Annotated in this window: 50 protein-coding genes (2 of these 50 only partly in view); 29 read left to right on the top strand and 21 right to left on the bottom strand. The window is 49.4% G+C overall.

Annotated elements, in window-relative coordinates; all coding sequences use genetic code 11:
- The 8 genes from pdhR to ACP7FG_RS03885 form a co-directional block, all read left to right on the top strand.
- Positions 1 to 398, top strand: partial view of a pyruvate dehydrogenase complex transcriptional repressor PdhR gene (gene pdhR, locus ACP7FG_RS03920; protein ID WP_222236454.1) — the 3' portion only. It extends 349 nt beyond the left edge of the window; 398 of the gene's 747 nt are visible here — the last part of the coding sequence; its start codon lies off the left edge, out of view; its stop codon occupies positions 396 to 398.
- A gap of 25 nt (positions 399 to 423) precedes the next feature.
- Complete coding sequence (aceE, locus tag ACP7FG_RS03915) at positions 424 to 3,096, top strand: pyruvate dehydrogenase (acetyl-transferring), homodimeric type (protein ID WP_222236455.1); 2,673 nt, start codon at positions 424 to 426, stop codon at positions 3,094 to 3,096.
- A gap of 12 nt (positions 3,097 to 3,108) precedes the next feature.
- A complete protein-coding gene (gene aceF, locus ACP7FG_RS03910; RefSeq protein ID WP_439225584.1) occupies positions 3,109 to 4,872 on the top strand; it encodes a dihydrolipoyllysine-residue acetyltransferase in 1,764 nt (587 codons plus the stop codon).
- Between the two features lie 111 nt (positions 4,873 to 4,983).
- Positions 4,984 to 6,411 carry a dihydrolipoyl dehydrogenase gene (lpdA, locus tag ACP7FG_RS03905; RefSeq protein ID WP_054489921.1) on the top strand — a complete coding sequence of 476 codons (1,428 nt, stop codon included), beginning with the start codon at positions 4,984 to 4,986 and terminating at the stop codon, positions 6,409 to 6,411.
- A gap of 136 nt (positions 6,412 to 6,547) precedes the next feature.
- Positions 6,548 to 8,617: a M13 family metallopeptidase gene (locus ACP7FG_RS03900; protein WP_439225583.1), complete on the top strand. Its 2,070-nt coding sequence runs from the start codon at positions 6,548 to 6,550 to the stop codon at positions 8,615 to 8,617.
- A gap of 9 nt (positions 8,618 to 8,626) precedes the next feature.
- Positions 8,627 to 8,971: a hypothetical protein gene (locus tag ACP7FG_RS03895; protein WP_417436084.1), complete on the top strand. Its 345-nt coding sequence runs from the start codon at positions 8,627 to 8,629 to the stop codon at positions 8,969 to 8,971.
- Between the two features lie 43 nt (positions 8,972 to 9,014).
- Complete coding sequence (locus ACP7FG_RS03890) at positions 9,015 to 10,250, top strand: efflux RND transporter periplasmic adaptor subunit (RefSeq protein ID WP_439225582.1); 1,236 nt, start codon at positions 9,015 to 9,017, stop codon at positions 10,248 to 10,250.
- A gap of 8 nt (positions 10,251 to 10,258) precedes the next feature.
- Positions 10,259 to 13,360, top strand: a complete 3,102-nt coding sequence (locus ACP7FG_RS03885; protein WP_199493693.1) for an efflux RND transporter permease subunit — start codon at positions 10,259 to 10,261, stop codon at positions 13,358 to 13,360.
- Positions 13,361 to 13,650: 290 nt separating this feature from the next.
- Here the strand turns inward: ACP7FG_RS03885 and ACP7FG_RS03880 are convergent, their stop codons facing one another.
- On the bottom strand, positions 13,651 to 14,529 hold the full coding sequence (locus ACP7FG_RS03880) for a LysR family transcriptional regulator (RefSeq protein ID WP_439225581.1): 879 nt from the start codon (positions 14,527 to 14,529) through the stop codon (positions 13,651 to 13,653).
- Positions 14,530 to 14,634: 105 nt separating this feature from the next.
- Between ACP7FG_RS03880 and ACP7FG_RS03875 the strand changes: the two genes are divergently transcribed.
- The 5 genes from ACP7FG_RS03875 (at position 14,635) to ACP7FG_RS03855 (ending at position 22,353) form a co-directional block, all read left to right on the top strand.
- Positions 14,635 to 15,702 carry an efflux RND transporter periplasmic adaptor subunit gene (locus ACP7FG_RS03875; RefSeq protein WP_417436078.1) on the top strand — a complete coding sequence of 356 codons (1,068 nt, stop codon included), beginning with the start codon at positions 14,635 to 14,637 and terminating at the stop codon, positions 15,700 to 15,702.
- Positions 15,702 to 18,755, top strand: a complete 3,054-nt coding sequence (locus ACP7FG_RS03870; protein WP_439225647.1) for an efflux RND transporter permease subunit — start codon at positions 15,702 to 15,704, stop codon at positions 18,753 to 18,755. The genes ACP7FG_RS03875 and ACP7FG_RS03870 overlap by 1 nt, the downstream gene beginning before the upstream one ends.
- A 141-nt stretch (positions 18,756 to 18,896) precedes the next feature.
- On the top strand, positions 18,897 to 21,485 hold the full coding sequence (gene acnB, locus ACP7FG_RS03865) for a bifunctional aconitate hydratase 2/2-methylisocitrate dehydratase (RefSeq protein ID WP_439225580.1): 2,589 nt from the start codon (positions 18,897 to 18,899) through the stop codon (positions 21,483 to 21,485).
- 265 nt (positions 21,486 to 21,750) lie between these two features.
- Entirely contained in the window at positions 21,751 to 22,011 is a 261-nt protein-coding gene (locus ACP7FG_RS03860; RefSeq protein ID WP_054489935.1) for a type II toxin-antitoxin system Phd/YefM family antitoxin, read from the top strand.
- 9 nt (positions 22,012 to 22,020) lie between these two features.
- Complete coding sequence (locus ACP7FG_RS03855; RefSeq protein WP_222236469.1) at positions 22,021 to 22,353, top strand: type II toxin-antitoxin system RelE/ParE family toxin; 333 nt, start codon at positions 22,021 to 22,023, stop codon at positions 22,351 to 22,353.
- Between the two features lie 255 nt (positions 22,354 to 22,608).
- On the opposite strand, the gene ACP7FG_RS03850 is transcribed toward ACP7FG_RS03855, so the two are convergent.
- Positions 22,609 to 24,351 carry a DUF885 domain-containing protein gene (locus ACP7FG_RS03850; protein WP_439225579.1) on the bottom strand — a complete coding sequence of 581 codons (1,743 nt, stop codon included), beginning with the start codon at positions 24,349 to 24,351 and terminating at the stop codon, positions 22,609 to 22,611.
- Between the two features lie 116 nt (positions 24,352 to 24,467).
- Here ACP7FG_RS03850 and ACP7FG_RS03845 point away from each other — a divergent pair, with 116 nt between their 5' ends.
- A complete protein-coding gene (locus ACP7FG_RS03845) occupies positions 24,468 to 25,421 on the top strand; it encodes a Dyp-type peroxidase (RefSeq protein WP_054489941.1) in 954 nt (317 codons plus the stop codon).
- On the opposite strand, the gene argR is transcribed toward ACP7FG_RS03845, so the two are convergent.
- Positions 25,397 to 25,870 carry a transcriptional regulator ArgR gene (argR, locus tag ACP7FG_RS03840; RefSeq protein WP_054489943.1) on the bottom strand — a complete coding sequence of 158 codons (474 nt, stop codon included), beginning with the start codon at positions 25,868 to 25,870 and terminating at the stop codon, positions 25,397 to 25,399. The two genes, ACP7FG_RS03845 and argR, sit on opposite strands and share 25 nt — an antisense overlap.
- A gap of 187 nt (positions 25,871 to 26,057) precedes the next feature.
- Here argR and mdh point away from each other — a divergent pair, with 187 nt between their 5' ends.
- Positions 26,058 to 26,990 carry a malate dehydrogenase gene (gene mdh, locus ACP7FG_RS03835; RefSeq protein ID WP_054489946.1) on the top strand — a complete coding sequence of 311 codons (933 nt, stop codon included), beginning with the start codon at positions 26,058 to 26,060 and terminating at the stop codon, positions 26,988 to 26,990.
- A gap of 482 nt (positions 26,991 to 27,472) precedes the next feature.
- Here the strand turns inward: mdh and ispB are convergent, their stop codons facing one another.
- Positions 27,473 to 28,444 carry an octaprenyl diphosphate synthase gene (gene ispB / locus ACP7FG_RS03830; RefSeq protein ID WP_439225646.1) on the bottom strand — a complete coding sequence of 324 codons (972 nt, stop codon included), beginning with the start codon at positions 28,442 to 28,444 and terminating at the stop codon, positions 27,473 to 27,475.
- A 192-nt stretch (positions 28,445 to 28,636) separates the two neighbouring features.
- On the opposite strand from ispB, the gene rplU reads away from it, so the two are divergent.
- From rplU to ACP7FG_RS03790, 8 genes are all read left to right on the top strand, one after another.
- A complete protein-coding gene (rplU, locus tag ACP7FG_RS03825; protein ID WP_011233736.1) occupies positions 28,637 to 28,948 on the top strand; it encodes a 50S ribosomal protein L21 in 312 nt (103 codons plus the stop codon).
- A gap of 15 nt (positions 28,949 to 28,963) precedes the next feature.
- Positions 28,964 to 29,221: a 50S ribosomal protein L27 gene (gene rpmA / locus ACP7FG_RS03820; RefSeq protein WP_054489947.1), complete on the top strand. Its 258-nt coding sequence runs from the start codon at positions 28,964 to 28,966 to the stop codon at positions 29,219 to 29,221.
- Positions 29,222 to 29,337: 116 nt separating this feature from the next.
- Positions 29,338 to 30,492 (top strand): Obg family GTPase CgtA, encoded by a 1,155-nt coding sequence (gene cgtA / locus ACP7FG_RS03815; RefSeq protein WP_224797867.1) that lies wholly within the window; start codon positions 29,338 to 29,340, stop codon positions 30,490 to 30,492.
- Positions 30,493 to 30,506: 14 nt separating this feature from the next.
- Positions 30,507 to 31,007, top strand: a complete 501-nt coding sequence (folA, locus tag ACP7FG_RS03810; RefSeq protein ID WP_224797868.1) for a type 3 dihydrofolate reductase — start codon at positions 30,507 to 30,509, stop codon at positions 31,005 to 31,007.
- 111 nt (positions 31,008 to 31,118) lie between these two features.
- Positions 31,119 to 31,493 carry a DUF3718 domain-containing protein gene (locus tag ACP7FG_RS03805; protein WP_199493701.1) on the top strand — a complete coding sequence of 125 codons (375 nt, stop codon included), beginning with the start codon at positions 31,119 to 31,121 and terminating at the stop codon, positions 31,491 to 31,493.
- 148 nt (positions 31,494 to 31,641) lie between these two features.
- Positions 31,642 to 33,093, top strand: a complete 1,452-nt coding sequence (locus ACP7FG_RS03800) for an alpha/beta hydrolase (RefSeq protein WP_439225578.1) — start codon at positions 31,642 to 31,644, stop codon at positions 33,091 to 33,093.
- Between the two features lie 3 nt (positions 33,094 to 33,096).
- Positions 33,097 to 33,831, top strand: coding sequence for an ATP-binding cassette domain-containing protein (locus tag ACP7FG_RS03795; protein ID WP_054489956.1), 735 nt, complete (start codon positions 33,097 to 33,099; stop codon positions 33,829 to 33,831).
- Positions 33,831 to 34,976, top strand: a complete 1,146-nt coding sequence (locus ACP7FG_RS03790) for an ABC transporter permease (protein WP_439225577.1) — start codon at positions 33,831 to 33,833, stop codon at positions 34,974 to 34,976. The genes ACP7FG_RS03795 and ACP7FG_RS03790 overlap by 1 nt, the downstream gene beginning before the upstream one ends.
- A 385-nt stretch (positions 34,977 to 35,361) precedes the next feature.
- Here ACP7FG_RS03790 and ACP7FG_RS03785 read toward each other — a convergent pair whose 3' ends face one another.
- The 7 genes from ACP7FG_RS03785 to folE2 form a co-directional block, all read right to left on the bottom strand.
- Positions 35,362 to 36,681: an NAD(P)/FAD-dependent oxidoreductase gene (locus ACP7FG_RS03785; protein ID WP_439225576.1), complete on the bottom strand. Its 1,320-nt coding sequence runs from the start codon at positions 36,679 to 36,681 to the stop codon at positions 35,362 to 35,364.
- Between the two features lie 282 nt (positions 36,682 to 36,963).
- Positions 36,964 to 37,533 (bottom strand): GNAT family N-acetyltransferase, encoded by a 570-nt coding sequence (locus tag ACP7FG_RS03780; RefSeq protein ID WP_199493704.1) that lies wholly within the window; start codon positions 37,531 to 37,533, stop codon positions 36,964 to 36,966.
- Positions 37,533 to 38,912, bottom strand: a complete 1,380-nt coding sequence (gene ahcY / locus ACP7FG_RS03775; RefSeq protein ID WP_439225575.1) for an adenosylhomocysteinase — start codon at positions 38,910 to 38,912, stop codon at positions 37,533 to 37,535. The genes ACP7FG_RS03780 and ahcY overlap by 1 nt, the downstream gene beginning before the upstream one ends.
- 46 nt (positions 38,913 to 38,958) lie before the next feature.
- On the bottom strand, positions 38,959 to 39,969 hold the full coding sequence (locus ACP7FG_RS03770) for an adenosine kinase (RefSeq protein WP_273023692.1): 1,011 nt from the start codon (positions 39,967 to 39,969) through the stop codon (positions 38,959 to 38,961).
- 50 nt (positions 39,970 to 40,019) lie between these two features.
- Positions 40,020 to 40,976 carry a cobalamin biosynthesis protein CobD/CbiB gene (locus ACP7FG_RS03765; protein WP_439225574.1) on the bottom strand — a complete coding sequence of 319 codons (957 nt, stop codon included), beginning with the start codon at positions 40,974 to 40,976 and terminating at the stop codon, positions 40,020 to 40,022.
- Positions 40,977 to 41,000: 24 nt separating this feature from the next.
- Positions 41,001 to 41,552 (bottom strand): DUF2726 domain-containing protein, encoded by a 552-nt coding sequence (locus ACP7FG_RS03760; RefSeq protein ID WP_439225573.1) that lies wholly within the window; start codon positions 41,550 to 41,552, stop codon positions 41,001 to 41,003.
- Between the two features lie 91 nt (positions 41,553 to 41,643).
- Positions 41,644 to 42,570 carry a GTP cyclohydrolase FolE2 gene (folE2, locus tag ACP7FG_RS03755; RefSeq protein ID WP_439225572.1) on the bottom strand — a complete coding sequence of 309 codons (927 nt, stop codon included), beginning with the start codon at positions 42,568 to 42,570 and terminating at the stop codon, positions 41,644 to 41,646.
- 208 nt (positions 42,571 to 42,778) lie between these two features.
- On the opposite strand from folE2, the gene ACP7FG_RS03750 reads away from it, so the two are divergent.
- The gene (locus tag ACP7FG_RS03750) at positions 42,779 to 43,129 is read left to right on the top strand and encodes an Hpt domain-containing protein (RefSeq protein WP_278355550.1); all 351 of its coding nucleotides are present in this window, start codon (positions 42,779 to 42,781) and stop codon (positions 43,127 to 43,129) included.
- On the opposite strand, the gene arcA is transcribed toward ACP7FG_RS03750, so the two are convergent.
- From arcA to ACP7FG_RS03710, 8 genes are all read right to left on the bottom strand, one after another.
- A complete protein-coding gene (arcA, locus tag ACP7FG_RS03745) occupies positions 43,123 to 43,845 on the bottom strand; it encodes a two-component system response regulator ArcA (protein ID WP_054491171.1) in 723 nt (240 codons plus the stop codon). The two genes, ACP7FG_RS03750 and arcA, sit on opposite strands and share 7 nt — an antisense overlap.
- 100 nt (positions 43,846 to 43,945) lie before the next feature.
- Positions 43,946 to 45,565: an ATP-binding protein gene (locus ACP7FG_RS03740; RefSeq protein ID WP_439225571.1), complete on the bottom strand. Its 1,620-nt coding sequence runs from the start codon at positions 45,563 to 45,565 to the stop codon at positions 43,946 to 43,948.
- Between the two features lie 97 nt (positions 45,566 to 45,662).
- Positions 45,663 to 46,667: a methyltransferase gene (locus ACP7FG_RS03735; protein ID WP_439225570.1), complete on the bottom strand. Its 1,005-nt coding sequence runs from the start codon at positions 46,665 to 46,667 to the stop codon at positions 45,663 to 45,665.
- Positions 46,668 to 46,679: 12 nt separating this feature from the next.
- Entirely contained in the window at positions 46,680 to 48,386 is a 1,707-nt protein-coding gene (locus tag ACP7FG_RS03730; RefSeq protein ID WP_439225569.1) for a DUF342 domain-containing protein, read from the bottom strand.
- Positions 48,387 to 48,464: 78 nt separating this feature from the next.
- The gene (locus ACP7FG_RS03725) at positions 48,465 to 48,821 is read right to left on the bottom strand and encodes an Hpt domain-containing protein (protein ID WP_439225568.1); all 357 of its coding nucleotides are present in this window, start codon (positions 48,819 to 48,821) and stop codon (positions 48,465 to 48,467) included.
- On the bottom strand, positions 48,811 to 49,833 hold the full coding sequence (locus ACP7FG_RS03720; protein ID WP_439225567.1) for a succinylglutamate desuccinylase/aspartoacylase family protein: 1,023 nt from the start codon (positions 49,831 to 49,833) through the stop codon (positions 48,811 to 48,813). Before ACP7FG_RS03720 ends, ACP7FG_RS03725 begins: the two co-directional genes overlap by 11 nt.
- 1 nt (position 49,834) lies before the next feature.
- A complete protein-coding gene (rimK, locus tag ACP7FG_RS03715; RefSeq protein WP_222236488.1) occupies positions 49,835 to 50,740 on the bottom strand; it encodes a 30S ribosomal protein S6--L-glutamate ligase in 906 nt (301 codons plus the stop codon).
- Positions 50,737 to 51,159 carry an ATP-dependent zinc protease family protein gene (locus tag ACP7FG_RS03710; RefSeq protein WP_439225566.1) on the bottom strand — a complete coding sequence of 141 codons (423 nt, stop codon included), beginning with the start codon at positions 51,157 to 51,159 and terminating at the stop codon, positions 50,737 to 50,739. The genes rimK and ACP7FG_RS03710 overlap by 4 nt, the downstream gene beginning before the upstream one ends.
- Before the next feature lie 150 nt (positions 51,160 to 51,309).
- On the opposite strand from ACP7FG_RS03710, the gene ACP7FG_RS03705 reads away from it, so the two are divergent.
- Positions 51,310 to 52,044 carry an EAL domain-containing protein gene (locus tag ACP7FG_RS03705; RefSeq protein WP_271331878.1) on the top strand — a complete coding sequence of 245 codons (735 nt, stop codon included), beginning with the start codon at positions 51,310 to 51,312 and terminating at the stop codon, positions 52,042 to 52,044.
- Here ACP7FG_RS03705 and ACP7FG_RS03700 read toward each other — a convergent pair whose 3' ends face one another.
- Both ACP7FG_RS03700 and mutH read right to left on the bottom strand, forming a co-directional pair.
- Positions 52,045 to 52,722 carry a DUF2982 domain-containing protein gene (locus ACP7FG_RS03700; protein WP_439225565.1) on the bottom strand — a complete coding sequence of 226 codons (678 nt, stop codon included), beginning with the start codon at positions 52,720 to 52,722 and terminating at the stop codon, positions 52,045 to 52,047.
- Between the two features lie 18 nt (positions 52,723 to 52,740).
- Entirely contained in the window at positions 52,741 to 53,415 is a 675-nt protein-coding gene (gene mutH, locus ACP7FG_RS03695; protein ID WP_417440081.1) for a DNA mismatch repair endonuclease MutH, read from the bottom strand.
- Between the two features lie 94 nt (positions 53,416 to 53,509).
- On the opposite strand from mutH, the gene rppH reads away from it, so the two are divergent.
- The 4 genes in view from rppH to lgt are tightly spaced (at most 23 nt apart) and all read left to right on the top strand, a layout consistent with a single transcriptional unit that may run on beyond the window.
- A complete protein-coding gene (gene rppH / locus ACP7FG_RS03690) occupies positions 53,510 to 54,022 on the top strand; it encodes an RNA pyrophosphohydrolase (protein WP_054491160.1) in 513 nt (170 codons plus the stop codon).
- A 5-nt stretch (positions 54,023 to 54,027) separates the two neighbouring features.
- Positions 54,028 to 56,298, top strand: coding sequence for a phosphoenolpyruvate--protein phosphotransferase (gene ptsP / locus ACP7FG_RS03685; RefSeq protein ID WP_054491182.1), 2,271 nt, complete (start codon positions 54,028 to 54,030; stop codon positions 56,296 to 56,298).
- A gap of 2 nt (positions 56,299 to 56,300) precedes the next feature.
- A complete protein-coding gene (locus ACP7FG_RS03680; protein WP_439225564.1) occupies positions 56,301 to 57,092 on the top strand; it encodes a sulfite exporter TauE/SafE family protein in 792 nt (263 codons plus the stop codon).
- A 23-nt stretch (positions 57,093 to 57,115) separates the two neighbouring features.
- Positions 57,116 to 57,671 carry the 5' portion of a prolipoprotein diacylglyceryl transferase gene (gene lgt, locus ACP7FG_RS03675; protein ID WP_439225563.1) on the top strand. 230 nt of this gene lie beyond the right edge of the window, so the window shows 556 of its 786 coding nt (coding positions 1-556); the start codon lies at positions 57,116 to 57,118; its stop codon lies off the right edge, out of view.

The following is a 57,671-nucleotide window of genomic DNA, read 5'->3' as shown; positions in this document are numbered from 1 at the left end:
TAAGAGGAACCGATGCCGATCTGGATCGTATTTCTGAGAGTATAAAAGGCTTAGGCCATAGCCAAAATAGCACTATCGATGAGCAGGTTAATGCCATCGTCGAGTTTTACCACCGTATTGCAGAAGCATCACACAATGTTATTTTGTTGCATGTCATTCAGGGCATGCAGGAATTATTGGCCGAGAATATTCGGCAAAACCTGGAAATATTAGCCGGTCGCGATGACCTGCTGGAAAAACTGAATCAACACCGGCAGCAACTGGTTAGCGCTATTGTTGCAGGTCAACCGGAGCAAGCGCGGGATGCGTGTCACCAACATTTGGCCTATATTGAACAGACATTGTTGGAATTAGGCAAAGAACAGTCACGTATTCAACGTTCGCTACGACGTTCCTGAATTGATAAAAAGGTAAGGAATAGCTATGAGTGAAGAATTAAACAAAGATGTCGATCAGCAGGAAACTCAGGAGTGGCTAGACGCTCTTGAAGGTGTGCTTGAGGCAGAAGGCCCGGAGCGCGCGCATTACCTGTTAGAACAACTGGTCGACAAAGCCCGTCGTAACGGTGCATATTTACCTTACAAGCCAACTACTGCGTATTTGAATACCATTCCGGCTAGTCAGGAACCAACCATGCCGGGTAATCAGACGCTGGAATCGCGCATTCGCTCAGCTATTCGCTGGAATGCTGCCATGATGGTGTTGCGGGCATCAAAAAAAGGCGAAGAGCTGGGCGGCCACCTTGCCAGTTTCGCTTCTTCTGCCATGTTGTACGATGTTGGTTTCAACCACTTCTTCCGCGCACCAAGTGAAGGTGACGGGGGAGACTTCCTGTTTATCCAGGGTCATGTGTCACCTGGTATTTACGGTCGCGCCTTTATTGAAGGACGCTTAACCGAAGAACAACTTAATAATTTCCGTCAGGAAGTGGATGGTAAAGGTCTACCTTCCTATCCGCATCCACATTTAATGCCTGACTTCTGGCAGTTCCCGACGGTTTCTATGGGCTTAGGCCCAATTCAGGCAATTTATTTAGCCCGCTTCCTGAAGTACCTGACTGACCGTGGTATTAAAGACTGCTCAAAACAGCGTGTTTATTGCTTCTTAGGCGACGGTGAAACCGATGAGCCGGAAAGCTTGGGTGCTATTGGTCTGGCCGCTCGTGAAGAACTCGACAACCTGACCTTTGTTATCAATTGTAACCTGCAGCGCTTAGACGGCCCGGTTCGTGGTAACGGCAAAATTATTCAGGAACTGGAAGGCAACTTCCACGGTGCTGGCTGGGAAGTGATTAAAGTTATCTGGGGCCGCTACTGGGATCCGCTGTTGTATCGTGATACCGAAGGTAAATTACAGCAGTTGATGGAAGAAACCGTTGACGGTGACTACCAGAACTTTAAAGCCAAAGGCGGTAAGTTCACGCGTGAGAACTTCTTTGGTAAGTACCCTGAAACTGAAGAAATGGTGGCCAACTTGTCTGATGAAGACATCTGGCGCTTAAACCGCGGTGGTCACGATCCGGTAAAAGTTTACTCGGCGTATCACAAAGCGGTGAACACCAAAGGTCGCCCACAGGTTATTTTAGCGAAAACCGTTAAAGGTTATGGCATGGGCGCTGCCGGTGAAGGTAAGAACATCGCGCACCAGGTTAAGAAAATGGATCTGGATGCGGTTAAGCATATGCGTGACCGTTTCAACATTCCGTTTAAAGACGACGAACTGGAAGACTTGCCGTACTACAAGTTTGAAGAAGACAGCGACGAAATGAAGTACCTGAACGAGCGTCGCGAAAAGCTTGGTGGCTATATGCCAGTACGAAACCCGGAAACGGATGTGGAACTGGAGTTGCCGGCATTGAAGGCGTTTGATGCGGTATTGAAAGGTTCAGGAGACCGGGAAATTTCATCGACTATGGCCTTTGTCCGTGTTTTAACAGCACTGTTGAAAGACAAGAAAATTGGCAAACGTATTGTGCCAATTATTCCGGACGAAGCCCGTACTTTTGGTATGGAAGGTCTGTTCCGTCAAGTGGGTATTTATTCTCACCATGGCCAGAAATACACACCACAAGATAAAGATCAGGTCGCCTATTATCGTGAAGACCAAAAAGGTCAGGTTATTCAGGAAGGCATTAACGAGCTGGGTGCTATGGCGTCCTGGGTGGCAGCGGGTACCAGCTACTCGCTGAACAACGAACCCATGATTCCGTTCTACATTTATTACTCTATGTTCGGTTTCCAGCGCGTGGGCGATTTAGTCTGGGCAGCAGGCGACAGCCAGACACGCGGCTTCCTGGTCGGTGGTACTGCCGGTCGAACAACGCTCAATGGTGAAGGTCTGCAACACCAGGACGGACAGAGCCTGGTTCACTTCGGCACAGTGCCAAACTGCATTAGCTATGACCCGACTTATGGTTATGAAATTGCGGTTATTGTGCACGATGGCCTGAAGCGCATGTTTGGCGATCAGGAAAACGTTTTCTATTACCTCACCGTAATGAATGAAAACTATCATCAGCCAGAAATGCCGGAAGGCGTCGAAGAGGGCATCGTAAAAGGTATTTACGAGCTGGATAAAGTAAAAGCGAAGAAAAAAGCCAAAGGCGATGTGCAGTTGCTTGGTAGTGGTACTATTTTGCAGCAAGTGCGCGAAGCGGCGAAAATTCTGTCGGAAGACTACGACATTAACTCAACGGTTTACAGTGTGACCTCGTTCAACGAGCTGGCGCGTGACGGTCTGGATACCGACCGCTGGAACATGCTGCATCCGGAGAAGAAAGAAAAAGAAGCTTATATCACACAAGCCATGAAGAAAGCGAAAGGACCTGCTGTAGCAGCAACCGACTACATCAAGTTGTATGCTGATCAGGTTCGTGCCTGGGTTCCAACCTCGTACCGTGTACTGGGTACTGACGGTTTTGGACGCTCGGACAGCCGCGCTAACTTGCGTAAGCATTTTGAGATTAATCCGCAATACATTGTGGTTGCTGCGCTAAAAGAGTTAGCGGATCAAGGTGATATCGATAAGAAAGTGGTAGCGAAAGCTATCAAAGACTACGATATCGACACTGACAAACTCAACCCACGTTTGGCGTAAGGAGGTACTGAGATGGCCGATCAAATCGAACTCAAAGTCCCCGACGTGGGCGGAGAAGAAGTAGAAGTCATTGAAATTCTCGTCAGTAAAGGCGATACCGTTGAAAAAGAAGACGGTATTGTGACGGTTGAGAGTGACAAAGCGTCAATGGATATTCCGGCATCTTCAGGCGGTAAAATTGTTGAGCTGAAGGTAAAAGTTGGCGATACCATCAGCGAAGGCGATGTACTGGCTATTGTTGAAGCTGCCGGCGACTCTGACTCTTCGGATGACGAAGAAGAGAAAGAAGACGAAAATTCAGAGGAAAAAGAAGACAAGTCTGACGATAAAGACGAAGAAAAAGCGTCTGAGTCGAAAGATGAGGACAAAGAAGAGAAGAAAGAATCTTCTGAGCCGAAGAAGTCCTCAGGCGAGAGTAAAGTCATTGATGTGGAAGTCCCGGACATTGGTGATGAAGAAGACGTCGAAATTATTGAGATTTTGGTCTCTAAAGGCGACTCAGTCTCTGCCGAAGACGGCTTAATTACACTGGAAACCGACAAAGCCACTATGGATGTGCCTTGCCCGGAAGACGGTGAAATTGAAGAAATGCTGGTCAATGTCGGCGATAAAGTGTCGCAGGGTTCTGTCATTGCGAAACTGAAAGTATCCGGTGGCGCTGACGATTCCGAAGCAGAAGAAGACGATTCTGCCAAGGAAGAGAAGTCAGAGTCCGGCAAGGAGTCGGATAAGAAATCTAATGACAAAGATCAGGACAAAGGAAAAGACAGCGGCAGCAGTACTAAGCCAAGTAGCGAACGCCAGCCGCCGGTACCTGATCACCCAAGTCAGCGTAGCGACCGAAAAGAAGGGATTTTGCATGCGTCGCCTGCGGTACGCCGTGTTGCGCGTGAGTTTGGTGTCGACTTGTCACAAGTCAAAGGCAGCGGACCTAAAGACCGTATACTGAAAGAAGACGTACAGGATTTCGTTAAATACGAACTTTCTCGTCCGAAAGCCGTTGCGGGCGCAACTGGTCAGGGCGGTGGTGGACTGCAGGTGATTGATCCACCTAAGGTCGACTTCAGCAAGTTTGGTGAAGTGGAAGAGGTTCAACTGTCACGCATTCAGCGTAAGTCAGGACCTAACCTGCACCGCAACTGGGTGACCATACCGCACGTTACGCAATTCGACGAAGCGGATATCACCGAGCTGGAAAACTTCCGTAAATCAGAAAACGAAGTGGCTAAGAAAAAAGACCTTGGCTTCAAGATCACGCCATTGGTGTTTATTCTTAAGGCTTGTGCCAAAGCACTGCGCGAATTCCCGACCTTCAACTCCTCGTTGTCGGAATCAGGCGAGTCGTTGTACATGAAAAAGTATGTGCACATTGGTATTGCTGTAGATACACCAAATGGTCTGGTGGTTCCGGTTATTCGCGATGTTGACCAAAAAGGCATTTACGAGCTGTCAGAAGAGCTGGTCGAGATTAGCTCGAAAGCACGTGACGGTAAATTGAAAGCTGCTGATATGCAGGGTGGCTGTTTCTCAATCTCCAGTCTTGGCGGTATTGGTGGTACAGCCTTTACACCAATAGTAAACGCACCGGATGTTGCCATATTGGGTGTTTCTCGTAACGAGATGAAGCCAAAATGGAACGGTAAAGAGTTTGAGCCGCGTCTGACATTGCCGTTGTCGCTGTCTTATGACCATAGGGTGATAGACGGTGCAGAAGCAGCTCGCTTTACAGCTTACTTAAGCGGTGTACTGGGAGATATCCGCAAATTGGTGCTTTAAGCACCAATTTGGACGGGAAATACGAATTAATTCGCGCTACAATAGCGCCACATTTAGCGTTGACTGACCGCGGCCGGTGGCTCAACTGGTCGTGACAAAAAAGGGGTTAACATGAGCGACAAAATTACAACACAGGTAGTAGTGTTAGGTTCGGGCCCAGGTGGATATTCAGCAGCTTTCCGCGCAGCTGATTTGGGTCTGGATGTTGTTTTGATTGAGCGTTACAGCACCTTAGGCGGTGTTTGCCTTAATGTTGGCTGTATCCCGTCAAAAGCACTGCTGCACATGACCAAGCACATTGAAGAAGCACAACACCTGGCTGCAGAAGGCATTGAGTTTGGTGAGCCGAAGATTGACCTGGACAAGCTGCGTAAGCACAAAGAAAAAGTGGTTGGTCAGTTAACCGGCGGCCTCGGTCAGATGTCGAAAATGCGTAAGGTAAAAATCGTCAACGGTTACGGTAAATTTACCGGCAGCAACACCATTAAAGTTGAAGGCGACGACGGCGAAACCGAAGTTAAATTTGATAATGCTATTATCGCAGCTGGTTCTCAGGCCATTAAATTGCCGTTCATTCCACACGACGACGACCGCGTATGGGATTCAACTGACGCACTGGAATTGAAAGAAATTCCGAAGAAAATGCTGTTGTTAGGTGGTGGTATTATCGCTCTGGAAATGGGTCAGGTTTACGCGTCATTAGGTTCTAAAGTTGATGTGGTTGAAATGACTGATCAACTGGTACCGCCAGCGGACGCTGACATTATTAAGAGCTTCAACAAGCAAATTAAAGGTCGCTTCGAAAACGTGATGTTAAGCACCAAAGCAACCAACGTTGAAGCGAAAAAAGACGGAGTTTACGTCACCTTTGAAGGTGATAAAGCGCCAAAAGATCCGGTGAAATACGACGCGGTTCTGGTTGCTGTAGGTCGTGCGCCAAACGGTAATAAAATTGATGCGGACAAAGCAGGCGTTAAGGTTGATGACCGTGGCTTCATCAATGTTGACAGCCAAATGCGTACCAACGTTGATCACATCTTCGCTATTGGCGATATCGTTGGTCAGCCAATGCTGGCGCATAAAGCGGTCCACGAATCGCATGTTGCGGCAGAAGTTATTGCCGGTAAGAAGCACTTCTTCGAACCTAAAGTCATTCCTTCTATCATGTACACCAACCCGGAAGTTGCATGGGCCGGCGTCACTGAAAAAGAAGCGAAAGATCAGGGTATTGAGTACGATGCGGTGACGTTCCCATGGTCAGCTTCAGGCCGTGCTATTGCGTCAAACGCCCAGCAAGGCATGACTAAGCTTATTTTTGATAAGAACAACCGGATTATTGGTGGTGCTATGTGTGGTACCAACGCCGGTGAGCTGCTTGGCGAAATTTGCCTGGCTATCGAAATGGGCTGTGACGCCGAAGACATCGCTCTGACCGTTCATGCACACCCAACCTTACACGAATCTGTTGGTCTAGCCGCAGAACTTCATGAAGGTTCAATTACCGATATGCCGAATCCTAAGGCGAAAAAGAAGAAGTAACATTTTGTTACGATAAATCATCGGTAAAACGGCCGCATTCATCGCGAATGTGGCCGTTTTTTTTGCGCTGAATTTAACAATGCGCTAGTTTAGAGTGGTTAAAAATAATGAACACTCAAAGAAAGGGTAACAATCGATGAAAAAATTGACCGCTGTAGCGCTAGGCGTTTCTATGGCATTAACGTTGGGTGCATGTTCACCACAGCAGGAAGAGTCTAAGCAACAAACCCAGCAGGCTGAAGAAGCAAAACAAGAACTGAGCTCTGGTGTTGTCTTAGAAAACTTTGATCACAGCGTAAAGCCAGAGAACGATCTGTATCAGTACGTTAATGGCACCTGGATTGATAAAACAGAAATTCCGTCTGATCGTTCATCGGTAGGAGCGTTTTTCGATTTACGTCAGCAAAACCAGAAACGTTTACGCGATATCATTGAAAAAGCCGCAGCGGAAAACCCGGAGCCGGGCACTAATGAGCGTAAAATTGGTGACTTTTTCAATGCGTTCATGGACGTGGAAACATTGAATGAACTGGGCGCTAAGCCTATTCAGAATGACTTAGCGGCCATTCAGGCGCTGGAAAACCACGATTCTGTTTCTGAGCATATGGCACGCATGTTCCGTGGTGGTGTATCAATTCCATTTGGTTTTTATGTCTACCCAGACGCGAAAGATCCACAAACTAACGCTATGTATGTTTCTCAGTCAGGTTTAGGCCTGCCTGACCGTGACTACTACCTAAAAGACGACGAGAAGTTTGAAGAATTCCGTAACGCTTACGTCGAATACGCAGAAGACATTTTGAGCATGGTTGGTGTGGAAAACGCCGGCGAAGCGGCACAGCGTATCCTGGATTTAGAAACTCAGCTGGCTGAAGTTCAGTGGAGTCGTGTAGAAAGCCGTAATGCGGACAAAACTTATAATAAAAAATCCGCAGATGAAGTGTCCGACATGCTGGCAAACTTCAACTTTAAGCGCTTCATTGAGACGTCTGATTTATCGCACGTTGAAAACATGATCATCCGTCAGCCCTCGTACTTTGAAGACTTTGGGCAGCTGTTTAGTGAAGTCGACGTACAGGCGTGGAAAGACTACTTAAGTTTCCGTCTGGTTAACGAGTATGCCTCTGCACTTAGCGAAGACATCAGCAAGCGTCGCTTTGACTTCTACGGTACTACTTTACGTGGAACACCAGAGCAAGAGCCGCGTTGGAAACGTGCAGTAGATGCAACCAACAGTGTGTTAGGTGAAGTCTTAGGCCAGGTGTACGTTAAAGAATACTTCCCGCCAGAAGCGAAAGAAAAAATGGAAGGTTTGATTGAGAATCTTCGCGACGCTTATGGTCAGTCAATACGTAATCTGGAGTGGATGACTGAAGAGACTAAAGAAAAAGCCTTAGAAAAGCTTGAAAAATTTGATCCTAAAGTCGGTTACCCAAGCAAATGGCGCGACTACAGTAAGTTGGAAATTTCTGCCACAGACTTAGTTGCAAACTATAAAGCCTATGCTGAATTCAATTATCAGGAAGAAATTGCCAAGATTGGCGGTCCTGTTGACGAAGAAGACTGGGGTATGACACCACAGACGGTTAATGCTTATTACAGTCCTGTGCGTAACGAAATCGTATTCCCGGCCGGTATTTTGCAGCCTCCATTCTTTGACATGGACGCAGAAATGGCAGTGAACTACGGTGGTATTGGTGCGGTAATCGGCCATGAAATGGGCCACGGCTTTGATGACCAGGGTTCTAAATACGATGGTGACGGTAACCTGCAGAGCTGGTGGACCGACGCAGACCGTCAAGCCTTTGATGAGCGCGGCCAAAAACTGTCTGACCAGTTCAGTGAGTACGAGCCAATTGAAGGTCTTAATATCAATGGTGATCTGACTCTGGGTGAGAACATTGGTGACCTGGCCGGCCTGACCATTGCGTACGAAGCCTACAAAATGTCATTAGAAGGTGAAGAAGCACCGGTTCTTGACGGCTTTACCGGCGAACAACGTGTGTTCATCGGCTGGGCACAGGTATGGCGTGGTAAATACCGTGAAGACGCCGTTCGTGAGCAGGTCATGAGCGACCCGCATTCACCAGCGGAGTATCGTGTGAACGGCACCGTAGTTAACGTTCCGGCGTTCTACGAAGCCTTTGATGTTGAAGAAGGTGATGAGTTGTACGTCGCACCTGAAAACCGCGTTATTATCTGGTAAGATGCGTATATGAAGAAAGTTTGGGCAGTTATAGCAATTACAATGACACTTTTGGTGGGGTCCATGACCTCACCAATGGTGCATGCTATGCCTGCCCAAATGTCTGACTCTACTATGCAATCAGAACAAATGAGTGAGAGTCACGACTGTTGCGAGGAAGAAGCAACCCCCTGCAGTGATATGGAAGACAGTTTTTGCCAGCAGTGCGAGCAACATTGCGCTGGTCAACTGGGACTGATGAATCCATTCAAACAACTTTCGCCAGCAGCCTCCACTCACGCTGCCGAGCCTATCTATTCAAACCTTCCGGTTATTACTGAAACGCTGATACGTCCGCCGAAACACGCAGTTTAAGCCCAGTTTTTACGTCTTAAACCGTTGTTTTCGAGGAAATACTATGCGTTATTGGATAGCTATATTAATCCTGATCCCATTTTTAACTTTGGCTCAGGAACACAATCATTCAGAAGATCAAAACCCGTTCGGGCAGAGCACCGAATATGTGTGCCCTATGCACAGCCAGGTGGTTCGTGACGAGCCGGGAACCTGCCCAATTTGCGGTATGGACTTGGTCAAGAAAGAACCTGAACAGGACCATTCTGAGCATGAAGCTGAGAAAAGCTTCACCGTCCCAGAGTCCAGTCAGCAGGCCATTCGGGTAACCACGGCTAAAGCTCAGCGCAAAGACTTGCAACCACAGTTAATGGCTCAGGCTCAGGTACGCTGGCAGGAATCTGCACAACGCCATATCCACAGCCGCGCCGAAGGCTGGGTAGAGGAATTACATGCTGACGTTGAAGGTCAGTGGGTAGAAAAGGGCGATAAACTCTACAGTCTGTATGCACCCGACCTGGTCGTGGCACAGGACGACTATCTGCAACTGCTTGATTCACTCTCGGATATCCGCAACGGTGACAACCAGCAAAGCTTTAAACGCCGAGGGCAGCAACGTTTGCGTTTGCTGGGGATGACCGAAGCGCAGATTAAAGCGCTTGAGCAAGGTGGCGAAACCGAATATGTGGTCGATTACTACGCGCCTGAGTCGGGTTATATTACCAGTCTGGATATTCAGGAAGGCATGTACGTGTCTCCCGGGCTTAAATTACTGACGCTGACGCAGGATAATCAACTGTGGTTCTTTGCCGATGTTCCGGCGCGTTACAGCAAACAGTTAAAAACCGGGCAAATGGCCCATATTTCTTCTGAGCACTTCCCTGGCGGCCACTGGATGAACACCATTGACTACATTTATCCGCAAGTTGATCCGGTAACCCAGACCATCAAAGTCCGTATTCCGGTTAATGACTCCATTGATCGGCTGCGTGAAGGACTCTGGGCGACGGCTCATATTGAACTGGAGCCAGTAAAAGACGCTGTGGTTGTGCCGGTTGCCAGCTTAATTGTCACCGGAGCCAATAACCGCGTGGTGGTAAAATCCGGAACGCGCGAATTTGAAGTGCGCGAAGTGACGACCGGACTGCGTGTTGGTAATGAAATTGCCATTGAAGAAGGCCTGCAGGAAGGTGAGTTAGTGGTCACTTCGGGTCAGTTCCTTCTGGACTCAGAGGCCAGCTTGCAAGGGCTTGGACTTAATAGCAGCGATGATGCTCCTGCGCCACAACACAACCACTAGGAGGTTTTATGTTAGCTCGTATTATTGAAGCCTCCATACGTAATTCGTGGATGGTGTTACTGCTGTTCTTAGGTTTGGCTTTCTGGGCCTGGCAGTCGCTGCAGCAAACCAAACTGGACGCAATACCGGACTTGTCAGAAGTTCAGGTTATCGTTAAAACCAATTACCCGGGACAAGCGCCGGCGGTAGTGGAGGAGCAGGTGACCTATCCGCTCTCGAGTGTGATGCTGTCAGTGCCTAAAGCCACCTCAGTACGCGGGTTTTCGTTCTTTGGCGACTCGTACGTTTACGTTATTTTTGAAGACGGCACTGACCCTTACTGGGCCCGAAGCCGTGTGAACGAATACCTGGATCAGGCGCAAAACCAGCTTCCTGACCAAGTTCGGCCGGAGTTAGGTCCCGATGCATCCGGCATTGGCTGGGTGTATCAATACGCACTGGTTGATGAGACCAATCAGCGTAACCTGGGTGAACTAACCCGCCTGCAAAACTGGTTCCTAAAACAGGAGCTGCAAAGTGTGCAGGGGGTAGCAGAAATTGCCACGGTTGGCGGTATGGTCGAAACCTATCAGGTGGTACTTCAGCCGGAAGCCTTGCATCGTTATAACCTTACCCTGAATCAGGTAAAGCAAACCATTCAGCAGGCCAATAACGAAGTAGGTGGCTCTGTGGTTGAAATGGGCGAAGCTGAATACATGGTTCGTGGCCTGGGGTATTTGAAAAGTGTCGAAGACATTCGCAAAATTCCGTTGCCGCTCACCTCAGAGCAGCAGGGTACGGTGCTGCTGGAAGAAGTGGCTGATATTCGCATTGGGCCCCAGGTACGCCGCGGCATTACCGAGCTGAACGGCGACGGCGAAGTCGTGGGCGGTATTGTGGTCATGCGCCATGGCGAAAATGCCCTACAAACTATAGCCGCCGTTAAAGAGAAACTGGAAGAGCTGAAGCAGGGCCTGCCCGAGGGCGTTAAGGTGGTTCCGACCTATGACCGCTCAAGCCTGATCCAGGCATCGACAGACAACCTCACCACCAAGCTCATTGAAGAAATGTTCTTTGTCGCTGTGGTGTGCATTTTATTTCTCTGGCATGCGCGCTCGGCGGTGGTGGCCATTATCAGCTTACCGCTGTCGGTACTGTTCGCGGTGTGGATCATGAACATGCTGGGTATCAGCGCCAATATTATGAGCCTGGGGGGAATTGCTATTGCTATTGGGGCACTGGTAGATGCCGCCATTGTCATGATAGAGAACACCCACAAGCATTTGCAGAACTATCAGGAGCGACATCAAATAGTGGCAAAAGGTGCTGCACGGTTGAAAATTGTTAATGAAGCCTGTCGCGAAGTGGGGCCTTCGCTGTTCTTCTCGCTACTGGTCATTACCGTCAGTTTTGTTCCGGTGTTTGTGCTGCAAGGCCAACAGGGGCGTCTGTTTGAACCTTTAGCCTATACCAAAACTCTGGCCATGGCCGCGGCAGCTATTATTGCTGTAACACTGATACCGGTGCTTATTGCGTTATTGGTGCGCGGGAAAATACCTGCCGAAGAAAAGAACTGGCTGTCGCGCGGTTTAATTGCGCTTTACCGTCCATTGTTGGCTTTCACACTTAAGTTTCCTAAAACCATTATTGTGCTGGCCCTTCTGATCACAGCATCTGCCTGGCACCCGTATAAAGAGCTCAATTACGAGCTGATGCCGCCGCTGCATGAGGGGGACCTCATGTACATGCCGACGACATTGCCGGGTATCAGTGTTGAAAGTGCCGGTGAGTTGCTACAGCAAACCGATAAGCTCATTGCAGAACAACCTGAAGTTGAGCGTGTGTTTGGTAAAGTTGGTCGTGCTGACACGGCTACCGATCCGGCACCAATGACCATGATCGAAACCAGCATTACCCTCAAGCCTGAAAGTGAGTGGCGTGATGGCATAACCGTGGACGACATTATTGCTGAGCTGGATGAGCGGGTGCAGATACCCGGTGTGACCAACGCCTGGGTACAACCTATCCGTACCCGCATTGAAATGCTGGCTACCGGTGTTAAAACCCCGTTAGCGATTAAAGTCAGCGGTAGTGACTTTCGTGAAATAGAAAAACTGGCTACCCGTATTGAAGAGACGTTGTCTGAAGAGGAGGCAACAGGTTCGGTCATTGCAGAGCGCTCTGGCGGCGGTCGTTATATTGAAATAGAGCCGAAGCTGCGTGAAGCCGCCCGTTATGGCATTAGCCAAAGCGACATTCACGACCATATTCAGTACGCCATTGGTGGAGCGAATATTGCGACATCGGTGCAGGGCAATGAGCGTTTTCCTATTAACTTGCGTTATCCCCGGGAGCAACGCGACCATATAGAGAAGCTGCAAACCCTGCCGGTGAAATCTGCCTCCGGACAATGGCTTACTCTGTCCGATGTTGCTGACATTCGGGTGACTCAGGGCCCGGCCATGCTGAAAAGTGAGGACGCCCGCTTAAGCAGTTGGGTTTTTATTGAACCAGCGAAAGGCATTACGGTTAGCGACTACATTAATCAAGTCGGTGATGCTATGGCTAAAATGGAAATTCCGGTTGGTTACAACTGGAGCTGGACCGGGCAATACAAAGCCATGCAACAGGTGGAAAGTGATTTAAAAGAGATCATTCCGCTGACGCTGTTGGTTATTCTGTTGTTGCTGTATATGACCTTCCGCTCGTTACCTCAGGCACTGCTGGTCATTGGCACTTTGCCTTTAGCTTTAACCGGCAGCCTGTGGTTGATTTACTTGCTGGATTACAATCTGTCACTGGCGGTTATTGTCGGCATGATAGCTCTTGCCGGTGTCGCCGCGGAATTCGGCGTGGTTATGTTGTTGTACCTGAACAATGCCTGGAAAGCCGTGGCTTACAATAAAAACCAGTTAAAGGCAGCGGTAGAAGAAGGCGCGTTGCTACGCGTACGACCCAAAGCCATGACTGTGCTGACCATTATTGTCGGTTTGCTGCCGATAATGCTGGGCGGCGGTGTTGGTAACGAAGTTATGCAGCGCATTGCGGCTCCGATGGTGGGAGGTATGGTATTAGCCCCGCTGATCTCTATGCTGGTTATCCCTGCCGTGTTCTATTTGGCCCGGAAATAACGCGGCGTAGCCTGACGTTCACGTCAGGTGAGGTGGCAGATAGCGAGCGCTGGAGGTTGCAGGAACCATTGAGGAGGACGCCCGTAAATACATCCCTGTAGGGCTTGGGCAGCGCCATCCATGGCGCTGCACACCTCCTCAATGGTTCGCAGCAACCGTCAGACGCGCCCACTATCTGCTATCGCACCTAACGCAACTTTGCATCGTGCTTCCCATCCAGCATTTCACCTGACATAAATGTCAGGCTACAGGGTGCACGTAGCCTGATGTTCACATCAGGAGCAATAGCGTTACGCAAACCGCTGCCAGATGGCATTGGCGGCGGGACCTAAAGTTCTGTTAGCGGAGCGTACTAAGTGGATCTCCAAGCGCACCTGCTGGACGAATCCGGGGATGCTGACTTCAATCAACTTGCCTTCTTTAAGTGCATTACTGGCAATGTGTTTTGGAATAATACCCCAGCCAAAACCGGCCATCAGTAGTTCAAACTGGGTGTTAACCTCATTCACTCTTATGCGCTGCTGGCTGGGCAGCCGCAATACCGAGTCTAAGTTAATGCCAATTTCCAGGTTCTGCGGAACCAGCATTGGTAGTTCTAATAAATCCTGGCGGCTTTGCGGCATACGACCAAACTCCTTCATCAGCGCGGCTGACATAACCACTGTTAATTCAAACGGCGCCACCGGTAAGGTTTCAAAGTCACCGTACTGACGAAACAAAGGCAGCCAGGGGCACAGGGCTAAATCGGCGGTACCGTTATCAATGCGCTTCAGGGCACGCATTTGTGATTCTCCATCCACGTGCAGCTCGGTAGCGGGGTATTGTTGCTGAATGTGTTGAATGCTGGGCATCCAGAGTTTGCTGTCACAGGTATGGTCATAGCACAGTGTCAGCAAAGGTTCTGCACCGTGTTTCAGTTGGTTAGCCAATGACTGTAGGCGCTGTTGCTGGCGCACCACTTCTTCTGCCTGACGTAAAAAATGGCGGCCCTGTTCGGTAAGCTCCAGACGATAACTATCACGGTTAAACAAGGCAAAACCCGCGTTCTCTTCCAGCTTTTTTAATGCCATGCTCACAGCCGATTGTGTGCGACCGAGCTGCTCAGCTGTTTTCTGCAGGCTGCCAAGCCGGGCAACGGTGATCATCATGTGAAGGTGAGATAAATTCATTAAGTTTTACTGATGGTCTTTTTAATTTTAATTCAATATAACTGTAACTATACTTGCGGTAAACTTATTGCCATCAAACATCCCAGAAAAAACGGAATTTAAGTCATGCGCTGGTTTAAAATATTCTTAACTGTCGTTGCCGCTGCCACTGTCGTGGCTTGCAGCGAAAAAGCCGAAGTGAGTGAAGAACAGCAAGCGCGGCCTGCCAGGTTAATGCAGGTAAGTGAAGCCAATGGTCCTCGTCTGCGAGAGTTTCCGGCTGTGGTCGAAGCGGCGAAAGTGGCTCAACTGACTTTTCGTGTAGCGGGTGAAGTTATTGAACTGCCGGCGCGGCCTGGTACTGAAGTAAAACAAGGGGAGCTTATTGCCCGTCTGGACCCGACCGACTATCAACTGGCGGTGGACCAGGCGAAAGCCCAGTATGAACTTGCGCTATCACAATACGAACGCAATAAAGTTCTGGTGAGCGAAGGGGTTATGTCGGAAGGACAATTTGACCAAATTGAGTCAGAGCTTGCAGTTGCAAAATCAAACTACGAAACCGCTAAAGCTAACCTGCGCTATACCGAACTGACCGCGCCTTTTGACGGTGTCATTGCTAACTTGGCGGTGGAAGCCTATGAAAATATTCAGGCTAAGCAGCCCATCGTTACTTTGCAAATCAGCAACGCCATCGATATCAGTATTAATGTGCCGGAAAAGCTTTTTGCCAAGGTGAAAAAGCAGACCGACTATCAACCGGAAGTGCGCTTCGACGCAGCGCCGGGTTTTACCTATCCGGCTCATTTAAAAGAGTGGGACTCGCAATCCGACGGCGCAACCAACACCTATGAGGTGGTGTTCACGCTACCTAAGCCGCAGGACATCAATGTGCTGCCGGGCATGACGGCAACGGTTATTGTCGATATTAATGAGGTGTTGCGCTCTTCTCAAATTGGTATTGTTGTGCCGGCTAAAGCCGTATTTACCGAAAGCCGCGACGCTTCTTATGTGTGGGTGGTTAGCGACGACATGCGTGTACAAAAGCGTAAGGTGAATGTCGGGCCAATGACCAACGATGGACTCACTGTACTGGATGGGCTCGAAGCTGGTGAAACCATAGTGGTGGCCGGTGTCCATCAACTGAAGGAAAATCAGCAAGTTCGTGAATGGCAACGCGAACGGGGGCTGTAATGAATATTGCGAAGTACAGTATGGAGCGGAAAACCACCAGCTGGATGTTCTTCCTGGTTCTGTTAATTGGAGGCCTGGTTGCTCTTACCCAGCTTGGTCGGCTGGAAGACCCTAAGTTCACTATTAAGCAGGCTATGGTCATTACGCCGTACTCCGGAGCTTCGGCGCAGCAGGTGGAAGAAGAGGTAACGTACCGGCTGGAAAACGCTATTCAGGAACTCAGCTACGTCGACCATGTACGGTCCATTTCTAAGCCAGGTTTATCGCAAATAACGGTCGAGATGAAAAGCATCTACCGGGCCGAGCACCTGCGTCAAATTTGGGACGAATTGCGGCGTAAAATTAACGACACCAAAGGTCAGCTTCCTCCGGGCACCAGCGAGCCTATTATTCGTGACGACTTTGCCGACGTGTACGGCGTGATGATGGCCATTACCGGGCCAGACTATTCCTATAAAGACATTGAGCATTACGCGGACTTTCTGCGTCGCGAACTGGTGCTGATTGACGGGGTTGGCAAAGTCATGCTGGCCGGCGAGCAACAGGAACAGGTAGTGGTTGAAGTCTCTCGTTCACGGCTGGCTAACTTTGGTATTCCACCCAGCCGCATTGCCGGTTTACTGCAAACGCAAAATGCCGTAGCAAATGCCGGGCGGGTGACCGTTGATCAGGAAGCTTTGCGCATTGCCACCAGTGGCGAATTTGCCGACGTTGAAGATATGGAAAAGCTGGTTATCAGTAACCCGGGAGCCGAGCAGCGCATCTACTTGCATGATGTAGCGAACATCTACCGGGAGACCAAAGAGATTCCGGATCATGTGGTTCGTTATAACGGGCAGGCGTCGCTGTGGCTGGCGCTGTCTTTTGCGGACAACGTCAACGTGGTTGAAGTTGGTGAGCGTATCCAGAAACGGCTGGATGAACTGGACTATGCCAAACCAATAGGAATGTCGGTAGACCGAATTTATGATCAACCGCATCAGGTCGAAAACTCGGTAAATGACTTTCTGCTTAACCTGGTTGAAGCCGTTGCTATTGTCATTATTGCATTGTTGCTGACCATGGGTTTTCGCAGTGGGTTACTTATTGGCACCGTATTATTGTTAACGGTTCTTGGCACCTTTATTTTCATGCGACTGGGCGACATTAACCTGCAACGGGTATCGCTGGGAGCGCTCATTATTGCTCTGGGTATGCTGGTGGACAACGCCATTGTCATTGCCGATGGCATTATGGTTGGTATGCGGCGGGGCATGAGTAAAGTAGAAGCTGCGGTTAGTGTGGTGAAGCAAAATCAGTGGCCGCTACTGGGTGCAACCATTATTGGTATTATTGCCTTTGCCCCAATTGGTTTGTCATCAGACGCTACCGGTGAGTTTGCCGGAAGCTTATTCTGGGTGCTGCTCATTTCTTTACTACTGAGCTGGGTAACAGCTCTGACCCTCATTCCGTTTTTAGCCGACCGTTTATACTCGGCAAAGGACATTGGTAATGGTGACGAGCAGGACGATGTTTTCTCTCATCCGGTATACCGCGGCTACAAAAAAATGCTGGCAGTTTGTCTGAGGCACCGCATTATCAGCATGGCGGTGATGCTGGCTATGCTGGTTGCTGCTGTGGCCGGGTTCGGACAAGTGAAACAGGCGTTCTTTCCGCCTTCGACAACGCCGCTTTTCTATGTGGATCTCTGGTATCCACAGGGCACCGATATTCGTCATACCGAACAGGATTCAAAGCGCCTGGAAGACTACCTGCTGGATAAAAGCGAAGTGACCTCGGTCTCCACCACCATAGGCCAGGGTGCGCCCCGTTTTACCCTGACCTATCTGGTGGAAAAAAGTTACGAGAGCTACGCACAGTTGCTGGTGCGGGTAGAGGACAAAGACAGCATGGATGCGTTAATGAAGGACATTCGCCAGCGTATTCGTGAAGAGCATCCGGATGTTGAGGACAAACTGATACGGGTTGAAATTGGTCCGGCTACTCCGGCAAAAATTGAAGCGCGTTTCTCTGGACCTGATATTGACGTATTGCGCCAATTAAGTAAGAAAGCGCAGAGCATTTTGGCCGAGGACGAAGGGGCGGTGAATATTCGCTCCGACTGGCGCCACCCAACCAAGCTGCTGCGACCACAATACGACGAAGCGGCGGGTCGTCGCGCCGGTATCACTAAAGAAGACGTTAACAATCTTCTGTTAGCTAACTTTGTTGGCCGACAAATCGGTGTTTACCGCGATGGAACTGACTTGCTGCCAATAGTACAGCGTGCCCCGGCTGCCGAACGTGTTGATCTGGACAACTGGCAGGAGTTGCAAATTTACAGCCCGGTGTTTGACCGCTTTGTACCACTGGCGCAAGTAGCGCGCTCGATAGATGTAACCTGGGAAGACCCGCTCATATTGCGACGAGACCGTAAGAGAACGCTTACTGTTATGGCTGATCATGATCTACTGACCGATGAAACTGCGGCCCAGGTATTTGAGCGTGTCCGACCTGAACTGGAAGCCATTGAGTTGCCGCTGGGCTATGAGCTTACCTGGGGCGGAGAACATGAAGCTTCGGGTAAGGCGGAAAAAGCATTGTTTGGCGCACTGCCAATGGGCTTCTTGGTCATGTTTATCATTACCGTGCTGTTATTTAACAGTATCCGCCAGGCGGCGGTGCTTTGGACGACAGTCCCGCTGTCTATTATTGGGGTAACTGTCGGGTTGCTGTTGCTGGATAAACCTTTTGGTTTTATGGCATTACTCGGTTTTCTGAGCTTGTCCGGCATGCTGATTAAAAACGGCGTGGTGTTGCTGGAGCAGGTCAATACAGAACTGGACGCCGGTAAAGAAGCGGTTCAAGCCTTAAGTGATGCCGCCGTCAGTCGTGTTCGTCCCGTTGGAATGGCGGCAGCTACCACCATTTTAGGGATGATACCGCTGCTGTTTGATGACTTCTTTGCCAGCATGGCAACGGTCATTATGTTTGGGTTGGGTTTTGCTACCGTACTAACCCTGTTTGTTGTTCCGGTTATGTACGCCATAGTCCAAAGAGTACCGCGCCCGTAACCCGGGCGCATTCATCCCGTTTATACCCTGAATTATCTGATTTATAGCCCTGCATCATGGGAATTTAACAGCAAAATCCGTATAATGCGCCGCACTAGTGAACCGTCTAGAATTCATGCAAGCAAATGAGAGGTAATATCAGTGCTTAAAGAATATCGTCAGCACGTGGAAGAGCGCGCCGCAGAAGGCATCCCTCCGAAGCCATTAAACGCCGAGCAAGTAGCCGATTTAGTGGAATTACTGAAAAATCCGCCAGCAGGCGAGGAAGAATTCCTGGTTGAGCTTCTGGCCGAGCGTGTACCGCCGGGTGTGGATGAAGCTGCCTATGTTAAAGCAGGCTTTTTAAGCGCCGTTGTTAAAGGTGAAATTGAAAGCCCGGTTGTCAGCAGAGAATACGCAGTAAAATTGCTGGGCAATATGCACGGTGGCTACAACATCGTCACTTTGGTGGAATTGCTGGACGATTCTCAGCTGGCTGAACTGGCCGCTAAAGAGCTGAAAGAAACCATCTTAATGTTCGACGCCTTCCACGACGTGGAAGAGAAAATGAAAGCCGGTAATGCGCTGGCGAAAGAAGTGGTTGAATCCTGGGCAAATGCTGAATGGTTCACCGACAGCGACGAACTGCCTAAATCAATTAAAGCAACCGTCTTTAAAGTGGCTGGCGAAACGAATACCGATGACCTGTCGCCGGCACCCGATGCCTGGTCTCGTCCGGACATCCCTTTGCACGCCAAAGCTATGTACAAAATGCCACGCGAAGGCATTACCGATGCAGGCAAGCAAATTGAAGAATTAAAAGAAAAGGGTCACCCGGTTGCCTTCGTTGGTGACGTAGTGGGTACTGGTTCTTCACGTAAATCAGCGACCAACTCAGTGTTGTGGAACATTGGCGAAGACATGCCTGGCACACCAAACAAACGTGCCGGCGGTATCTGTATTGGCTCTAAAGTCGCACCAATTTTCTTCAACACCATGAAAGACGCAGGTGCGCTGGTATTTGAAGCCGACGTCGAAAAAATGAACATGGGCGATGTCATCACTATCTACCCATACGAAGGCAAAATCGAGAACGAAGCCGGCGACGTTATCGCTGAGTACGATTATGCGTCTCGCGTTATTTTAGATGAAGTGCGTGCCGGTGGCCGTATTAACCTGATTATTGGCCGTGGCCTGACAGAAAAAGCACGTGAATCTCTGGGCATGGGTCCATCTGACTTATTCCGTAAGCCAGAGCAACCGGCAGACAGCGGTAAAGGTTTCTCGCTGGCGCAGAAACTGGTCGGTAAAGCTTGTGGCATGGAAGGTGTTCGCCCGGGCGCTTATTGCGAACCTAAGATGACCACCGTTGGTTCTCAGGACACTACCGGTCCTATGACCCGTGACGAGTTAAAAGACCTGGCCTGCCTTGGCTTTAACTCAGACCTGGTTATGCAGTCTTTCTGTCACACCGCTGCTTATCCTAAGCCGGTCGACGTTGAAACTCAGCACACCTTGCCAGATTTCATTATGAACCGTGGCGGCGTAAGCTTGCGTCCGGGCGACGGTATCATCCACAGCTGGCTGAACCGTATGTTGTTGCCAGACACCGTTGGTACCGGTGGTGACTCTCATACCCGCTTCCCGCTGGGCATTTCATTCCCGGCAGGCTCTGGTCTGGTTGCGTTCGCCGCAGCTACCGGCGTAATGCCACTGGATATGCCTGAGTCAGTATTGGTGCGTTTCAAAGGTGAAATGCAGCCGGGTATTACTTTACGTGACCTGGTTCATGCCATTCCTGCGTTTGCTATCAAAGAAGGTCACCTGACCGTTGATAAGCGCGGCAAGAAAAACATCTTCTCGGGCCGTATCTTAGAAATTGAAGGTCTTGATCACTTAACCGTAGAGCAGGCATTTGAATTGTCTGACGCTTCTGCTGAGCGTTCAGCGGCCGGTTGTACTATCGACCTGTCAGAAGAGTCTGTTGCTGAATACCTGCGCTCTAACATCACCATGCTGCGTTGGATGATTAACGAAGGCTACGGCGACGCGCGTACGCTGGAACGTCGTGCCCGTAAGATGGAAGAATGGTTAGAAAACCCAGAGCTGACGCGTGCGGACAAAGACGCTGATTACTCGACAGTTATCGAAATTGACCTGAACGACATTAAAGAGCCTATCGTTTGTTGCCCGAACGACCCGGACGACGCGAAGTTCTTAAGCGAAGTTGCCGGCGACAACGTCGATGAAGTTTTCATCGGTTCGTGCATGACCAACATTGGTCACTTCCGTGCAGCAGGCAAATTGTTAGAGAAAAACTCTGACCCATTAAATACCCGTTTGTGGATTGCTCCACCAACGAAAATGGACAAAACCCAGCTGGAAGCCGAAGGTTATTACGACATTTATGAGCGTAATGGCGTTCGTACTGAAATGCCGGGCTGTTCACTGTGTATGGGTAACCAGGCACGTGTTGAACCAGGCGCAACCGTGCTGTCTACCTCAACCCGTAACTTCCCGAACCGCCTGGGTGATGGCGCAAACGTTTACCTGACCTCTGCAGAACTGGCAGCGGTTGGTGCTATCGTCGGTCGCCTGCCAACTCCGGAAGAATACCTGGAGTACGCACAGGACATCAATTCGATGGCTGGCGAAGTTTACAAATACCTGAACTTCGACCAGATGGATGCCTTCCGCGACGCAGAAAAAGCGGCCAAGGAAAACATCATCCCAACCATCAACGTGGCTTAATGAGTGCTTAGGTTGCAAGGACTCTTTACGAGGACGCCCGCAAGTACTTCCCTGTAGGGCTTGGGCAGCGCCATCCATGGCGCTGCACACCTCGTTAAGAGTCCTCGCAACCGTTGAACGCACTCATTAGCAACTTATAAAACCGCTTCGGCGGTTTTTTTGTGTCTGATATTCAGTAGCCTGTTGTTCACATCAGGTGAGATATCCTGGCTTGCAGGTGGTCTGTTTATAGTCTATATTTAGACTGTTCAGTCGGGAGAGATCTATGCAGATAAAAACCATTAGTTACATTAAGCAAAATGCGGCGTCACTGAATGTCGAAGAGCCTATTGTTGTCACTCAGGGTGGAAATCCGGTATACCGTATTGAGTCAGAAGCCAGCGCTCGACAGAGAGACGAAGCTATCGCGACACTTAAATTGATGAATCTGGCTGAACGGGATATTCGAAATCAGAATCTTCTATCTCTTAGCGAAGCAAGAGAAAGGCTAGAGCGTGAACTCAGTACAAAGAAGTTTGAGCTTTAGTCCTCAGTTATGAACTACGATGTTCATTTTACGGAGCTCAGTTATAAGACTCTGGCTGTTTTAACCCGCTATATGGAATCTTTTCTGGGCCAGGAAGAAGCTATTAGATTAGGTCATCAACTTCTTGATTTCGCCACCAATAAACTCGGCGATAATCCTTTGCAATTCCCCATTTCTCATGAACTTGAGACGTTAGGTATCACTGACTATCGAGTAATGCTAGTAGATAATTATAAGATCTTATTTCGTCTGGATGAGAAAGATAAAACGAGTTACGTCATGGCCTTTCTGCGACAGAAACAGAATACCCAAGAGCTGGTTTACCAGATAACGATTTTGTAGTGAGATCTCTGCGCAATAAAACTGATACGTCATTGTTCTGTGTTGGTCAGCGGTGTGTTCGTAAGTCGATAGGGCAGGTTTTTCACTTGTGAGCGTTATGAGTGTTGAGTACTTCTGTGGCGGAGTGTCGAAGGCCATGGATGGCCTTCGTCAAGCCCTCATGGATGAGCTCGTAGCGTCTCCGTCACAGAAGTACTCAATGCTCAAGCGAAATAAGTGAAAAACCTGCCCCTACCTGATAGCGGGGGTTCTGTTCTATTTCTGTTCAGCAATCCAGTCGTTGATGTGTTGCTCGAGTACTTTCAGTGGCACGCTGCCGTTTTCCAGTACCGCATCGTGGAATTCACGAATGTCGAACTTATCACCCAACTGCTGTTCTGCTTCGTTGCGTAAACGCTTAATAGTCAGCTCGCCCAGCTTGTACGAGAGCGCTTGTGCAGGCCAGGTAATGTAACGATCAATTTCGGTTTTCACGTTATGCAGTGACAATGCTGTGTTGTTGGCCATAAAGTCCATTGCGCGTTCACGGCTCCAGCCTTTGGCATGCATACCCGTATCCACCACTAAGCGTGCCGCCCGCCACATTTCATAGCTTAAACGGCCAAAGTTACTGTAAGGGTCTTCATAAAAACCCGCTTCCAGTCCTAAGTACTCAGAGTAAAGACCCCAGCCTTCACCGAAAGCTGAAATGTAGGTCTGCTGACGGTATTCCGGTAAGTCTTCTAACTCACCCGCAATGGCGTTTTGTAAGTGATGACCCGGTACCGCTTCGTGCAGTGTCAGCGCTTCCATCTGGTAGAGAGGACGACGATCCAGCGCGTAGGTATTCACCCAATAAAAACCAGCGCGATCATCGCGGTTGGTTCCGGAGTAGCGGCCGGTTGTGTATTTCGGTGCTATCTCAGCCGGAACCGGAGCTATGCCATAAGGTTTACGCGGCAGGGTTTTGAAAAGCTTAGGCAGTTCACCGTCCATTTTCTTCGCTATCCAGGCGGCGTACTGGAGTAACTCTTCCGCTGTTTCCGGATAGAACTGGTCGTCGGTACGTAAAAACTCAACAAACTCATCGAAGTCACCGTCAAAACCTGTTGCTTCAATGGCTTCCAGCATTTCACCGCGAATGCGCGCAACTTCCTGCAGGCCAATTTCATGAATTTCGTCAGCGGTCATATCCAGCGTGGTGTAATGCTTAATGCGGTTCTGATAAAAGTCGTCCCCATTGGGTAGCTCGCTGGCACCAATGCTGTCACGTGCACTCGGCAAGTACTCAGTAACCATAAAGGTAAAGTAGTCGTCGTAAGCTGGCATCACCTGGTCATCAATAGCGGTTAATGCATCGCTTTTAAGTTGCTCCCATTGTTCGCTATCAACAAAGCCCGGCTGTTGTGCAAAAGGAGAGAAGTAAACGCTGTCTTTAGCATCCTGCACAATGTAAGCCAATATACTTTCTTCAAAACCGGCCATAGCGGCTGCAGGCTGGGTGTAACCTTCTTCAATCGCTTTACGCAACCAGTGAGTCTGCTGCTCCATGTAACGAGGAATTGAGCGCAGTTTTGCTATGTAATTCTGGTAGTCTTCCGCCGATGAAAATGACGTATAAGAAGGCATGAAAGCTAAAGAGCTGTGAAAGCTACCTTCTGCGGTTAATGGCATATAGTGCGCATTAAAGCGGTACTCATCGACCTTGTTTTTTAAGGTGTAGTGAATCATTGCATGGTTTATCTGGTCATCCCGGCTTAGCTCGTTAAGGTTAACGGCGTTCAGCTGTTCAAGCCACTCAGAGCGTTGTTGATAACGTTGCTCTAAGGCTTCCGGTGACATATCGGTCAGCTCGGTTTCGCTGGACTCATTCAGTCCTTCCCAGATAGTGTCAGCCAACTGATGAAACTCAGCAGCCGGAGTCTGTTGTTGAGCACTGCTACGCTGAGTTTGATTGTCTGCCGTGCTCGCACAGGCAGTCAGTCCAAGCAAACCAAAAATAAGTATCAGATTGCGCATGATTTTTCCTTGCGGTGTCATAACGAATACAGGCATTCTATAATGCCTCGTGCGCTATTTAATGTAAAAGCGAATAGAACGAACACACAAAAATAACAGTTAAACGGGAGAATAGGGTGGATAAAGCTCAGTCAGGAGTCTACGCGGAACCTAATCTGCATGGTCTGACGTTGTTTTGTCATGTCATGAGCGACGACGTTGAAAGTTTACGCCGTAAACTGGCTCGCTTTCCAGCCATTTTACGCGATCTTGACGCCCGCTTCTCAGAAGCCATGTTAACAGGCTTTGTCGGCATAGGCGCCGATTACTGGGACATTCTCTACCCACACAAGAAGCCACTTCACTTGCAGGCTTTCCCCGAACTTTCCGACGGCGACCGGGAAGCACCAAGACACCCTTATGATCTCATCATTCAAATTCGTTGTGACCGCTTCGATGCAAATTATCTGGCCGGACGCACGTTAATTGAATGGTTCGGTTATGACATTGAAGTGGTCGAGCAAATTCGTTCCTTCCGTTATCTCGACGGCCGCGACTTGACCGGTTTTATCGATGCGCCTGACAACCCCAGGGGCATGAGCAAACGTAAGGTGGCATTAGTAGAAGAAAAAGACGATGCCGACTTTGTGGATGGCAGTTATTTATTCGTACAAAAGTTTCGTCACGACTTACGCCGCTGGGACTACCTGGGCCCGGAAAAACAAGAGCAACTCATGGGACGTGAAAAAGTCTCAGGGGAACGTTTATCCGAAGCTAAAATTGAAGGTGTTACACATGCAGCCAAAAGTCGTCTAGTGGACGGCAATGAACAACCCATTCCTTTACTGCGGCAGAATATGCCCTGGGGTGACCTGCGCGAACAGGGGCTGCTCGCTATGTATTTTAGTCACACACCGAAAATGGTGGTGCAGTGGCTAAAAAATCGATATTACGCCGACGAACAAGGGGCCTACGATCCGTTACTGGATTATTCGCAAGCGGTATCCAACTGCGGCTTTTTTGTGCCTTCAATGCGTTTTATGGAAGACAACAAAGAAGTAGCGGATCAGGAAGAAGGTAATACCGCCTGACTGGCAAATAACTCCCGGACCTTTTTCAGAGTAAAGTCGATATCAGCAACTTTGAGCGGCGCGATAAAAATAGTGTCGTCGCCGGCTATCGTACCAAGCACACCTTCTTTTTTACCCACCGAATCAAGCAAGCGGGCAATCAACTGAGCAGCCCCCGGGCTGGTGCGAATAATCACCATGACATCATTGTGCTGAATATCCAGTACAAGCTGGCTTAATGGTGCCTTAGTGGAAGGTACCGCTAAGTCGGGCGGTAAGCAGTAGACCATTTCCTGCTTTGCATTGCGGGTACGAACTGCGCCTTGCTTACTCAACATGCGCGAGACTTTAGACTGGCTAATGTTATCAAAGCCCTCGGCTTTCAAGGCATTAACAATTTCTCCCTGTGAGCCATAACGCTCTTCGCGAAGAAGGGTTTTAAAAGCTTCGAGTAACGTGTCTTGCACCATGAGAGAGTTCAATTCCTATACTGGTTACATGCTATAATAACCCCCAGTGTACTGCATATAGATGCGCTATTCGAGTGCTGAATGTGTACCGCGCAAAGTTGTATTTTTAGTGATATTGGAGTACAGTTTTGCGCCAAATTCTGCATTTTTATGCAGTTAAAACTGACTAACAAAAACGGAGTCTGAGATGAAAGTAGCCGTATTAGGTGCGGCCGGTGGTATCGGCCAGGCATTGTCATTACTTCTGAAAACCCAGTTACCAGCAGGTTCAGAATTATCGCTGTATGACGTTGCGCCAGTAGTTCCAGGTGTAGCGGTTGACTTAAGTCACATCCCTACCGACGTGAAAGTAACAGGCTTCGGTAAAGATGATCTTGCGTCAGCATTAGTTGGCAGCGACATCGTATTAATTCCTGCCGGCGTACCTCGTAAGCCAGGTATGGATCGCTCTGACCTGTTCAACATGAACGCCGGCATCGTTAAAAACTTAGTACAAGGCGTTGCAGACAACTGCCCTGACGCTTGTGTTGGAATCATCACCAACCCGGTAAACACCACAGTACCAATTGCTGCCGAAGTCCTGAAAAAAGCAGGCTGCTACGACAAGCGTAAACTGTTCGGTGTTACTACTCTGGACGTTATCCGTTCAGAAGCATTCGTTGGCGAGCTACGTGGTCTGAACCCTGAAAACGTAAACGTGCCAGTTATTGGTGGCCACAGCGGCACAACCATTCTGCCATTGCTGTCTCAGGTTGAAGGCGTTGAGTTTACTGAGCAAGAAATCAAAGACTTAACTCACCGTATTCAGAACGCAGGTACTGAAGTCGTTGAAGCAAAAGCTGGCGGCGGTTCAGCAACCCTGTCTATGGGTCAGGCAGCAGCACGCTTTGCATTGTCATTGCTGAAAGGCCTGCAAGGTCAGGACACTATTGAGTGCACTTACGTAGAAGGCCCTGGCGACAACGCTAAGTTCTTCGCACAGCCAGTACGCTTAGGCAAAAATGGCGCCGAAGAAATTCTGTCTTACGGCAAACTAAGTGCCTTCGAACAAAAATGCATGGACGAAATGCTCGACGGCCTGAAAGGCGACATCCAAAAAGGCATCGACTTCGCCAGCTAAGCTGAAACATCGGGGAATGGTCAGCATTGGCTGGCCATTGCAGGTTATCTTTCGAAAGACGCCTGCAAGTACGTCCCTGTAAGGCTTGGGCAGCGCCATCCTTGGCGCTGCACACTTTCTCCAGATAACCCGCAATGGCTTTTCGCCAATACTGACCAACCTCAATATTTCCACGCTACTTACTGAAGAGTGCTTCTCAGGCTCAATGTTTAAATATCTCAACTGAAACAGAGTGTTGGTTTAAATTTCGAAGCTAAGGAAATAGTTGATGGGGCAGGCTGTTGGATTGTGAGCGTTACGAGTGTTGAAGGTTTCTATGGCGGAGTGTCAAAGGCCATGGATGCTTATTGGAAATGCCTAAAGCGGGAAGGGTTCTGTTTCGGAGGTGTGTAGCGCCATGGATGGCGCTACCCAAGCCCTACAGGGAAGTACTTGCGGGCGTCCTCCGAAACAGAACCCGCTCCCCCAAGGCATTTCCTTCCCTAAGCCACTCGGTCGACTGCCAGGTGGGTTAGGGTAAGAAGGGCTTGTTTGTAGTCGGAGTCCGGGAGTTCGTTTAAGGACTGGCGCGCTTGTTCGGCGGCTTCTAAAGCTTTGTCGCGGGTGTATTGCAAAGCTCCCGTTCGCTCCATGGCGGTTAGCACGGTTTGTAAGTGCTCACGCCCGTCGCCTTGTTCAATGGCTTCGCGAATCAGCTTTTGCTCGGTTTCGTTGCCGTGCCACATGGCGTATAACAACGGCAGTGTGGGCTTACCTTCCGCTAAGTCATCACCGGCATTTTTGCCCATCGATTCGCTGTCGGCGGTGTAATCCAGTAAATCGTCAACCAACTGAAACGCAGTACCCAAATAACGACCGTAATCGGCCAGTTGCTGCGTTACTTTTTCGTCTTGTGCCGTTAATACGCCGGCCAGCTCAGTTGCGGCTTCAAACAGCTTAGCGGTTTTTCCGTAAATGACATTGAAGTAGCTGGCTTCTGAGGTATCCGGGTCGTTACAGTTCATTAACTGCAGTACTTCACCTTCAGAAATAACGTTGGTGGCATCCGCTAAAATCCGCAGAATCCGCAGTGAGTCTAAATCGACCATTAGCTGAAAAGCGCGGGTATAAAGGAAGTCACCCACCAGCACGCTGGCTTCATTACCGAATACTGCATTAGCGGTTTTACGTCCACGGCGAAGCTCCGACTCATCGACTACATCGTCGTGCAGCAGGGTCGCGGTATGAATAAACTCGATAATTGTCGCTAGTTTGCGGTGGTCGTTACCTTCATAACCCAGGGCTCGGCAAGCTAATATGGCAAGCAGTGGGCGTAAGCGTTTACCACCACTGTTGACAATATAGAGGCCTAACTGGTTAATTAAGGCAACATCCGATTGAAGTTGTTCACCTATTAAAGCATTTACGCCAAGCATATCGTCTTTGGCTAATGCGTTAATGGACTGCATATCCATCATAGATATCTGTTTATTTACAAAATTTAACGGAAAAGGGATGGTACACTATTTAAGGCGGCGCGGAAACTCAAAGCGCGGCAGATGGCGTAGCCTTTAAGTTCAAATAAAGGGTTGCGATCGCTGGCGGGATTACGTACAATTCGCGCCCTGATTTGAATTTGGATGCCCAATAGGGTTGTGGAGAATAATATGTACGCAGTATTCCAAAGTGGCGGTAAGCAGCACCGTGTGTCTGAAGGCCAAATCGTCCGCCTGGAAAAACTGGAAGCAGCTACCGGTGATGTAGTTGAATTCGACCAGGTTTTGATGGTTTCTGACGGCAACGATGTAAACATCGGTGCTCCGTTCGTATCCGGTGGTAAAGTGAAAGCGGAAGTGATTGATCACGGTCGTGGCGATAAAATTAAAATCGTTAAGTTCCGTCGTCGTAAGCACTCTCGTCGTCAACAAGGCCATCGTCAGTGGTTCACGGAAGTGAAAATCACTGGTATCAACAGCTAATTAAGGAGTAACGACATGGCACATAAAAAGGCTGGTGGTTCTACTAAAAACGGTCGCGACTCAGAGAGTAAACGTCTCGGTGTTAAGCGCTTCGGTGGTGAGTCTGTATTAGCAGGCAACATCCTGGTTCGTCAACGTGGTACTAAGTTCCACGCGGGAGCGAACGTAGGTATTGGTAAAGACCATACATTGTTTGCAACCTCAGAAGGCAAAGTGTCTTTTGAAGTGAAGGGCAGCAAAAACCGTAAATTTGTGAGCGTTATTACTGACTAATAACGTGAACATAAACTGAAAAGTTTCGGTTCTGAAAGCCCTGCCTTACGGCGGGGCTTTTTCATATGTGCTAGAATTTTGCACAGTATTCTCTAAGTGATAAGTAGCAAATTGCGATGAAATTCGTTGATGAAGTAGAAGTCCGCGTAGATGCGGGTGACGGCGGTAATGGTTGTATCAGTTTCCGTCGCGAGAAGTACATTCCCAAAGGTGGTCCCGACGGTGGTGACGGTGGCGATGGTGGCGATGTCTACCTGCAAGCCGATGAAAACCTGAATACCCTTATCGACTATCGTTTTGAGCGCTTCCATAAAGCGGAGCGTGGGCAAAATGGTATGGGTAAAAACTGTACGGGTAAACGCGGTAGCGATATTGTGCTGCCGGTTCCTCCGGGTACTCGCGCTACCGACGTCGACACCGGCGAAGTTCTTGGCGATTTGACGCAACATGGTCAGCGGTTAATGGTCGCCAAAGGCGGCTTTCATGGTTTAGGTAATACACGTTTTAAAAGCAGTGTGAACCGAGCTCCTCGGCAGAAAACCGATGGTACTCCGGGTGAAGTGCGCTCATTAAAACTTGAACTCATGTTGCTGGCCGACGTGGGCTTACTGGGTATGCCAAACGCCGGTAAATCGACCTTTATTCGTTCGGTTTCAGCGGCGCGTCCTAAAGTAGCGGACTACCCCTTTACCACGTTAATACCTAATTTGGGGGTTGTGCGTCCGGCACCACATCAAAGTTTCGTTATTGCCGATATCCCGGGTCTTATCGAAGGTGCCGCTGAAGGCGCTGGCCTGGGTATTCGCTTCCTGAAACATCTGGAGCGTTGTCGTTTACTTCTGCATTTGGTGGACTTAGCACCTTTTGATGAGACCGACCCTGCAGAGCAGGCACGTATCATCATCAATGAACTGGAAAAATACAGTCCTAAACTGGCAGAAAAACCGCGCTGGCTGGTCATCAATAAAGTCGACTTACTGCTGGACGAAGAACTTCAGGAAAAAGTCGATGAGCTGGTTAAAGCGCTGGGCTGGGACGGCCCGGTATTCCAAATTGCGGCGTTAGAAGGACGCGGCAGTGACGCTCTTTGTCGTGAGGTTATCTCGTACCTTGAGACCTTACCTGCACCTAGCACGGAACAACAGGAAGAAGCTGATCCAGTTGAGTTTATGTGGGATACCTACCACGAAGAAGTGCTGGAAGAAGAGCAGGATGACGAAGACGACGACGATGATGACGATCACGACGTCGAAGTGATTTATCAGAAGTAAAAAGGTAATTCTAAATGAAAATCTCACTTGTGGTTGCAATGGCAGATAACCGGGTTATCGGCAAAGACAATAAAATGCCATGGCATCTTCCGGATGAGTTGCAGTATTTCAAAAAAATTACTTTGGGTAAGCCAATTGTTATGGGTCGACGAACCTTTGAGTCAATTGGCCGACCTTTACCCGGGCGCAAAAATATCGTTCTAAGCCGTCGAACGGATCGTTCGGAAAATCAGGACAGTCAGGTCATCTGGGTATCTGGTGTGCAACAAGCTATTGCGGCTGCAGGGCCGGTTGATGAACTTATGGTCATTGGTGGAGGAAAAATTTATGAAAAATTTTTACCGCTCGCAGACCGCCTATATGTTACTAAAATAGATCTAAATGTTGAGGGCGATACCTATTTTCCCGACTACCTCCAAGTCGCTGATTGGAAAGAGGTAGAGCGGCAAAACTTTGCCGCCGACGAGCGTAATTCACATAACTTCAGTACCCTTATTTTCGACAGGAAACGTTAATAAGAAGTTATAAATTCAGTAACTTACAACAATTTTAGGCCATTGCAGCAGGCTTGAGTTCGTAGTATCATTCCTGATGAATTTTTGAACAATCTTGTGATGGGGTTTTACATGAAAGCGATTGTATTAGGCACCTTGATGGCTGCTGTTGCAGCGACAGGCGCAACATTCTCAAAAAGCGCAGAAGCAAATGAATTAGCTTTGAGCTTGTGCACATACGTACAAGGTGACGACACCATGCGTATGCGTAAGAAACTGCGTGACTCTCGTGTCCGTGTACGTGATATCTACAGCGGCATCCAGTGTAATGGACAAAGCTTACTGCAATTCGCAATGGCGAACGGCTCACAAGAAATTGGTAGCTTCATCGTTGGTCGTCTGTCAGTAGATGAACTGCAAAGCTCAGGCGACTACGAGTGGGCTCAGTCTAACGGTCATGGCGATACTGCCATCGCTCAGGCAATTAAAGAACGCGCTGGCTTTTAATTAAAAGACTTATTGCGTATTTCAAGAGCCCGCAAACGCTGTTTGCGGGCTTTTTTACATCTTCTAACAATTCAATCAGTAACTTACCTTGTAATTCTTCCCCGTTCTCTACGACAATAGATCCGTTACGCAAACAAACGGAATCGTTATGAAACAATGGATGGCAATAGCTTTGCCGGTACTGTTATTGGGGTTAGCTCCGATGAGCAGTTTGGCACAGACAAAAACAACCGAAGCTGCAAGCTGTTATCTTCCCGGCGTGCAGGAACAATTGCATTGCGGAACAGTGTCAGTTCCGGAAAATTATGACCAGCCTGAAGGCAAGCATATCGGTATTTATTACGCCGTACTGCCGGCAGTTCAGGAGGGCGCTAAGTCTGACCCAATGCTTATTCTCGCAGGTGGGCCCGGGCAGGCGGCGACAGAGCTTGCGCCAATGATAGCGCGAATGTTTGAGGGAGTGCGCCAAAAGCGGGATATTCTCTTAATCGATCAACGCGGCACAGGGAAAAGTCATCCGTTGAAATGCGATATCGAGCGGCCAGATGAACTCATTCGCGCGGACGATGAGCAAGACCTTGCAGAGTTGAGCCGTGAATGCCTGAAGCAATACCCCGATACTGATACAACGCAATATCACACCGTTAATGCGGTAAAAGACTTCGAGCGGGTACGTGAACATTTAGGAATTGAGCAACTGAATTTGTATGGCGGATCATACGGCACCCGGGTAGGGCTGACTTATTTGCGTGAAGCTCCAGGCTCAGTTCGTACCGCTACTTTAGATGCAATTGCACCACCTCAGGTTGTTATTGGTCCTTTTGGTCAACATGGTGCTGACGCATTTGACGCCATGTTAGAAGACTGCACAGAACAAACTGCGTGCCGTGAGAAATTTCCAAGGCTTGAACAAGAATATTATGAGGTGATGGCTGAACTTGAAGCTCAGAATATCTTATTGGAAACACGTGATCCTTTGTCCTTCGAGCCTCTGGAAATCAAGCTGACACCAGGACGTTTCAGTTCCATTATGCGAGTGGCTTTATACCACCCGAACACTCGTCAGCTTTTACCTTATGCTATCCATTCTGCCGCAGCAGGAGACTACCATGCCATTCTTGGACTCATGGGCGGCACCATGTCTCAAAGCAGTATCTATTTGGGGTTGATGTTGTCGGTCGTCTGTTCTGAAGACCTACCACGAGCCACACCAGAGTTGCTCGAGCAAGACGGCGACAATCAGTTTATTGGCAGTCGCACCGGCGACGCCTTTGTTGATATGTGTGCCGGTTGGCGCTCATCGAGTGTACCTGGTTACTGGTCTGATCCTGTCGTGAGTGACAAACCGGTATTGTTATTATCCGGTGAGTTAGATCCGGTAACGCCGCCTGAATGGGGAGAAATTGCACACCGGACTTTGCCCAACAGTAAGCACTTAGTTGCGCCAAACGCAGGCCATACCATTGCCAGCCATACATGTGCGAATCAACTTGTTGCGGATTTTATTGAGCAGGGCTCAATCGAAAATATAGATGGCAGTTGCTTAACTAAGCAGAGTCTTAAGCCTTTCGTACTGAACCAAAATGCAGCGGGGCTATAAGGGATGATAAACGTAGATGCACTAACAAAAACATTTAAAAATGTGCAAGCGCTGGATTCGCTCTCGTTTCAGGCAAAAGACGGTGAAATTACCGGGCTCCTTGGCCCTAATGGCGCCGGTAAAACCACTTGTTTGCGTATTATTTACGGATTACTGCAGGCCGATACCGGTAAAGCTGAAATTGAAGGTGTCGATGCGAATCAGAACCCCATAGATGCCCGCCGTAACCTAGGTATATTCCCCGATAAATTCGGCCTCTATGAGCGTTTGACGGTACGTGAGCAAGTGGCTTACTTCGCCGGACTTCACGGTCTTACCGGTAGCAAGCAAAAGCAAGCTGTCGAACAAGTGATAGAAAAGCTCGACATCAAAGAGTTGGCCGACAGACGTACAGCCGGTTTTTCGCAAGGCCAGAGAATGAAAGTAGCGCTGGCACAGGCACTGGTGCATAGCCCTAAGCACTTGATTCTTGATGAGCCCAGCCGCGGACTGGACGTAATGAGTACCCGTATTTTACGAGATGTGCTGCGCGAGCAGCGTGCGCAGGGTACCTGCATTCTGTTTTCCAGCCACGTAATGCAGGAAGTTGCTGCACTTTGTGACCGGGTGGTGGTTATGGCAAACGGCAAAGTTGCCGCAGAAGGAACCCCACAAGAGCTGTGCGACATGACAGGCGAGCCACAACTGGAAGATGCCTTCGTGAAGATAATTGGTACTGACGAGGGGATAGCAGCCTGATGAGTGCATTAACCTCTGTATGGAAAAAAGAGTTTCGTGATGCAATTCGAGACAAGCGTTCCGTTCTGGCCGCTATGTCTTATGCTTTTTTCGGACCACTGTTAATGGCCGTTGCATTCTTTTTTCTGATTACGCAACTGACCGATAAAGCCGACATTGAAATCACCATTGAAGGCGAAGAAAACGCACCTCAGCTGGTTGATTTTCTTAACGAACGAGGCGTCGTCCAGAAGCAGGGTGAATGGGCAAAAACCGAAACGCCTATAGTCCTTACTTTGCCTGAAAACTGGCAGGAAAGCGTTAGTAAAGCAGAACCGGTAGAAGTGACTTTACGAGCAGACTGGTCCGCACAAAAACAGCAAACCGATATTAAGCGAGTAGAGCAGGCAGTGCAGGCTTATTCAAGCCAAATAGCCGCATACCGTTTAACCTTGCGCGGTGTCGATCCGCGTGTGATTCAGCCGGTACAGCTGCAGAAACAGGACTTGGCAACTCGCGGCTCAAAGGCCGCTTTGATAATGGGTAGCGTACTGGTCTTTATTATTCTTTCCGTGTTCTGGTCCGGAATGAACGTGGCCATAGACATTAGTGCAGGTGAACGCGAGCGTAACTCACTGGAGTTTCTGCTGAGTCAGCCGTTAAGCACCTGGGATATCGTGACTGGTAAAGCACTGACCGCAACAACCTTCTCATTGTTTGGGGCAATACTTTCACTGGTACTTATTCCCATTATTTTTGCCTACGTGCCATTGCATGAAATTGGCATGAACGTGAATTTCAGTGTCGGTATGATGGCGCTGATGTTCATCTTACTGGTGCCGCTGGCCTTGCTTGCTACCGCGTTGCAGTTATTCGTGTCCTTCCGGGCGAAGAACTTCAAAGAAGCACAAACCTACATCAGCTTCTTGTTGATCATTCCAATGGCAGCTTCTTTTGGTGTGGAATTCGCGCGCCTTAAAAACCCAACCCTGTACTATCTCCCGTTAACCGGTCAGCATCAGGCATTTCTGTCACTGATACGCGGCGAAAACGTAAACCTCATGGGAACGGTCATCAGCGCAATTGCCACCCTGGCAGCCGCACTGCTGCTCATGAAATACATAGCCCGAATGCTCAAAAGCGAAAAAATCGTCTTCGGCCTGTAGCTCCAGGGCAGGCTACTCACTTGCTTCGCTTGAGCATTGGAGAGCGCTGAGGTTACAAGGGCTATTGTGGAGGACGCCCGTAAATACATCCCTGTAGGGCTTGGGCAGCGCCATCCATGGCGCTGCACACCTCCACAATAGCCCTGTGTAACCGTTGGGCGCGCTCGCTATCTTCCGCTTCAGATAAGAAGCGACTTAAGCCTTTATGAGAGAGTCTAAAGGGGCAGGTTGTTCACTTGTGAGCGCTACGAGTGTTGAAGGCTTCTGTGGCGGAGTGTCGAAGGCCATGGATGGCCTTCGTCAAGCCCTCATGGATGAGCTCGTCGCGTCTCCGCCACAGAAGCCTTCAATGCTCAAGCGAAACAAGTGAATAGCCTGTCCCGTCTCAGTCGAGTAGGCGGCCGTAGTGGTAGTAGAGCCATTGGCCCAGGCGGCGGAAGCGCGGTAGTGGGAAGGGCTTTAGTTGTGACTGGTAGTACGGTAGCTCGGGCAGGGGTTGTTCCATGGCGGCTTCTGCCAGTCTTTGGCCTGCTAAGGCGGTAAAGCTAACACCGGCGCCGCAGTAACCCATACTGGCGTAGATATTATCTTTCACTTGGCCTATCCGCGGGTAATCGTCCAGTGACACACTGACCCAGCCACTCCAGAAGTGTTCCCATTTGTTGATATCCCGCAGTTGCGGAAAGGTCTGGTGCAGAGCCGTTAGCAGACGCTTAGCATAAACAGCATCGGCGGCATTTTTCCCCTGTATGGCACCACGGCCGCCAAACAATAAGCGGTTATCCGGCAGTAAGCGGAAGTAGTACTTCAGTATGCGAGTATCCATTATGGCGTACTGGGGTGACAGCTTAATGCTTTCAACTTGTTCTTTACTCAGAGGTGGGGTGGTAATAATGCTCGACAGTACCGGTAGCGAGCGACTGGCAAGCTCCGGCAGTAATTGCCCTGAGGTATAGCCGTTAGAACAAACTAACAGCTTACGGGCGCGTACAGCGCCTTTAGCGGTTTGCAAATACACGCCTTTGCCGCCAAGCGACACCGCCTTTGTTACCGGACAGTGCTCAACTAACTGCGCACCGGCTGCAACGGCCCGTCGGGCGGTGGCGGCAGCTAATAACATAGGGTTCAGAGCAAAACAGTCGGTGAAGCGTAATGCCGCATGAGCCTGCGGGCTGGAAACCAGGTTGCTCAATTGCTCTTGCGTCAGCCATTCCACCGGCTGGTTAAATTGTTTGAGCTGGTCATACTGTTTCTTTAACGGATCAATGGCGCCGGGTTTATGCGCTATTTTCAGATAACCACCGTTTTGGCGCTGACAATGCTGAGGGCACTCCTGTACCGTTTCCTCAACCAGCTTCAGCGCTTTCTGGTGTTCGGCGGCAATGCCTTGCGCAACTTCGTTGCCCAGGCGTTCAGCCCAGGCTGACAAGCCCAGTCGACCGGTACTTTTCATTACAAAGCCAGCATTACGGGAGGAACACCCCCAGGCTAATTGGTTAGCCTCAAACACCGCAACAGAGTGCCCGTTTTCAGCCAGAACCCGGGCTGCATTTAAACCAGTATACCCAGCTCCAACAACAGCAAACTCCACTTCCTCCGGCGCATCAACACACTCCGGAAAATTGGCCTGCGTATGCTGCTGCCAATAACTAGGCTCAGGAGCATCATGAGGCCCCGGAGGCGCATTAACCAAAGGATCATACATAATCACCACCTATAAAAGCAGAGAAGGACAGGTCACTCACTTGTTTCGCTTCAACACTCGTAACGCTCTCAAGTGAATGACCTGTCCTTCTAGCATATCCATGTTTACGATAAATTGCTGCGATTACGTGAGATGCCGGGTAGAGAGCGCGCCCGACGGTTGCAATGGGCTATTGTGGAGGTGTGCAGCGCCATGGATGGCGCTGCCCAAGCCCTACAGGGATGTATTCACGGGCGTCCTCCACAATAGCCGATGCAACCTCAGCGCTCGCTATTCGCTGCCTTACGTATCGAACTTCAGCAGCATTTCGCCGGCGTCGCAGTAGCAGGTGCCGTCGCACACAGGGCAATAGTAGCCGTCTTCTACTGAGGCTTTGTACCAACGTTTTTCGTGTTGTTTAATCATTTCACCGCCGCAGCGGGTGAAATATTCATAGGCGCTGTTTTTGGGGCTTTGCATCCAAATATGCGCTAAGCCACCCTGGCAGCCCAACTCTTTGGCTGAAGCTATGCTGCGATACAGCAACTCTTTGCCTATGCCTAAGCCACGTGCCTTTTCCGATACGGCGGCGCATTTAAAGTAGCACAGTTTGTCGGCCGGAATTGGCCAGGCGTCAGGGGTGCAAAAATCATCAATGGGCCATTGTCCGGGGGCCAGGGTAATTCTTATACCTAAAGGCGTATCGCCGCGCAGGGCTATCCAGTTCAACTGTACGTTACCAGCGGTACCGCCGGCTAAATACTGCTGAAAACTGTCTTCGTTCAGGTAGTTGTCACCATGAACTTCATTGGCCAGATCAATAACGGCCGCCATATCGGCAGCCGTTATTTCACGATAAATGATATCGCTCATTAGTAGCGGTACTCGTCTGTTTTAAACGGACCTTCTGCATCAACGTGAATGTAGTTGGCCTGATCCGCTGTCAGCTTGGTGATAACGCCACCAAAACCCTGCACCATGTAACGTGCAACTTCTTCGTCCAGTTGCTTCGGCAGAACTTCTACGCGCAGGTATTCTTCCTGCTGTTTTTTGTCCATGTCGGCAAACTTTTGTCCAAACAAGTGAATCTGCGCCAGTACCTGGTTAGCAAAAGAACCATCCATAATACGGCTTGGGTGACCGGTTGCGTTACCTAAGTTCACCAGGCGGCCTTCGGCCAGCAGAATCAGGTAGTCGTTATCATCGTCTGAGCGATAAATTTTGTGTACCTGTGGCTTAATTTCTTCCCAGCGCCAGTTTTTGCGCATAAAGGCCGTGTCAATTTCGTTATCAAAGTGACCAATGTTACAAACCAGAGCGGTAGGCTTAAGTGCGGCCAGCATATAACGGTCACACACGTCCATATTACCGGTTGTGGTGACAATCAGGTCGGTATTGCCCAGCAAATCTTTGTTAATGTTCTCACCGTTACCGGTATTTTTACCTTCAAGGTAAGGAGAAACCACTTCAAAGCCGTCCATGCAAGCCTGCATAGCACAAATTGGGTCAATTTCGCTGATCTTAACAATCATGCCTTCCTGACGCAGACTTGCGGCAGAACCTTTACCCACATCACCGTAACCAACAACCAGAGCCTTTTTACCTGACAATAAGTGGTCAGTTGAACGCTTAATAGCGTCGTTCAGCGAGTGGCGGCAACCGTATTTGTTGTCATTTTTTGACTTAGTTACGGCGTCGTTCACGTTAATGGCCGGAACTTTCAAAGTGCCTTTTTCCAGCATATCCAGCAGGCGGTGAACGCCGGTAGTGGTTTCTTCGGTAATGCCGTGTACTTTGTCCAGCATTTGTGGGAATTCGTCGTGGATCATCAGGGTTAAATCACCGCCGTCATCCAGAATCATGTTGGCATCCCACAGCTCGCCGTCTTTGTGGCAAGTTTGCTTTAAGCACCAGTCATACTCTTCTTCAGTTTCGCCTTTCCAGGCAAATACCGGAACACCGGCAGCGGCCATAGCGGCAGCAGCGTGGTCCTGAGTAGAGAAAATATTACACGACGACCAGCGTACTTCTGCGCCCAGCTCAAGCAAGGTTTCAATCAGCACGGCTGTTTGAATAGTCATATGGATACAACCAATAATGCGGGCTCCGGCCAGTGGTTTGCTGTCAGCGTATTTACGGCGGATAGTCATCAGCGCCGGCATTTCGGACTCAGCAATCGCAATTTCCTTGCGACCCCATTCCGATAAGCTAATATCTGCAACTTTGTAGTCTTGCGAATTTTCTACACTCATAGCGACTCTCTTTTTCAGTGATCTTGTCGGTGAACTTGTAATGAGTTCAGGCGGTTTGAGCCTTCATAACACGCTCAATTAACTGCTGTTGACGCTCTTTATCCAGTCGAGCACCAAATTCGGTAACCAGTTCAGCGGCCGCGTGGCTGGCCAGACGGCCTGCGTCTTCTAACGGCATATTACGGGTTAAGCCGTACAGCATAGCACCTGCGAACATATCGCCGGCACCGTTGGTATCAATAGCTTTAACCGGCACCCCAGGAACATGAACCTGACGCTCACGGTTAGCAATTAAGGCGCCATCTTTGCCCAGAGTAATTGCAACCGTGTCGGCTTGCTTTAGTAATACGCTTAAAGCCGCCTGAGGATCGTCCTTACCGGTTAATAATTCTGCTTCCTCACGGTTACAGAACATTAAATCGACACCACCCTCAAGAATTTCATCAATGCCGTCGCGGAAAAACTTCACCATTGCCGGGTCAGAGCAGGTCATAACCAGTTTGGTGTTGTTATCGCGCGCCACTTTTTTAGCATGCTGAATAGCACCACGGGCAATTTCCGAGGTAATTAAATAACCTTCAATATAAAGGTAATTTGCTGCTGCAATCGCATGGTCATCAATTTCAACGGTGGACAAGTCAGCGGTAATGCCCAGGTGTGTACGCATAGTGCGTTCAGCATCCGGGGTAACCATGACCAGGCAACGACCGGTGATACCCGGGTTCTGCTGCTTTTTAAGGCTGGTTTCAATACCCACTTGTTCTAAGTCCTGACGGTAAAACATACCCGCTTCATCGTCTGCAACTTTACAACAATAATAGGCTTTTCCGCCAAACTGAGCAAAAGCCACCAGCGAGTTAGCGGCTGAGCCGCCCCCACACTGCTTTTTTAATTCACCCAGTTCGCTGAGCTCGGCAATCAGAGTATTTTGAGCGTCTTCGTCAATCAGCTCCATCATGCCTTTTTTCAAATTGTGCTTTTGGAGGAAGTCATCAGTGACCTCAAACTCCTGATCCACCAGCGCATTGCCAATGCCGATTACATCAATGGTTTTCATAGTATTAAATGGTTGCCTTATTAGGGCGCGTAGTATACCCGATGAGTCGGTCAGGGTCGATAAATGAACAGAGCAAAAAGTGCAATAACCAGACAAGCAATGAAAAAGATCTGCCATTGCCTTTGCCAGCGCTGCGCCCGGGGCAATAACAACTCTGCCGGACGACCGTCAAAACGCTGTCGCGCAATACGAATTCCCTGAACTTGTATAGGCCCGCCCAGGCTTACCCGGTGACAATAACTGAAACTCTGCAACCAACTGAGCAGCACAGTCGGGAACAACGGGTTACGGTTTAGCGACTGCAGTTTGGGCTTGTTGGGCTGAAACAACGCCATAAAACGCGCTGCCAGCGACAGTAAAAACGAAGGGAAAAAGTGGCTTATGGTGTACAGCCAGTGAGTTGCCAGACCAAAATGGCGGTAGCGGGCCTGAGCAATGGGCCATATCTGAGTCAATTCATAGACAGTGCGCACGCCAAGCGCAGCTAAAGGGCCTCCAATAAACCAAAAGAATAAAGGGGTGAAGCGGTGTTCTAAAATACTGGCAGCACGTAATTCCAGACTGGTTTTTGCAATGCCGTGTTCACTGAGTAAGTCACAGTCGCGCCAGGTTACACGGCTTAGCCAGGCGCGGGCGGCATTTTTACGACCACGTTGTAAGTGGCTGTCTGCTAAGCGCACGGCATGAGTAACGGGTTGCTGGCGTAAACTGACCAATAGAATAAGCCAGCCAATGGCAAGTTCCACTTCGGCACCGGCAAAGACAATAGCCGCCGGCAGCAGAACCAGCAGCGACATGGTTAACCAGGCCAGAAAACCGGCAATACGTTGTTGGCTGACCGGGCGTCCGGGCTTGTTCACTTTGCCGCTCATGTAGGAAGCCATTAGCCGAAAAACGGCAAGTGGATGCCATTGTTCCGGCCACGGAAACCAGCGCTCTGCCAGCAATGCCAGCAGAGCGAGAGTCACAGGGGATAACAGAATGTCGTGTAAAAGCTCCGTGTTCATGCAGCTATACTGCCACGGACATGGTTAAGCGGCAATCGGCTGGTTATCTTTGTCTCTATTGGTTGGTACGGCTGCGCGAACATGCTCGGCCTGACGAATTTTGCCATGAATGTAGTCGTGTAGCTCAGCTACACGGTAACCCGGCTTGGCTTTAAAGCGCAGGAACGGCAAGCCGGCTGCGGCTAACGTATTTTTCAAAAACAAGTTACGTTTTTGCTGATTCAGCGATGACTGTCCGGGTTCCAGCTCAATGGCAGCTTTTACCTGCATGGTGTGAATGTCACACAGTACATAGTCAAGAATACGTTGGCTGGCTTTGTTGTGCGCATCTTTACGGGCAGTTGCCGACAAGCCGGAACGCACGGTAACAATATCGCTTAAGCGGACTTTAGTGAAAATACGGAAATCATCGCCGACCGACTTTTCCAGCAGTGTCAAAAATTGGTCTTCCTGAGCTGTGCACAGGGTCGTATCTTTCAGTTTATAAGGGTAGGGGACGTAGTTTTCGGACATTCGGCTGGCAATAACGGCCACCGCAATTAATACAACAACAAACAACAACAAGATAATTTCCATTTTCACACCTCATCAGAAAATTGACGCTCTGTGAGGTGTGAAGCAAAAGCTGTGCCACTAATAGCTGCTTATGGAATTAATTTAAGCCGGGTTAGGCTGAATAACCACCCGGAATACCTTTGGTGGTGACACTGACAGCATCGTGCGCGTGCAACGACTCGTAGTGGTTCACCCGCAGCCAGAAGTCACGGAAGTGTGACATTTGGTTCAACTGGTGCTGTAAGCGGCGCGATGCGTCTTCACAGAACATTAGATTTTGTCCGTTCAAACGGGCAAACTCTTGCTCATCTTCACGTTTCACTGCAGCCTGAACTGGCGTCTTCAGCGCATCTTCAACAGCGTCAATCAGTTCCACAATAGGAAAGTCAGTAACGCTCTCGCTCAATGCCACTTTAACTTCAGCAATTGAACGCTGGCTGTGTGGTGTAGCGACAATACCTTCGGTCGAACCTAACCATTCGTGCATGGTGGCTGCATCGACTTTTTCCTGACCGGCAAACTGGGCATTAAAGGCGTCCTGAATTAACTGACGCGCTAACGCTGCAGAGCACGGGCAAGTTGACGAGTAAGGCACATCAACAGACAGCTCCAGCTTTAGTTTTCCAGCATCGTAGCGACCGGTTAAGCTCACCGGGTAAGCTTTCCAGCCCTGCTTTTTGCTTATCAGCGACTTGCGGCGTAAGTGGTAGTCAAAATCAAACTTAATAAAGGCCTGATCACTAATGTCTTTATGACTTTCAATAAAGTCATTCAGCAGTTGCTTCAAAGTATCATGACTGAGTTCACCTTCGGTCGAAAGTTTGTCCAGCAATAAATACAAGCGAGACATATGGATACCCTTGGTTTTCGGGTTCTTCAGGTTGACGAAAGCTTCCACTTTAGCGGCCACAGGGCGCTCTGGTACGCCGGCGGCGGCTACCATAAGTGGAACTTCAATGTTGCTCATGCCAACCCAATCGAGGGCTCCCTCTGTCTGGGCCTGCGTTTGGTTGGCTACGTCGGGCATAACTGTTGGCATTCGTTGTGAACTCCAAGTCTCGTGAATATTGTCCGGCCAGATTGATCTTGATCAAGTTGGCTCAGTCTAAAGGTGGGCATTATATCGCAGAATTTAACCAGGTGACACCGATTGCCCTAATCGATTCTATCTGTGCACTGTGCACAGTGGTTGACTCAAAACAGGAATACGCCGAGGATAGGGTTTTGGATTGATGGAGCACACAAAGATGGCAGAAAAATCGGATATCGATACCGAACTGTTGCAACAATACCTGGATACTTTGGGCGCCGAGGGCATAAAAGCAACCCTTACAACCTTTGACGGTATTATTCAAAGCTACGCTAAGTTACTGCATCAGGCAGCTAAAGAGCGCAACGAAGACGAATTACGCAAACAGGCGCATAAAGTGAAAGGGGCCTGCAGTTCGGTCGGCTTAACGGCTCTGTCAAAAAACATGGAAAAAGTAGAGAAAGAAGACTGGGAATGGCCAGTGGCAGAACGCCTGTTAATAGAATGGGCCGATGCGGTCATTCCGCACCGGCAGCAAATTGACGCCTGGTTAGCGAAGCATCACTGAGCTTGCTGATCAACCTCACCAATAAAACGATAACCTTCACCATGGATGGTGGTAATAAGGTTTGGCGTTTCCGGGTGTGACTCGAAATGACGACGAATACGGCGAATAGCAACGTCAACTGTACGATCATTCGGGCGAAGTTCGCGGTCCAGCATACGTTTAACCAGTGTTTCGCGGTCAAGGATACGGCCCGGATTCGATAAAAACAGCTCCAACGCGCGGTATTCACTTTTCGGCAGACGGAACATCTGATTTTCCGGTGAGTACAGGCAGCGACTGTCGCTGTTTAAACGCCAACCGTGGAACTGGAACTCAACACTGTTGTTTTCAACCGGATTGCTTGAACGTGAAGCTTCAATGCGACGGCAGAGATTGCGTACGCGAATAGTCAGCTCTTTCGGATTGTAAGGCTTAATGAGGTAATCATCAGCACCCAATTCCAGAGCCAACAAGCGGTCGTCTTCGCTGTCGCGACCGGTTAAGAAAATTAAGCCAATGTTGTCGCTTTCGCGTAATGACTCGGCAAGTTCCAAACCATTTTTGCCTGGCAGGTTAACGTCCATGATTACGACATCAACACGTTCCTGACGCATGATGTTTTCCATTTGCAGGCCATCAGCTGCATCAAAAACTTCGTAGCCTTCTTGTTGGAATAGACGGGTAAGAGTCTGGCGAGTAACAACTTCGTCTTCAACAATCAATATTCTGGCATTCATAAGCGTTGATTTTCCCGGAAAGTTCGTCGCTGTGCGTACGGTGTTGAACTTATATTTATAAAAGTTATGACGTTACATTATGACTTTTGTTTGAGATTTTTCAAGCATTGCTGACTAAAGTGACGGGAAAACGAACAATAAACTCCACCCCGTTCTTTTCTTCACTAAAGAAGTGAATGTTACCACCTAATACCTGAGTCACCAGGTTATAAACTAAATGCAGCCCCAAACCACTACCGCCGGACCCTCGTTTGGTGGTGACAAAGGGATCAAATATTTTACGGCTGATATCACTTGGTACGCCTTTACCGTTATCGGCGTAAACCATTTCCAGCTCAGTGTCGTTCTGCATGCTAAAACTAATATCAATTTGCCCATGGTCGTAGCCGTCAAAAGCGTGGATCATGGAGTTCACAATAAGGTTTATGAGCACCTGGTTCAGCGGTCCGGCTTTAGCGCGTACCGTCAGGTTGTCCGGACAAGAAATTCGAATTGGGAATTTTTCCGGATCCAGGCGTCGCGGTTTAACAGAAATAAGAACATCGTTCATAAAAGAAGGAATATGAATGTCGCGATCCACTTCCGATGACTGGTCAACGGCCACTTGCTTAAAGCTGGTCACTAAGTCGGCGGCGCGGCCTAAGTTGCGGTAAATAATTTGCAGGTTTTCGTCGCAATCACTTAAAAAGCGTTCAAATTCAGACGTTGAAATGCGTTTTTCGTCAAACTTTTCCTGCATAACGGTCAGTTTGTCCTGCAATAAGGTCGAAGCCGTTACTGACAAACCAATGGGCGTATTAACTTCGTGCGCAATGCCGGCAACCATGTCGCCCAGCGACGCCATTTTTTCCGACTCAACCAGTTGTCCCTGATACTGGTGCAGCTGCTCCAGCGTTTTTAACAGTTCGCTGTTCGATTCTTTCAGCGCCTGAGTGCGCTGTGTTACCTGCCGTTCCAGCTCGGTATTTAACTGACTGGCTTCTTCTTCGGCACGACGCTGACGACTGATATGCTGCTGCACTCTGTCCAGCATGGTATTAAAGGCGTGTGCCATCATGTCAAACTCTACCAGCTGTGAGGGGGCCAGGCGCAGTGAGTAGTTCTTGTCCCGCGCTACCTGAGAAATGACATCCACGACTGAGTCGAGCGGTGTCACAATGGTTTTTCTTAAACGCAGAGTCACTAACCAACAAAGCAGCAGTGTCAGCACAAATACCACAGCGGCTATGCCAATAGAGCGCCACATAAATAAACGGGCCTGCTCCAGTGAGCCACGTAGGTAAACATAACCTATTACTTCGCCATCCAGTACTACAGGCTGGGACACTTCAATGTAGTCGTCCTGAATTTGTGGCGTGGTCAGCCGGTCAAGTTTTGAAAAGCGAGCAGGAATGGGGGCCAGTCCCTGTTTGTTGTAGCTGGAGAAAAAGGTCAACTCGTTACTGGTTTCATCCAGTTTGTAGACATGAACGTGCTGAATAAAGTCAGTGTTTTGCAGTGAGTTCAGCCGTTGCTTTTCGGTTGCGTTGTCATTAAACACCAGACTACTGGCGGCATTACCGGCAACTATTCGGGCGTACGAAAGCGACTGTTCATGCAGCGACTTCTCGTACTGAGCAACCTGGCTAACAATATTGACGGTAAAACCGACAAGAAGCGCGAAGCTGGTGACCAACAACACGATATAAATCAGTATGCGCTTCAGTGAAATAGTATGCATTCAGTCTACGGCTCAGTCTCTGAAAAAAATTATTTGTATATTGATGTTAGCAAAGCGTTAACAAAAAAGGCATTGGTTAAACAAAAAAATCGGTTATTTATCGATAAGTTGCATGGTAAACACGGTAGCGACCATCATCGGCAATGGTATCACAGTGCGTAAAAGCCGACTCAATAACCTCGGGCCAGGGCAAAAAGCGGTTTGCCACAATTCTTAAAACACCTTGTTTATTAAGGTGTTGCTTCGCATCTTTGATGAATTTTCGGGCAATCTCATAATCGGTTTTCTGCCCGGTATGAAACGGCGGGTTACTAATAATGAAATCGAACTGTCCGGCGTCTTCTGGTATCCCGTCGGCTAAACGCAATTCCGCATTTATTGCTTCTTTTTCCAACGTCATTCTGCTGGCAGCAATGGCAATAGGACTCACGTCACACGCCATAAGTTCAGTGGTCAGTGGCGAAACTTGCTGTGCAATAACACCGGCTCCGCAGGCAAAGTCCAGGCCCCGTCCCTTGGGCAAATCTTTAATATGTTGCAACAGCAGCAGGGTGGCAGGGTCAATATGCTCACGGCTGAAAACACCCGGTAAAGTGACAAAAGATTTCGGCTGGTTATCCAGTTCATAAGTCAGAGTCTTAGCGTAACTGGCCAAAGACGCTGGTTCATGTGCCTGATGGTTTCTTGCACTGGCAAACAGTAAGCAGTGGTTTGCTGAAGCCAGCTTCTGAGGCGGTTGCAACCAGTCAGGTAACTTTTTCATTAACGGTTGAATGCCGGAGCGTTTCTCACCTGCAAACCAAACAGGGGTATTGGCCGGCAATAACGCCAGTTGTTCTAATAAATAATGGTTAAGTTCTTTTTCTTTAGCTACCAGCATTAACACGCCGTCGTAAGCGGTTAAATCGGGCGCCTGTGCCTGACAAAAAGCCTTGTGTCCGGCCGCTTTCCAGGCATCGGCATGGCCGGCATGAAAACACCAGGCCGAACTATTGCTCAGGCCTGCCAGTTCTGCACCGCCTGGGTGAATGACTAACAACGAACCATAAGTCCAGGGTTGAGAGGATTGCCTCCCAAGCATAGAAAGAATTGCAGATGACATAGTAGTTACCGCTTAGACCAGACTGTCTACTCGTAGTTGTTTGTCCTGAAGTAAGAACATTGTACCATTGCGATGTTCTTTTATGCGCAGGCTTTTTTCTTTAAAAATAAACAAAATGCCGGGGAACACTTCTTTACTGACCATAGTACGCAGTACCGGATGGTTCTCAAAAGCTTCCAGTACCGAATCAATACTGGTGCGGGTAGTAACAATGCGAGCTTTGAGCTTACGCAGTTCACCTTTTAATTTGGTCTCGTACTCAAGCTTCTTAGGGCCGTCTTCCAGCGTCTGGCAACGGTCCAGCCCCTGTTGCACAACTTTTATTCGTGCCAGAGTTTTAGCCAACACGCCGCGCATATTTTTTAAGTGTTCCAGCGACTGTGGGTCAACCGGCGGTAGCGACCAGTATATTCGTGTTTTGGTTCCGGCTGGTGCGCCTAACTGGCCACAATAAATGTGATCACAGGTTTCAATGGTGCCGCCTATCAATTTTCCGCGGGCGTTGCGACCCTCACCACCAATAGCCAGTTGGCCTTTGGTTATGACATGACAATGAGTCAGCTGCTTGTCGGTATGTACGCCATTTTGCGAGTCTAAACAGGAATATTGGGCATAGGCGCACCAAATGGAGCCACCCGCCACCAGTTTGGTGGAAACATCGGGTATCCAGTCATCGGCGTCTTCGTCATGCTCTGCGGTTTCGCCGGAATTCAGCAGGCGACCAATGCAGCCTTTGCGTACTGTTATATTGCCGTCGGCGTAAAGTTCAGCTGAGTCGACATAACCACCGACAGTGATATCACCCGAGCAGGTGACTTTCATGCCTTCGCTGACGTTACCGCTAACAATGACGCTGCCTTTAAATTTAACGTGCCCGGTGGAAACATCGACATTATTTAGCTGCATGACATCGTCAACTTGCACGCTGTTATCGTTAAAGCTGGGCATGCCGGTACGGTCGGCAACAATTAAATTGCTGTCTGTTTCACTGACACGGGTACCTTCCCCGGGTTTAAAGTCGCGATCCTCGCCGTCATGGGCCTCTAACTCCTGGCCAAAAACCGTAAAACCTGGTCGGCCTTTGCTGGGCGGAGTCTTTTGCAGTAACGGCTGTTCCGGGTCAACAGTAACCTGAGCGCCTAAGTCGCGCATGTCGGCGGTACCGTCTTCGCGAAGCTGTGGTCTGAGTACGCGCTTGCGGGCATCATCGGCCAGCGGCTTAAACTTAGCATTACTGCCGTTAATGGGGTATTTGCCTTTGGCTACGGTTACTGATAATTCCGCACCCGGAGGGGCTTCGTTGGTGTGTTCAACCAAAGCATCAATGGCTTTGCGCTGAATACCGGAAGTTACCTTCTTCTCTTTCAGCTTAGCAATAATAGCTTCCTGACTCAGCGGCTTACCGCCAAAGCCAACAATGGCGCTGGCAGTCACTTTCATATCGTCATCACTGACTAGTAAGTTCAGGTCGGCGTCAAAAATTTCGGCAATAATAACCTGAAAAGAAATGCTGCTGTTGCTGTCTTTACTGAAGTGCTGGGCGTACTTGGTGGCCGTTTGGGTCATCATTTGAGGGTCCAGCAATTTTGCAGCCGAATAGTCAGAAGCCTGCCACGCTTTCTGTAACTGCTCTGCTTTGACTTCTGAAGGACGTGTACCGGCATCAATAATGATGTAAACATCTCTTTCAGAAACCCGGAAACTGACCGGACTGGACATAAGGCGCCTGTTTTTTAATCGCTGTTGTTATTTTTATCGGGCCATTTTAACGAATATTAAGTAACTTTTGTATTAATTTTAATCGGCCAAATTAACGTTGTTGCAATAGTTCTCTATTTGACCATTAACTAAAGCCAGGTTGGTGTTAACTTGTCTAATCGCTTCTGCGCGTTGTTGTTCATCTTGTTGCTGCCATTTAACAAAAAGTTGTGCTGCCAACTTGCTTAAAGGTGCGGCGCCTATCGTTGCACTCAAACTTTTTAACGTATGGAGTTGTAAGCGCGCTGCCTCAGAGTCTGTTAGTAGTGTGTTCATGTCAAGCAGAGGACGGAACTGGTCCAGATAACAGACCAGCACTTCCCGGTATAAACTGTCCTGACCATCGCAATGGCGCAGGCCCTGACTAAAATCAATGTCTGCTAAATTACTGCTCATACGGCTTGTTTTCATACACCTCAGTAAAAGAATCTACACTCTCGGTCGCATCCGACATGGTATCTTTATCAAATTGCGCTACGTTGAATAAGGCTTCGCCTTCATTCGCTACCGGAATATTACTGCAGCCTATGATAATACCGCGCACCGGAGATTCAACCTCATCGCCTTCGCCACCGTGAGGGCTTACACTTAACGCTAATACTTGCTGCTTTTGAATGGTTTGACCCAGCTCAACTTTTGGAATGATAAGACCATCCCGCTCTGCCCGAACCCAGGTGGAACGGCGTGCAATAACAGGGGTAACACGGCGCCCGCGGCGTCGGCCTTTCATTATCTTCAGGTGCTTCATAACGTTCTGTACGCCAATAACACCGGCACTTATCGAGGCTTCATCAAAGCGCAGTGCTTCGCCGGCTTCGTATAAAATCAACGGAATATTCAGCTCGTTGGCGAAAGACCGTAATGAACCATCGCGCTCTTTCGAGTGAAGAATAACCGGAGTGCTAAAGGCTTTTGCCATTGCCAGCGCTTTCTCGTTTTCAACATCAACACGAATTTGTGGCAGGTTGCTGCGGTTAATGGCGCCGGTATGTAAATCCACTATGTGAGTGGACTTTTTTACCAGCTCTTCACTGAATAAATAGGCCATACGGCTGCCCATTGCACCGCGCTCTGAACCCGGAAAGCAACGGTTCAAGTCGCGTCGGTCAGGCAGGTAGCGCGACTGCTGAATAAAGCCAAATAAGTTCACAATAGGCACTACCACCAGCGTACCGCTGAGTTCGCGCGCATCTACGGTATTGATCAAACGCCGGCAAACTTCAATGCCATTCAGTTCATCGCCGTGAATGGCAGCGCTAACCAGTAATACCGGGCCGGGCTTAGTGCCATGAAACACATCAATACGTAAGTCCAGCGGCGCGTCGTTGTATAAACGCAGCGCCGGCAGCGTAATGTGCTGATGTGAACCGGGCTCTACACACTGTCCGCCAATTTCAAAACGCTTCATTCTAGCCGCGCCCTTTGGTACGGGTTTTATGGGCTTTGGCATTTTTCTCAAGGAAGCTGATAATTTGCCCGGCAACGTCTTTATCCGTTGCCTGCTCAATGCCTTCAAGGCCGGGTGACGAATTTACTTCCATGACTAATGGCCCGTGGTTAGAGCGCAGGATATCCACACCGGCCACATTCAGACCCATAGTCTTAGCTGCTTTAACGGCCGTTGCCCGCTCTGCCGGTGTCAGTTTTACCAGCGAAGCACTGCCGCCGCGGTGCAGGTTAGAGCGAAATTCACCAGCTTTTGCCTGGCGCTTCATGGCCGCAATGACTTTGTCACCAATAACCAGACAGCGAATATCAGCGCCACCGGCTTCTTTAATGTATTCCTGCACCATAAAGTTCGACTTCAGGCCCATGAAGGCTTCAATCACGCTTTCCGCAGCCTGACGAGTTTCAGCCAGAACCACACCAATACCCTGAGTACCTTCCAGCAATTTGATAACCAGCGGCGCACCGCCGACCATGTCAATTAAGTCCGGAATGTCCTGCGGCTGACTGGCAAAGCCTGTGGTCGGCAGGCCAATACCTTTGCGCGATAAAAGCTGCAGCGAGCGTAATTTGTCACGGCTACGGGAAATGGCGACCGACTCATTTAATGGGTAACTGCCAATCATCTCAAACTGGCGCAGCACTGCTGTGCCGTAAAAAGTAACAGACGCGCCAATACGGGGGATCACACAGTCATAAACTGGCAGCTCTTTACCGTGTTTGTGAATCGACGACTCGCGTGCGTTGATGTCCATGTAACACCGCAATGGGTTAAGTACGTCAACCTCATGGCCACGCTGTTCAGCGGCTTCTACCAAACGGCGTGTTGAATAAAGCGCTGAGTTACGCGATAAAATCGCAATTCTCATGGTTGTTCTCCTAATAAGTGAGAGGACTGTGGGTCGACGATGAAATGTCCACGCATGGCTTGTCGGCCTAATAACATCCGAAATTTCATAGTGTCTCTGTTAGTTAACGTCAGTTCCACCAGCTCGTCAAATGTACCCAGTTGTAAACGTGTTCGGATCACATACCGGGTCTCGGTGTGGCCGCCGGAATCGGTTACTTCACGTTTATCAAATACGGGTGCTTCGCAAATTTGTTCGCGCAGAGAGTCTTGTTCCGGGTGCATGTAAATGCGCAGCCATTCTTTATTGTCGCGCTCAAATGGCTCTAATTTAAATGCATGCAAACACGAAGTTTTCGCGCCAGTATCAACTTTCATATGAATTGGGTTAATATGGAGTTCAGGAAGTACGCCCCACTCTTGCCAGCCAATTGTTGTCATTGTGCTACCTTGTAATAACTGTTGAATGCTTAATACAGTATTCTGATAAAAACGCAATTTTTATTGATCGATAGTCACAGTTTTTACGTTTTTTCTCAAACCTGATACTTTAGTCTGGTATGAGCTATACAACTTCTTTGAGGATAGTCTATGTCTGCTTGCCCAACCTGTAACTGCCGCAAACCTCTTGGGTTTGGTATTAAAATGGCGTTTCAGCCAATTGTAGACATCTCCAGTAAAACGGTGTTCGCTTACGAGGCTTTGGTACGTGGCGAAAACGGCGAAGGCGCAGGCCGCATACTGGGGCAAGTGACTGAAGACAATAAATACACCTTTGACCAAAGTTGCCGGGTGAAAGCTATTGAAACGGCTTCGCGCATTAAATTGCCGGGTAATTTAAGCATTAACTTTATGCCCAATGCCATTTATGAGCCCGAAACCTGTCTGGCAAAAACCTTAGAAACGGCAACGAGAACCAACTTTGACCGTAATAACATCATTTTTGAGGTCACTGAGCAGGAGCAAGTAGTCAGTCAGCAGTTTTTAGTTGAAGTATTTGAAGCTTACCGCAAAGAAGGTTTCAAGACAGCCATTGACGACTTTGGTGCCGGTTATGCCGGACTGAATTTGTTAGCCGACTTTCAGCCCGACATTCTGAAAATTGACATGAAACTGATTCGTGATATTTGCCAGAATAAAGTCAAACAAACCCTGGTTCGCTCTATTCAACAAATTGGTGAAGAGCTTGGCATTCAACTTATTGCCGAGGGCATTGAAACCGACGACGAATACAAATACCTGCGCGACAACGGCATTACTTTAATGCAGGGGTATTACTTTCAAAAGCCTATGCTGGAAGCTATTCAGGACGTTAATTTCCCGTAATTACGCATCCGTATCACCGTTTCGGCTCGCCTGTAACTTTTGCAAATGCGCTTTAAAGTCGTAAATGTCGCGGTCCAGCGCCGCAGAGCTGACGTATAAGTCGTAACCAAGCAGCTCCCGCATTTGCTCCATGCGTTTACCAAATACTCCAATAAGCCCTTTGTAAACCTTGCCGTCGGGGCTTATGTAGCTGTCCGGAATATCGAAGTAGGGCGTGTAGTCTTCCCGGTCCGGAGCCTGGTGCCGCAGCGCCATGGTCAGTAACTGGCGTTGTTCAAATAGCAGGGCAGAGGCTAAGCGGGGTGAAATGTCGTCCAGAACCTCCTCCACGTGGTAAAGCCGAAAGCCAATAAAAGGCGCGTCTTCTAGCTCCATAACCCGGTTCACCCTTGGTACGTCGTAGCGAATAATGTTTTCCCAGCGGATCTCCCACTGACCACGGCGGTGCAAATAGCGAATGCCCTCGGGGGTTATTACCAAGGACACCGGTGGCTCTATTAATTTGCCGATGCCCAGCAGCATCAGAATGCCGGATGCCGCACCCAGAACCACAGAAAGACCAATCGGAATATCGTTGCGGATCAGATGTAAGAATATTAGCAGCGCAAACAGCAAAAGCGCTAAACCACAAAAGGTCAGGGCGTTGCGTCGGGCCTGAGGGCTGACATCAAATTGCATAGTTCCTCCTGTGCTTATTCATGCAAACATCCGCTGCAATATTCTGCGGGTGAACTCTTTTTTCAAATAAAAACCCCGGGGGCGTACTTCAATGATAGTCCCCTCCGGGCCAATGGCTTCGGTCAGCGCTGAGCCGTCTGCCGCTTTAGGGCGAATTTGCATGGCTTCACCCTGGCGCGCGGTAATACTCTCAACCTGTCCCAGCGCAATACGGTCCATGTGCTCTTCCCAGTCGTTGCGCAGCAGGGCTTCTTCCCCGGCGCTGGGTATCCATAAAAAAGCACTGCCCACCACGCGTTCCGCCAAAGGGACATCGCGTCGTCCATCAATGGGCAGCCACAACACCTGTTGTAATTTATTTCGTACGTTAGAAGTGGCCCATTGGACGCCCTGAATATTCACCAGCGGAGCCGTGCATACAAAGGTAGTTTCTAAAGGCTCACCTTCGGGTGTTACCGGCAAGGTTTTTAGCTCAACTCCTAACTCCGGGAAGTCCTGCGTGGGCTTAGAGCCCGCAGTAGCACCCAGTTGCAGCTCTAACAGTTGCCCAACCCAGCCTTTGTCTCGGCGCAAATCTTTAGGTACCTGTAACCCGGTTTCTGCAGCCAGCTCTGCAAAAGAACGGCCGGCTAAAGCGGCGGCGCGCTGGAACAGTTCGTCGATAGATTGAGGGCGTTGTGGCTTGTGGGTCATGACTTAATTCTTCGTAAATAGTGAATCAGCATTTGCCCGCAACCGGGCTTTATGGAAGAATCCACTGTAACAGAGAATAATTGAGGATGCTCGCGTGATAGATGCAGAAGGATTCCGGGCAAACGTAGGAATCGTCATCTGTAACGGGCATGGGCAGGTATTTTGGGCTCGTCGAATCAACCAGCAGAGCTGGCAGTTTCCGCAAGGCGGAATTCATGAAGGCGAGACCCCTGAGCAGGCAATGTACCGCGAACTCTATGAAGAGGTCGGGTTAAAGCCGGAGCAGGTTGAAATTCTGTACACCAGCCGTCAATGGTTGCGTTATCGCTTACCAAAGCGCTTGATTCGACGTGAACAACGGCCCATGTGTGTTGGACAAAAGCAAAAGTGGTTTTTGTTGCGACTAAAATGTCGTGAAGAAGACGTAGATGTTTTACATTCAGGTCATCCTGAATTTGATGGCTGGCGCTGGGTCAGTTATTGGTATCCGGTGCGGCAGGTCGTATCCTTCAAGCGCGATGTTTATCGTCGGGTGATGAAAGAGTTTGCCTCACACGCTATGCCATTTCGTGCTTCGGGAGGGCGTCAGCACAGGCGCAAACGATAAACATGATGCTGGTCACACTGCAAAGGATAGTAGAGGGCGTAAACAAAGCACCTGATTTCAGCATGGCGTTAAACACCATGGTGGGGCAGGTGCGCGAAGCCTTAGAAACTGACAGTTGCAGTGTGTTTTTGGCCGACAACGATCAAAAACAGTTTGTTATGGCCGCCAGCGACGGTCTGCGCGCTGAAGACGGCAAACCCGTCCGGGTCGACTTTGGTGAAGGTATCATCAGTTTAGCGGCGCAACGGGAAGAGCCCCTGAACATTGCCGATGCCAGTAATCATCCCGCCAACAAAAAACTCAGCGACACCAACGAAAGCATTTATCGGGGCTTATTAGCCGCGCCCATTATCCACCGCCGTAAAGTGCTGGGTATTGTTGTGGTTCACCAAAGTGTGGCCCGCAGTTTCAGTCGCGAAGAAGAAGCCTTCATCGTTACCCTGGCGGCTCAGCTGGCTGCGGTTATCGCGCACGCCGACGCCAAAGGTTTACTGGTTAGTGAACACTCACCCTGGATACACAGTCTGCGTGGTCTGCCGGGTTCAGCAGGTGTTGCTGTAGGCGAGGCTTATGTCTCACGACCCGAAGCAAGGCTAGACGAAGTAACGCCGCGTCGCTCGGACAAACCCATTCATGAAATCCGTAAGTTTCGCCAGGCCGTAGCCCGCACCCGTGCCGACCTAAAAGAATTGTCCATGCGTATGGCCGGGCAAGTGCCGGACGACACCCTGGCCATATTCGATGTGTATCAGGGCATGTTAGACGCCGCCAGTATGGGCGACGCCGTTGAAAACATGATCAAAGAAGGCTGGCGCGCGCAAACCGCATTAAAATACGTGGTTGAACAGTTTGTGGCGCAGTTCGAGGCACTGGAAGACTCTTACCTGCAGGAGCGCGCAACTGATGTACGCGACATAGGCCAACGGGTGCTGATGCACCTGCAAAACCGGCAACGCAGACGTAAACCCCTGCCGGACAGTTTCATTTTGGTGGCGGACGAAGTCACAGCGTCCATGTTGGCGGAGCTACCGCGCGAGCAAATTGCCGGCATTATTTCGTTAAACGGCTCCAGTAACTCGCACGCCGCTATTATGGCGCGCAGCATGAATATTCCTGCAGTGCTGGGTGTTGATGACATAGAGCTGCACTTTTTCTCCGACAAACTGCTGGCAGTAGACGGCTACACCGGCGAAATTTATATTGATCCACCAGCGCAAGTTTTAGCCGAGTTTCATCAACTGGCGGAAGAAGAACAAGAGCTGCGCGACATTGTTGCCGAGCACAGTCACTTACCGGCGGAAACTCAGGACGGCCAGCGCATTAGTCTGCACCTGAACCTGGGGCTGGACGTTACCCACGACTACTTAAAAACGCTGAACATAGACGGCGTAGGGCTGTACCGCTCTGAAATTCCGTTCATGATGCGAGACCAGCTGCCCACCGAGGACGAGCAAACTGAAATGTATCAGGAAGTGCTGGAGCAGTTTCCTGACCAGCCGGTGGTTATGCGTACATTGGATGTGGGCGGCGACAAGCCGTTGCCTTACTTCCCGCTAAAAGAAGATAACCCCTTTCTGGGTTGGCGCGGTATTCGCTTAACGCTGGACCATCCGGAAATTTTCCTGATTCAAATTCGCGCCATGCTGCGCGCCAGTATCGGCAAAAGCAATTTGCGAATTTTACTGCCCATGATAACCAGTACCAGCGAAGTGGACGAAGCCTCGCGGCTTATCAAGCAGGCGTATTTTGAAGTGGCCGAGGAGCAAGGCTGCGAAGTGGGCGTAAACCTGTTCCAGCCGCAGTTGGGCGTCATGATAGAAGTGCCGGCGGCTATTTATCAGTTGCCGGCCATGGCCAGTAAAGTCGACTTTTTCTCCGTCGGCAGCAACGACTTAACCCAGTACTTGCTGGCAGTGGACAGAAACAACCGTCGGGTTGCTAACCTTTATGACGCGTATCATCCGGCGGTATTAGCCAGCCTGGATGAAATAGCCCGGCGCTGCGAAGAAATTGGCAAGCCCGTAAGTGTCTGCGGCGAACTGGCCGGTGACCCGGGGGGCGCATTATTGCTGGTTGCTATGGGCTACCGGCAGCTCAGTATGAACAGTTACAACGTGGACCGGGTACGCTGGATCTTGCGCAATGTGCGCTCCAGCACGCTGAATGTGATGCTGGCAAAAGCATTACAGGCGCGTAATCCGGACCAAATTCGTAAAATGATAGCCGACAAGATGGAAAGCATCGGACTTGGCGGCTTTGTCAGGGCGGGTAAATAATTATGCTACTGACGAGCTGGCTCTGGTGTATTGGCGGTGGCGCAGTCGCTGGCTTGTTAGCCGGTATGCTTGGCATTGGTGGCGGTTTAATTATTGTGCCACTGCTTATTTACTTGCTGCCGCTTATTGGTGTGCCACCCGAGCTTGTTGTGCCCAGCGCCATTGCTACCAGTCTGGCAACCATTTGTATGACCACTGCCAGTGCTTCCCGCGCTCATGCAAAGCACGGGTTAATGGAAAACTTCTGGCTTATTCGGGTGCTTCCGGGGTTATCTTTAGGCGCTATGACCGGCGCGTTTTTGGTGACCATTATTGACCCCGACTGGTTAAAGCGTATTTTCTCCATTGTATTAATTGCGCTGGCCATTCGCATGCTGTTTCCGCAGAAAACCGGCGAGCCGTTAACCTCGGTATCTAAGCGTTTAGTGGCCTTAGGCAGTTACATTATTGGTACCATTTCCGGTCTGGTGGGTATTGGTGGCGGCGCGCTTACCGTGCCCTTTTTAAGCCGCATGCGGCTGCCGGTACGCCAGGCTATTGCCATTTCGTCGCTGGGCAGTTTTATCATAGGCTGCAGCTCGGTGGTTATGTTTATTTTAAACGGCTGGTTGTCAGGCCGTGAAACCGGCGCCTTTGGGCTAATCAACATACCGGCCTGGGTAGGCATTTCCGTGGCCTCGGTGTTATTCGCTCCGCTGGGTGCTAAACTGGCGCACAAATTACCGGTAAAACAGCTGCAGCGCGTATTTGCAGCATTTCTTATTCTGGTTGCCATACAACTTATTTTTAATTAACCATAAAGCAGGGAGTACACGCAGTGCCGTCAAATGACTATTGGCAGTTTCCCGCCATTGATCCTGTTATTTTCAGTATTGGGTTTATCGACATTCGCTGGTACGGCCTGGCGTACTTAGCCGCTTTTGCCTTTGCCTACTTCTGGGGCATGCGTCAAACCGAAAAAGACCCAAACTGGAGCAAAGAACAATTCAGTGACTTGCTGTTCTGGGGCTTTATTGGCGTTATTGTTGGTGGCCGTGTCGGTTATACATTCTTTTATCAGTTCGAACGCTTTGTTGATAACCCACTGTACTTGTTTTACATACACGAAGGCGGCATGTCCTTCCACGGCGGTTTACTGGGTGTTATTGCCGCTATGTATCTTTATGCCCGCAAAAAACAACGTTCATTCCTGCAGGTGGGCGACTTTGTCGCTCCATTAGTGCCTATGGGGCTGTTCTTCGGACGCATTGGTAACTTTATTAACGGCGAGCTTTGGGGGCGTGCCGCCGAAGTGCCGTGGGCAATGTACTTCCCCAGCGGTGGGCCGGTACCGCGGCATCCGTCGCAGTTATACGAAGCCGTGTTAGAAGGCC

The organism is Idiomarina sp. ST10R2A5, assembly GCF_051842325.1.
GTDB classification, from domain to species: domain Bacteria; phylum Pseudomonadota; class Gammaproteobacteria; order Enterobacterales; family Alteromonadaceae; genus Idiomarina; species Idiomarina abyssalis.
Note: the sequence above shows the minus strand (reverse complement) of the source record. Positions and strands in the feature narration are given on the sequence as shown.

What these genes read in the sequence shown, in the direction of transcription:
- ACP7FG_RS03720 (WP_439225567.1), bottom strand. Translation starts at nt 49,833, where the DNA reads ATGAAGCGTTTTGAAATTGGCGGACAGTGTGTAGAGCCCGGTTCACAT.
- mdh (WP_054489946.1), top strand. Translation starts at nt 26,058, where the DNA reads ATGAAAGTAGCCGTATTAGGTGCGGCCGGTGGTATCGGCCAGGCATTG.
- ACP7FG_RS03855 (WP_222236469.1), top strand. Translation starts at nt 22,021, where the DNA reads ATGAACTACGATGTTCATTTTACGGAGCTCAGTTATAAGACTCTGGCT.
- rpmA (WP_054489947.1), top strand. Translation starts at nt 28,964, where the DNA reads ATGGCACATAAAAAGGCTGGTGGTTCTACTAAAAACGGTCGCGACTCA.
- argR (WP_054489943.1), bottom strand. Translation starts at nt 25,870, where the DNA reads ATGGTGCAAGACACGTTACTCGAAGCTTTTAAAACCCTTCTTCGCGAA.
- ACP7FG_RS03765 (WP_439225574.1), bottom strand. Translation starts at nt 40,976, where the DNA reads ATGAACACGGAGCTTTTACACGACATTCTGTTATCCCCTGTGACTCTC.
- folE2 (WP_439225572.1), bottom strand. Translation starts at nt 42,570, where the DNA reads ATGCCAACAGTTATGCCCGACGTAGCCAACCAAACGCAGGCCCAGACA.
- aceF (WP_439225584.1), top strand. Translation starts at nt 3,109, where the DNA reads ATGGCCGATCAAATCGAACTCAAAGTCCCCGACGTGGGCGGAGAAGAA.
- folA (WP_224797868.1), top strand. Translation starts at nt 30,507, where the DNA reads ATGAAAATCTCACTTGTGGTTGCAATGGCAGATAACCGGGTTATCGGC.
- ACP7FG_RS03725 (WP_439225568.1), bottom strand. Translation starts at nt 48,821, where the DNA reads ATGAGCAGTAATTTAGCAGACATTGATTTTAGTCAGGGCCTGCGCCAT.
- ACP7FG_RS03785 (WP_439225576.1), bottom strand. Translation starts at nt 36,681, where the DNA reads ATGTATGATCCTTTGGTTAATGCGCCTCCGGGGCCTCATGATGCTCCT.
- lpdA (WP_054489921.1), top strand. Translation starts at nt 4,984, where the DNA reads ATGAGCGACAAAATTACAACACAGGTAGTAGTGTTAGGTTCGGGCCCA.
- ACP7FG_RS03875 (WP_417436078.1), top strand. Translation starts at nt 14,635, where the DNA reads ATGCGCTGGTTTAAAATATTCTTAACTGTCGTTGCCGCTGCCACTGTC.
- ACP7FG_RS03850 (WP_439225579.1), bottom strand. Translation starts at nt 24,351, where the DNA reads ATGCGCAATCTGATACTTATTTTTGGTTTGCTTGGACTGACTGCCTGT.
- ACP7FG_RS03790 (WP_439225577.1), top strand. Translation starts at nt 33,831, where the DNA reads ATGAGTGCATTAACCTCTGTATGGAAAAAAGAGTTTCGTGATGCAATT.
- ACP7FG_RS03800 (WP_439225578.1), top strand. Translation starts at nt 31,642, where the DNA reads ATGAAACAATGGATGGCAATAGCTTTGCCGGTACTGTTATTGGGGTTA.
- ACP7FG_RS03680 (WP_439225564.1), top strand. Translation starts at nt 56,301, where the DNA reads ATGCTACTGACGAGCTGGCTCTGGTGTATTGGCGGTGGCGCAGTCGCT.
- ACP7FG_RS03700 (WP_439225565.1), bottom strand. Translation starts at nt 52,722, where the DNA reads ATGCAATTTGATGTCAGCCCTCAGGCCCGACGCAACGCCCTGACCTTT.
- ispB (WP_439225646.1), bottom strand. Translation starts at nt 28,444, where the DNA reads ATGGATATGCAGTCCATTAACGCATTAGCCAAAGACGATATGCTTGGC.
- ACP7FG_RS03860 (WP_054489935.1), top strand. Translation starts at nt 21,751, where the DNA reads ATGCAGATAAAAACCATTAGTTACATTAAGCAAAATGCGGCGTCACTG.
- ACP7FG_RS03895 (WP_417436084.1), top strand. Translation starts at nt 8,627, where the DNA reads ATGAAGAAAGTTTGGGCAGTTATAGCAATTACAATGACACTTTTGGTG.
- ahcY (WP_439225575.1), bottom strand. Translation starts at nt 38,912, where the DNA reads ATGAGTGTAGAAAATTCGCAAGACTACAAAGTTGCAGATATTAGCTTA.
- ptsP (WP_054491182.1), top strand. Translation starts at nt 54,028, where the DNA reads ATGCTGGTCACACTGCAAAGGATAGTAGAGGGCGTAAACAAAGCACCT.
- ACP7FG_RS03760 (WP_439225573.1), bottom strand. Translation starts at nt 41,552, where the DNA reads ATGGAAATTATCTTGTTGTTGTTTGTTGTTGTATTAATTGCGGTGGCC.
- rplU (WP_011233736.1), top strand. Translation starts at nt 28,637, where the DNA reads ATGTACGCAGTATTCCAAAGTGGCGGTAAGCAGCACCGTGTGTCTGAA.
- ACP7FG_RS03900 (WP_439225583.1), top strand. Translation starts at nt 6,548, where the DNA reads ATGAAAAAATTGACCGCTGTAGCGCTAGGCGTTTCTATGGCATTAACG.
- ACP7FG_RS03710 (WP_439225566.1), bottom strand. Translation starts at nt 51,159, where the DNA reads ATGACAACAATTGGCTGGCAAGAGTGGGGCGTACTTCCTGAACTCCAT.
- ACP7FG_RS03880 (WP_439225581.1), bottom strand. Translation starts at nt 14,529, where the DNA reads ATGAATTTATCTCACCTTCACATGATGATCACCGTTGCCCGGCTTGGC.
- rimK (WP_222236488.1), bottom strand. Translation starts at nt 50,740, where the DNA reads ATGAGAATTGCGATTTTATCGCGTAACTCAGCGCTTTATTCAACACGC.
- ACP7FG_RS03795 (WP_054489956.1), top strand. Translation starts at nt 33,097, where the DNA reads ATGATAAACGTAGATGCACTAACAAAAACATTTAAAAATGTGCAAGCG.
- mutH (WP_417440081.1), bottom strand. Translation starts at nt 53,415, where the DNA reads ATGACCCACAAGCCACAACGCCCTCAATCTATCGACGAACTGTTCCAG.
- ACP7FG_RS03740 (WP_439225571.1), bottom strand. Translation starts at nt 45,565, where the DNA reads ATGCATACTATTTCACTGAAGCGCATACTGATTTATATCGTGTTGTTG.
- ACP7FG_RS03780 (WP_199493704.1), bottom strand. Translation starts at nt 37,533, where the DNA reads ATGAGCGATATCATTTATCGTGAAATAACGGCTGCCGATATGGCGGCC.
- ACP7FG_RS03885 (WP_199493693.1), top strand. Translation starts at nt 10,259, where the DNA reads ATGTTAGCTCGTATTATTGAAGCCTCCATACGTAATTCGTGGATGGTG.
- ACP7FG_RS03805 (WP_199493701.1), top strand. Translation starts at nt 31,119, where the DNA reads ATGAAAGCGATTGTATTAGGCACCTTGATGGCTGCTGTTGCAGCGACA.
- aceE (WP_222236455.1), top strand. Translation starts at nt 424, where the DNA reads ATGAGTGAAGAATTAAACAAAGATGTCGATCAGCAGGAAACTCAGGAG.
- arcA (WP_054491171.1), bottom strand. Translation starts at nt 43,845, where the DNA reads ATGAATGCCAGAATATTGATTGTTGAAGACGAAGTTGTTACTCGCCAG.
- ACP7FG_RS03870 (WP_439225647.1), top strand. Translation starts at nt 15,702, where the DNA reads ATGAATATTGCGAAGTACAGTATGGAGCGGAAAACCACCAGCTGGATG.
- ACP7FG_RS03735 (WP_439225570.1), bottom strand. Translation starts at nt 46,667, where the DNA reads ATGTCATCTGCAATTCTTTCTATGCTTGGGAGGCAATCCTCTCAACCC.
- cgtA (WP_224797867.1), top strand. Translation starts at nt 29,338, where the DNA reads ATGAAATTCGTTGATGAAGTAGAAGTCCGCGTAGATGCGGGTGACGGC.
- ACP7FG_RS03705 (WP_271331878.1), top strand. Translation starts at nt 51,310, where the DNA reads ATGTCTGCTTGCCCAACCTGTAACTGCCGCAAACCTCTTGGGTTTGGT.
- ACP7FG_RS03770 (WP_273023692.1), bottom strand. Translation starts at nt 39,969, where the DNA reads ATGAAAACCATTGATGTAATCGGCATTGGCAATGCGCTGGTGGATCAG.
- ACP7FG_RS03890 (WP_439225582.1), top strand. Translation starts at nt 9,015, where the DNA reads ATGCGTTATTGGATAGCTATATTAATCCTGATCCCATTTTTAACTTTG.
- ACP7FG_RS03750 (WP_278355550.1), top strand. Translation starts at nt 42,779, where the DNA reads ATGGCAGAAAAATCGGATATCGATACCGAACTGTTGCAACAATACCTG.
- ACP7FG_RS03730 (WP_439225569.1), bottom strand. Translation starts at nt 48,386, where the DNA reads ATGTCCAGTCCGGTCAGTTTCCGGGTTTCTGAAAGAGATGTTTACATC.